At 47.3% G+C, this 55,950-nt stretch carries 61 protein-coding genes, 1 pseudogene and 1 CRISPR repeat array (1 of these 63 only partly in view); of the genes and pseudogenes, 44 read left to right on the forward strand and 18 right to left on the reverse strand.

The window, feature by feature from the left end; all coding sequences use genetic code 11:
* Positions 1–61: 61 nt before the first annotated feature.
* The 3 genes from QUA42_RS20165 to QUA42_RS20175 all read right to left on the reverse strand — a co-directional run bounded on the left by QUA42_RS20165 (position 62) and on the right by QUA42_RS20175 (position 3,460).
* Positions 62–490, reverse strand: a complete 429-nt coding sequence (locus tag QUA42_RS20165; protein ID WP_333139510.1) for a hypothetical protein — start codon at positions 488–490, stop codon at positions 62–64.
* A gap of 299 nt (positions 491–789) precedes the next feature.
* Positions 790–1,683, reverse strand: a complete 894-nt coding sequence (locus QUA42_RS20170; protein WP_333139511.1) for a DUF2382 domain-containing protein — start codon at positions 1,681–1,683, stop codon at positions 790–792.
* A 538-nt stretch (positions 1,684–2,221) separates the two neighbouring features.
* A complete protein-coding gene (locus QUA42_RS20175; RefSeq protein WP_333139513.1) occupies positions 2,222–3,460 on the reverse strand; it encodes a HetZ-related protein in 1,239 nt (412 codons plus the stop codon).
* 43 nt (positions 3,461–3,503) lie between these two features.
* Between QUA42_RS20175 and QUA42_RS20180 the strand changes: the two genes are divergently transcribed.
* A complete protein-coding gene (locus QUA42_RS20180) occupies positions 3,504–3,734 on the forward strand; it encodes a hypothetical protein (protein ID WP_333139515.1) in 231 nt (76 codons plus the stop codon).
* Positions 3,735–3,980: 246 nt separating this feature from the next.
* Here the strand turns inward: QUA42_RS20180 and dtd are convergent, their stop codons facing one another.
* From dtd to QUA42_RS20195, 3 genes are all read right to left on the reverse strand, one after another.
* On the reverse strand, positions 3,981–4,436 hold the full coding sequence (dtd, locus tag QUA42_RS20185; protein ID WP_333139517.1) for a D-aminoacyl-tRNA deacylase: 456 nt from the start codon (positions 4,434–4,436) through the stop codon (positions 3,981–3,983).
* Positions 4,437–4,613: 177 nt separating this feature from the next.
* Positions 4,614–5,732: a GTP-binding protein gene (locus QUA42_RS20190; RefSeq protein WP_333139519.1), complete on the reverse strand. Its 1,119-nt coding sequence runs from the start codon at positions 5,730–5,732 to the stop codon at positions 4,614–4,616.
* A gap of 1,005 nt (positions 5,733–6,737) precedes the next feature.
* Complete coding sequence (locus QUA42_RS20195) at positions 6,738–6,941, reverse strand: hypothetical protein (RefSeq protein WP_333139521.1); 204 nt, start codon at positions 6,939–6,941, stop codon at positions 6,738–6,740.
* Between the two features lie 728 nt (positions 6,942–7,669).
* Here QUA42_RS20195 and QUA42_RS20200 point away from each other — a divergent pair.
* From QUA42_RS20200 to QUA42_RS20215, 4 genes are all read left to right on the forward strand, one after another.
* A complete protein-coding gene (locus tag QUA42_RS20200) occupies positions 7,670–10,477 on the forward strand; it encodes an ATP-binding protein (RefSeq protein WP_333139523.1) in 2,808 nt (935 codons plus the stop codon).
* Positions 10,470–11,801, forward strand: coding sequence for a response regulator (locus QUA42_RS20205; RefSeq protein ID WP_333139525.1), 1,332 nt, complete (start codon positions 10,470–10,472; stop codon positions 11,799–11,801). The genes QUA42_RS20200 and QUA42_RS20205 overlap by 8 nt, the downstream gene beginning before the upstream one ends.
* Positions 11,802–11,899: 98 nt before the next feature.
* Positions 11,900–13,429 (forward strand): thymidylate synthase, encoded by a 1,530-nt coding sequence (locus tag QUA42_RS20210; RefSeq protein ID WP_333139527.1) that lies wholly within the window; start codon positions 11,900–11,902, stop codon positions 13,427–13,429.
* Complete coding sequence (locus tag QUA42_RS20215) at positions 13,426–13,965, forward strand: dCMP deaminase family protein (protein ID WP_333139529.1); 540 nt, start codon at positions 13,426–13,428, stop codon at positions 13,963–13,965. The genes QUA42_RS20210 and QUA42_RS20215 overlap by 4 nt, the downstream gene beginning before the upstream one ends.
* 239 nt (positions 13,966–14,204) lie before the next feature.
* Here the strand turns inward: QUA42_RS20215 and QUA42_RS20220 are convergent, their stop codons facing one another.
* The 3 genes from QUA42_RS20220 to QUA42_RS20230 form a co-directional block, all read right to left on the reverse strand.
* Complete coding sequence (locus QUA42_RS20220) at positions 14,205–14,711, reverse strand: salt stress protein, Slr1339 family (RefSeq protein ID WP_333139531.1); 507 nt, start codon at positions 14,709–14,711, stop codon at positions 14,205–14,207.
* Between the two features lie 72 nt (positions 14,712–14,783).
* Positions 14,784–15,389 carry a VWA domain-containing protein gene (locus QUA42_RS20225; RefSeq protein WP_333139533.1) on the reverse strand — a complete coding sequence of 202 codons (606 nt, stop codon included), beginning with the start codon at positions 15,387–15,389 and terminating at the stop codon, positions 14,784–14,786.
* A 118-nt stretch (positions 15,390–15,507) separates the two neighbouring features.
* Positions 15,508–15,984 carry an NAD(P)H-quinone oxidoreductase subunit N gene (locus tag QUA42_RS20230; RefSeq protein WP_333059805.1) on the reverse strand — a complete coding sequence of 159 codons (477 nt, stop codon included), beginning with the start codon at positions 15,982–15,984 and terminating at the stop codon, positions 15,508–15,510.
* A 431-nt stretch (positions 15,985–16,415) separates the two neighbouring features.
* Between QUA42_RS20230 and rplC the strand changes: the two genes are divergently transcribed.
* The 31 genes from rplC (at position 16,416) to prfA (ending at position 35,871) form a co-directional block, all read left to right on the forward strand.
* On the forward strand, positions 16,416–17,051 hold the full coding sequence (rplC, locus tag QUA42_RS20235) for a 50S ribosomal protein L3 (protein ID WP_333039608.1): 636 nt from the start codon (positions 16,416–16,418) through the stop codon (positions 17,049–17,051).
* A gap of 190 nt (positions 17,052–17,241) precedes the next feature.
* Positions 17,242–17,874, forward strand: coding sequence for a 50S ribosomal protein L4 (gene rplD, locus QUA42_RS20240; RefSeq protein ID WP_190657994.1), 633 nt, complete (start codon positions 17,242–17,244; stop codon positions 17,872–17,874).
* Positions 17,867–18,175: a 50S ribosomal protein L23 gene (locus tag QUA42_RS20245; protein ID WP_006634999.1), complete on the forward strand. Its 309-nt coding sequence runs from the start codon at positions 17,867–17,869 to the stop codon at positions 18,173–18,175. The genes rplD and QUA42_RS20245 overlap by 8 nt, the downstream gene beginning before the upstream one ends.
* A 158-nt stretch (positions 18,176–18,333) precedes the next feature.
* On the forward strand, positions 18,334–19,197 hold the full coding sequence (rplB, locus tag QUA42_RS20250) for a 50S ribosomal protein L2 (protein ID WP_333139535.1): 864 nt from the start codon (positions 18,334–18,336) through the stop codon (positions 19,195–19,197).
* A gap of 131 nt (positions 19,198–19,328) precedes the next feature.
* Entirely contained in the window at positions 19,329–19,610 is a 282-nt protein-coding gene (gene rpsS, locus QUA42_RS20255) for a 30S ribosomal protein S19 (RefSeq protein WP_006634997.1), read from the forward strand.
* A gap of 97 nt (positions 19,611–19,707) precedes the next feature.
* The gene (rplV, locus tag QUA42_RS20260) at positions 19,708–20,067 is read left to right on the forward strand and encodes a 50S ribosomal protein L22 (RefSeq protein ID WP_006634996.1); all 360 of its coding nucleotides are present in this window, start codon (positions 19,708–19,710) and stop codon (positions 20,065–20,067) included.
* A 114-nt stretch (positions 20,068–20,181) separates the two neighbouring features.
* Positions 20,182–20,910 (forward strand): 30S ribosomal protein S3, encoded by a 729-nt coding sequence (gene rpsC, locus QUA42_RS20265; RefSeq protein WP_015178708.1) that lies wholly within the window; start codon positions 20,182–20,184, stop codon positions 20,908–20,910.
* Between the two features lie 114 nt (positions 20,911–21,024).
* Positions 21,025–21,444 carry a 50S ribosomal protein L16 gene (gene rplP, locus QUA42_RS20270; protein WP_333139538.1) on the forward strand — a complete coding sequence of 140 codons (420 nt, stop codon included), beginning with the start codon at positions 21,025–21,027 and terminating at the stop codon, positions 21,442–21,444.
* A gap of 159 nt (positions 21,445–21,603) precedes the next feature.
* Positions 21,604–21,885 (forward strand): 50S ribosomal protein L29, encoded by a 282-nt coding sequence (gene rpmC, locus QUA42_RS20275; protein ID WP_333039617.1) that lies wholly within the window; start codon positions 21,604–21,606, stop codon positions 21,883–21,885.
* Positions 21,886–21,951: 66 nt separating this feature from the next.
* On the forward strand, positions 21,952–22,200 hold the full coding sequence (gene rpsQ / locus QUA42_RS20280) for a 30S ribosomal protein S17 (RefSeq protein ID WP_015178711.1): 249 nt from the start codon (positions 21,952–21,954) through the stop codon (positions 22,198–22,200).
* A 127-nt stretch (positions 22,201–22,327) separates the two neighbouring features.
* Entirely contained in the window at positions 22,328–22,696 is a 369-nt protein-coding gene (rplN, locus tag QUA42_RS20285; RefSeq protein ID WP_006634991.1) for a 50S ribosomal protein L14, read from the forward strand.
* 1 nt (position 22,697) lies between these two features.
* Positions 22,698–23,060: a 50S ribosomal protein L24 gene (gene rplX, locus QUA42_RS20290; protein WP_242719707.1), complete on the forward strand. Its 363-nt coding sequence runs from the start codon at positions 22,698–22,700 to the stop codon at positions 23,058–23,060.
* Positions 23,061–23,202: 142 nt separating this feature from the next.
* Positions 23,203–23,748: a 50S ribosomal protein L5 gene (gene rplE, locus QUA42_RS20295; protein WP_333139539.1), complete on the forward strand. Its 546-nt coding sequence runs from the start codon at positions 23,203–23,205 to the stop codon at positions 23,746–23,748.
* A gap of 22 nt (positions 23,749–23,770) precedes the next feature.
* Positions 23,771–24,175 carry a 30S ribosomal protein S8 gene (rpsH, locus tag QUA42_RS20300; protein ID WP_190657976.1) on the forward strand — a complete coding sequence of 135 codons (405 nt, stop codon included), beginning with the start codon at positions 23,771–23,773 and terminating at the stop codon, positions 24,173–24,175.
* Between the two features lie 122 nt (positions 24,176–24,297).
* Positions 24,298–24,846 (forward strand): 50S ribosomal protein L6, encoded by a 549-nt coding sequence (rplF, locus tag QUA42_RS20305; RefSeq protein ID WP_333039622.1) that lies wholly within the window; start codon positions 24,298–24,300, stop codon positions 24,844–24,846.
* A 2-nt stretch (positions 24,847–24,848) separates the two neighbouring features.
* Positions 24,849–25,211, forward strand: a complete 363-nt coding sequence (gene rplR, locus QUA42_RS20310) for a 50S ribosomal protein L18 (RefSeq protein WP_333039624.1) — start codon at positions 24,849–24,851, stop codon at positions 25,209–25,211.
* Positions 25,212–25,373: 162 nt separating this feature from the next.
* Positions 25,374–25,922, forward strand: coding sequence for a 30S ribosomal protein S5 (gene rpsE, locus QUA42_RS20315; RefSeq protein WP_190745441.1), 549 nt, complete (start codon positions 25,374–25,376; stop codon positions 25,920–25,922).
* A 146-nt stretch (positions 25,923–26,068) separates the two neighbouring features.
* Positions 26,069–26,515, forward strand: coding sequence for a 50S ribosomal protein L15 (gene rplO / locus QUA42_RS20320; RefSeq protein ID WP_006634984.1), 447 nt, complete (start codon positions 26,069–26,071; stop codon positions 26,513–26,515).
* Positions 26,516–26,617: 102 nt separating this feature from the next.
* Positions 26,618–27,922 carry a preprotein translocase subunit SecY gene (secY, locus tag QUA42_RS20325; RefSeq protein WP_333039629.1) on the forward strand — a complete coding sequence of 435 codons (1,305 nt, stop codon included), beginning with the start codon at positions 26,618–26,620 and terminating at the stop codon, positions 27,920–27,922.
* 5 nt (positions 27,923–27,927) lie between these two features.
* On the forward strand, positions 27,928–28,512 hold the full coding sequence (locus tag QUA42_RS20330; protein WP_333139541.1) for an adenylate kinase: 585 nt from the start codon (positions 27,928–27,930) through the stop codon (positions 28,510–28,512).
* 293 nt (positions 28,513–28,805) lie between these two features.
* Positions 28,806–29,030 carry a translation initiation factor IF-1 gene (infA, locus tag QUA42_RS20335; RefSeq protein ID WP_006276978.1) on the forward strand — a complete coding sequence of 75 codons (225 nt, stop codon included), beginning with the start codon at positions 28,806–28,808 and terminating at the stop codon, positions 29,028–29,030.
* Between the two features lie 368 nt (positions 29,031–29,398).
* Positions 29,399–29,512, forward strand: a complete 114-nt coding sequence (gene rpmJ, locus QUA42_RS20340; RefSeq protein ID WP_015178722.1) for a 50S ribosomal protein L36 — start codon at positions 29,399–29,401, stop codon at positions 29,510–29,512.
* Between the two features lie 83 nt (positions 29,513–29,595).
* Positions 29,596–29,979 (forward strand): 30S ribosomal protein S13, encoded by a 384-nt coding sequence (rpsM, locus tag QUA42_RS20345; RefSeq protein WP_006634981.1) that lies wholly within the window; start codon positions 29,596–29,598, stop codon positions 29,977–29,979.
* Between the two features lie 84 nt (positions 29,980–30,063).
* Complete coding sequence (gene rpsK, locus QUA42_RS20350) at positions 30,064–30,462, forward strand: 30S ribosomal protein S11 (RefSeq protein WP_332978136.1); 399 nt, start codon at positions 30,064–30,066, stop codon at positions 30,460–30,462.
* A 174-nt stretch (positions 30,463–30,636) separates the two neighbouring features.
* On the forward strand, positions 30,637–31,581 hold the full coding sequence (locus QUA42_RS20355; RefSeq protein WP_332958426.1) for a DNA-directed RNA polymerase subunit alpha: 945 nt from the start codon (positions 30,637–30,639) through the stop codon (positions 31,579–31,581).
* 125 nt (positions 31,582–31,706) lie between these two features.
* Positions 31,707–32,057 carry a 50S ribosomal protein L17 gene (gene rplQ, locus QUA42_RS20360; protein WP_190657966.1) on the forward strand — a complete coding sequence of 117 codons (351 nt, stop codon included), beginning with the start codon at positions 31,707–31,709 and terminating at the stop codon, positions 32,055–32,057.
* Positions 32,058–32,086: 29 nt separating this feature from the next.
* The gene (gene truA, locus QUA42_RS20365; protein WP_333139543.1) at positions 32,087–32,929 is read left to right on the forward strand and encodes a tRNA pseudouridine(38-40) synthase TruA; all 843 of its coding nucleotides are present in this window, start codon (positions 32,087–32,089) and stop codon (positions 32,927–32,929) included.
* 139 nt (positions 32,930–33,068) lie between these two features.
* On the forward strand, positions 33,069–33,524 hold the full coding sequence (gene rplM, locus QUA42_RS20370) for a 50S ribosomal protein L13 (protein ID WP_015178725.1): 456 nt from the start codon (positions 33,069–33,071) through the stop codon (positions 33,522–33,524).
* Positions 33,524–33,937 carry a 30S ribosomal protein S9 gene (gene rpsI / locus QUA42_RS20375; protein ID WP_194067224.1) on the forward strand — a complete coding sequence of 138 codons (414 nt, stop codon included), beginning with the start codon at positions 33,524–33,526 and terminating at the stop codon, positions 33,935–33,937. The genes rplM and rpsI overlap by 1 nt, the downstream gene beginning before the upstream one ends.
* Before the next feature lie 191 nt (positions 33,938–34,128).
* On the forward strand, positions 34,129–34,437 hold the full coding sequence (gene rpmE, locus QUA42_RS20380; protein WP_242719730.1) for a 50S ribosomal protein L31: 309 nt from the start codon (positions 34,129–34,131) through the stop codon (positions 34,435–34,437).
* 339 nt (positions 34,438–34,776) lie between these two features.
* Positions 34,777–35,871, forward strand: a complete 1,095-nt coding sequence (gene prfA / locus QUA42_RS20385; RefSeq protein WP_333059813.1) for a peptide chain release factor 1 — start codon at positions 34,777–34,779, stop codon at positions 35,869–35,871.
* A 15-nt stretch (positions 35,872–35,886) separates the two neighbouring features.
* On the opposite strand, the gene QUA42_RS20390 is transcribed toward prfA, so the two are convergent.
* Complete coding sequence (locus tag QUA42_RS20390; protein ID WP_333139545.1) at positions 35,887–36,198, reverse strand: hypothetical protein; 312 nt, start codon at positions 36,196–36,198, stop codon at positions 35,887–35,889.
* Between the two features lie 273 nt (positions 36,199–36,471).
* Here QUA42_RS20390 and QUA42_RS20395 point away from each other — a divergent pair, with 273 nt between their 5' ends.
* From QUA42_RS20395 to QUA42_RS20405, 3 genes are all read left to right on the forward strand, one after another.
* Positions 36,472–36,840 carry a helix-turn-helix transcriptional regulator gene (locus QUA42_RS20395; protein WP_333139547.1) on the forward strand — a complete coding sequence of 123 codons (369 nt, stop codon included), beginning with the start codon at positions 36,472–36,474 and terminating at the stop codon, positions 36,838–36,840.
* Between the two features lie 474 nt (positions 36,841–37,314).
* Entirely contained in the window at positions 37,315–37,701 is a 387-nt protein-coding gene (locus QUA42_RS20400; RefSeq protein WP_333139549.1) for a transposase, read from the forward strand.
* A 360-nt stretch (positions 37,702–38,061) separates the two neighbouring features.
* Positions 38,062–38,277 carry a hypothetical protein gene (locus QUA42_RS20405; protein ID WP_333139551.1) on the forward strand — a complete coding sequence of 72 codons (216 nt, stop codon included), beginning with the start codon at positions 38,062–38,064 and terminating at the stop codon, positions 38,275–38,277.
* A 627-nt stretch (positions 38,278–38,904) separates the two neighbouring features.
* On the opposite strand, the gene QUA42_RS20410 is transcribed toward QUA42_RS20405, so the two are convergent.
* The 6 genes from QUA42_RS20410 to rpmI form a co-directional block, all read right to left on the reverse strand.
* Positions 38,905–41,100 carry a diguanylate cyclase domain-containing protein gene (locus tag QUA42_RS20410; protein WP_333139553.1) on the reverse strand — a complete coding sequence of 732 codons (2,196 nt, stop codon included), beginning with the start codon at positions 41,098–41,100 and terminating at the stop codon, positions 38,905–38,907.
* Positions 41,097–41,702: a chemotaxis protein CheC gene (locus tag QUA42_RS20415; RefSeq protein ID WP_333139555.1), complete on the reverse strand. Its 606-nt coding sequence runs from the start codon at positions 41,700–41,702 to the stop codon at positions 41,097–41,099. The genes QUA42_RS20410 and QUA42_RS20415 overlap by 4 nt, the downstream gene beginning before the upstream one ends.
* Positions 41,699–42,076: a response regulator gene (locus tag QUA42_RS20420; protein ID WP_333039645.1), complete on the reverse strand. Its 378-nt coding sequence runs from the start codon at positions 42,074–42,076 to the stop codon at positions 41,699–41,701. Before QUA42_RS20420 ends, QUA42_RS20415 begins: the two co-directional genes overlap by 4 nt.
* A gap of 236 nt (positions 42,077–42,312) precedes the next feature.
* Positions 42,313–42,843, reverse strand: coding sequence for a tetratricopeptide repeat protein (locus QUA42_RS20425; RefSeq protein WP_333139557.1), 531 nt, complete (start codon positions 42,841–42,843; stop codon positions 42,313–42,315).
* A 272-nt stretch (positions 42,844–43,115) separates the two neighbouring features.
* Positions 43,116–43,472: a 50S ribosomal protein L20 gene (gene rplT / locus QUA42_RS20430; protein ID WP_006634165.1), complete on the reverse strand. Its 357-nt coding sequence runs from the start codon at positions 43,470–43,472 to the stop codon at positions 43,116–43,118.
* Between the two features lie 19 nt (positions 43,473–43,491).
* Positions 43,492–43,689, reverse strand: a complete 198-nt coding sequence (rpmI, locus tag QUA42_RS20435) for a 50S ribosomal protein L35 (RefSeq protein WP_006634164.1) — start codon at positions 43,687–43,689, stop codon at positions 43,492–43,494.
* Between the two features lie 287 nt (positions 43,690–43,976).
* Here rpmI and QUA42_RS27850 point away from each other — a divergent pair.
* Positions 43,977–44,417, forward strand: a pseudogene (locus tag QUA42_RS27850) (MrcB family domain-containing protein).
* Here the strand turns inward: QUA42_RS27850 and QUA42_RS20440 are convergent.
* Both QUA42_RS20440 and pdhA read right to left on the reverse strand, forming a co-directional pair.
* The gene (locus QUA42_RS20440) at positions 44,414–44,617 is read right to left on the reverse strand and encodes a hypothetical protein (protein WP_333139559.1); all 204 of its coding nucleotides are present in this window, start codon (positions 44,615–44,617) and stop codon (positions 44,414–44,416) included. The pseudogene QUA42_RS27850 and the gene QUA42_RS20440 sit on opposite strands and share 4 nt — an antisense overlap.
* Before the next feature lie 275 nt (positions 44,618–44,892).
* Positions 44,893–45,930: a pyruvate dehydrogenase (acetyl-transferring) E1 component subunit alpha gene (gene pdhA / locus QUA42_RS20445; protein ID WP_333139560.1), complete on the reverse strand. Its 1,038-nt coding sequence runs from the start codon at positions 45,928–45,930 to the stop codon at positions 44,893–44,895.
* A 447-nt stretch (positions 45,931–46,377) separates the two neighbouring features.
* Between pdhA and QUA42_RS20450 the strand changes: the two genes are divergently transcribed.
* The 4 genes from QUA42_RS20450 to QUA42_RS20465 all read left to right on the forward strand — a co-directional run.
* The gene (locus QUA42_RS20450) at positions 46,378–48,699 is read left to right on the forward strand and encodes an IMS domain-containing protein (RefSeq protein WP_333139562.1); all 2,322 of its coding nucleotides are present in this window, start codon (positions 46,378–46,380) and stop codon (positions 48,697–48,699) included.
* Positions 48,700–48,955: 256 nt separating this feature from the next.
* Positions 48,956–50,158: a glycosyltransferase family 4 protein gene (locus tag QUA42_RS20455; RefSeq protein ID WP_333139564.1), complete on the forward strand. Its 1,203-nt coding sequence runs from the start codon at positions 48,956–48,958 to the stop codon at positions 50,156–50,158.
* Positions 50,159–50,236: 78 nt separating this feature from the next.
* Positions 50,237–53,246: a CRISPR direct-repeat array (repeat unit 37 nt; unit sequence GTTTCAATCCCTGATAGGGTTTTAGGTTTTTTCCGGC).
* A 1,010-nt stretch (positions 53,247–54,256) separates the two neighbouring features.
* Positions 54,257–55,003, forward strand: a complete 747-nt coding sequence (locus QUA42_RS20460) for a dienelactone hydrolase family protein (protein ID WP_333139565.1) — start codon at positions 54,257–54,259, stop codon at positions 55,001–55,003.
* A 99-nt stretch (positions 55,004–55,102) separates the two neighbouring features.
* Positions 55,103–55,950, forward strand: the 5' portion of a protein-coding gene (locus QUA42_RS20465) for a S1 RNA-binding domain-containing protein (RefSeq protein ID WP_333063140.1). The gene runs 52 nt beyond the window's last position; the window shows 848 of its 900 coding nt (coding positions 1–848); its start codon is at positions 55,103–55,105; its stop codon lies beyond the right edge, outside the window.

Consider the following 55,950-nt stretch of genomic DNA (forward strand, 5'->3'; position numbering starts at 1 on the left):
AAATCTGTTCGTTGTCATCTTACAATTTTATTCTTGAAGCCCTATTCTATGCAGCTTCATATTAAATTGGTATAACACTCGCAGCTAATGCCCGCATCCCTCGATTCGTACCAGTCATAACTCGCAACAACTGCAAACTTCGCACAGCCCGTGCTGTTTTGAATGCTCGCACAACTCGTACAATCCTCAAGGTACGCAAAGCAGGCAACAGCAGAGACAAAGCCGTTATCCAATGGCTTTTGATATAGGAAATTTTGCGGGGAGCCAAGGCAAATTTAACTAGAAAATCTGCAATAAAGATAATCCAAATAGTAGTGCTAACGACTTCTAGCACTGGGCTTAATCCCCAAATTAATTCAATAGTAAAGAGGGCTAGCCACACAAAGGCCAGCACCAGCATGGGAGCTTCCAGCCAATCTTCTAGCTGTTGGAAAATCTCGCTTTGCTCTTGTTCTATGGCTTGTTTTTCTGCCAGGTTGGGGGTCTTCATCTACCTACCAAATCATTAGAAGTTGTCTTTTACGCTGCATTTTAGCATAAGCTTTCGCCAACGGCACAGCAGTAAAGCCGTGGGCGATTATTGACGCGCAAATAATTAGGCTACTAATGACCCAAGCTGACTCTAATCCGGTTTTACGTAGCGCCAGCATGGCATAGAAAATCGCTGCCCCACCGATAGGACCAAACCCTCCTAAAAACAAAGTATCTTGCCAGCTTTTTAGCTGACCCAGCTCATGTGGGCGAAGACAGCGCAATTAACTACAAACCCTTGTTTAATTCATTCGCACTCTAACGCCCTTCCCTCTTCACGTCCAACTCTTCACGGCGCAGTGTTTCCGTTGCTTCAACAATCTCCGTTTCAACTTCTTTCCTGATGTTAACTTCTTCGCGCACGAAAGCTTCTTTTTTGAGATCAGCAGTTTCTTCGTAAACTTCCATACGCATCACCTTTTCCTGCTTGAAAGGAGTATCCCGATTTACGGGCGCACCTGCGTTTGTGGGAGTCATACTCTCAATTACAACTCGCTCTTTTTCTGTGGGAATTGAAACTCGTGCCGTGTCGGTTTCTACTCGCTTGCCAATTGCTACCTCGCCAGTTTTGTGACGGCTTTTATCTGCAACCAGTCGTTCTTCGTAGAGTCGGAATTTGTGATGCTCGCGCTCGTTCATCTGATACAATTGAGGCTCTTGTTCGTAAGTGTAGGTGTTGCGGTCATAACCAGCACCCCTAGCTTGGTTAGAGACTGAACGTGGCATAGAAACTGGTGCAGATGCCTCTAAAGGCAAGGATGCTTCTACAGGTGCAGACCCTTCTACAGTTAGAGTACGATAAACACCCCGCACTTGTTCTTCATAATCGTAATCAACTACCATCCCATCCTCATACCTGGGTAGTGTTTCTGCTTGGTCTTTACTCCTCAAACCCGTCGCGTAGATGCGTTCTGCACCAATATCCACTCGACAAAGAGCAACTGGAACTAATACCTTTTTGCCAAATATCCAGAAACCCGTGTCAACCACAAAATATCGGAAACGCCCTGTCTCATCAACTAGCGCGGTATCGATGGAGCCAATCTTCTCATCTGTATTTCCAGCATAGATATCCAGACCTTTGATATCTTCGCCATTAAAAGCAGCTTCGCGGTAGTTGGGATTAAAATCTTCAATTTTGTAAAGTAACATAGGAGTCCTTCCGTTTCTATCTACATCAACTTATGCCCCCATTTTAGATAAAACTCAACTTTGAGGCTTCCTTCTTATGAAGGATTAAATGAAACAGAATAATACGATGAGTATATGAATTTTAATTTTTTTATCTCTTGGGATAGATGAATTTTCATCTTTTCTCCAACTTCGGCATCCTCAAGTTTCACAATTTGAACTTTGAACAACTTTGCTTTGATTATGTTACTCCCTATGTTTAAATATCATTATAAATATATGATGCAATCCTGCCTCTTTAGCAAGAAATTTTCCATAACTGATGACTAATGACTAATGACTAATAAAAACAAATTCCCCGGCCTAACCGGGGAAGGAAAAATATTAAAAAAAGTAATGTTGTTTTAATAAATTGAATTTGCCAAAAAGCGGCGATAAATTAGTAGCAGCGCTTGTTGATTTGAGAGCGGACGCCGGGGCGGGCATTCCTGTGCAGATGCCGCACCCGATCGCATTTTCCAGTCTCAAGAAAACAGTTGCATTCATATTTGAGCACCAATTAAGCTTGGCTGCTGTTGCGAGTCTGGCTAGCCAGCTCCAACAGTTGCGCCCAGCGTTTTTGGACTTGTTTGGGAGTGCATTTGAGCGCGGTGGCGATCGCCTTGTCGCTTTCTTGATTCCGCTTCATTTCTAACAGTTGCTGCATTTCGGGCGCAAGTTGAGCGCGAAATGCTTCCCATTTGTCCGAAGTCATTCCCAGCTTTTGATCGACATCAGCGCCCAGCCATTCGTGAACGAGTTTCCAATTTTGAGTGCGGGCAAATTTTTCGACGTGGTACTTAAACCGCTGTTGCAAGTAGTCGCGCTGCCGGGAAGACAAACCGAGCACGCGGTCAATTTCCGAAGCCGAAAGGTCTTGCAATTTTAAAGTTAAGTAATTTACGCATTCTGGCTGATTTTGGGCTTCCAGATAGGCGATCAATTCCGAGACTACTCGATCACGCAGCACAGCATCAGCCGGATCGACAGTTTCCGATACCATTTGCTCACGCACTTGTTGCAGCGCCGGAGAGCGGCTGTACATTTCCGCTTCTTCTCCCTTGCCGGATTCTACAGCCATTTCAATGTCGATCGCAGTTTCAGGAGGTTGACCCTTGGCAAATCCTTGAGCGCGCAACACGATCAGGCGTTGGCGGTTGCGGCCGGGCAAACCAATTTGGCGCTTGGCGTAGTGTTCGGTGAAAGCCATGTACTCAGCTAATTCTAACTGCGTGCGGGGCTGGTAGGTGGCATCGAGTTGGTGTTCGCGGCGGAAAGCTCGCAGAGATTCGATGTAAAAGCCTTGCAAAAAGTCTTCAATCATGTTGTAGCGAGCTTGGAAGTTCAAGTTCGATCGGAAAGAAGCAACATGGCGATAAATCATAGCCGCGAGGTGGGAGTGCAGTTCGACGCGGCCTTGTTTGGAACCGAGGTGGTAGTATTGCAGGATTTTTTGCAACCTGTGCTCGGCCAAGGTGATTTGCCAAGCTTCAACTTCGCCGGAAATTTGGATGCGATCGCTTTTTTGGCAAATCCGTTCGACTTCCTTAGCAATCCGCATCGCCACTGCTTGAGCGCTGCGGCTGGAAGTTTTCATTTCCGCTTGCAATTCTTTGAGGGCGAAGTTAGCCAAAGCGAGGATATCGATGCTTGGAAGAGAATTGATTTCGGCGGTTTGTTCGCTGGATGCAGCCGGAATGCTGTTGATGTCAGAAGCGGTGTTGCAGTTGACGGTGTTGGTGGCAGTTTTGAGAGTCATGGCGTTTATAGGCTGGTAGGGCACAGCGGGTGTGCGAGGACATTTGTCAGAGAGTGAGGTGGCAGTTGCTGGCAGTTTCGCTTGCTGTGCTGATTCAACTCTCTATACATTGAATGTTACGGAAGTAGAGATAACCGCAGTGATGCCAGTGTTCCACTCTCTCATCCAACAGTTTTTGGCTGCTGAATCTGATTCTAAGCGCTGGCTGTGGAAGATTGGTTTTATTGCCGTTAAAGCCTTACTGTACAAGCATTCTGAGCTGTTAGTCGGGTAGGGCGATCGCGAGGAAAATTGAGGGTGCTGCCAGGCCGCTGAGTGGACAATCTAATAACTGGCTATTTGAGGCGGTTTTGGCCGTTAGAGATTGTGGAATCGAGACTCGGCAGAGTGTAGCTAACTGCAATGTATTCTGAAGCTACGGCACAGTAATTCGGAAACCCGGTTAATCTGGAAATTTGATCTTATCCAAGAAGGAAGAAGGAATAAGAAAGAAGCACAGAGAGCTTTGTTGGCAAACAATTCACCCAGATTCTTTCTCTAATACCAAAGTCACCGGTCCGTCATTCTCGATCGAGACTTGCATCTTCGCTCCAAACAAGCCTGTTTCGACTTTTAAGCCGCTCTGGCGCAACTTTTCGACAAATTTATCATAAAAAATTTCCGCTCTTTCAGGAGCCGCTGCTTTGTCAAAGGAAGGTCGCCGACCTTTGCGGCAGTCCCCGTAGAGCGTAAACTGACTCACAACCAGCAACTCGCCGCCGATGTCTTGTACGGACTTGTCCCAGCGCCCGGTATCCGTTGCCGAGTCGGGAAACAAACGCAATTCCATACATTTGCGAGCCATCCAATCGAGTTCTGCTTCGGTGTCGGTGTCTGCAATACCTACAAGCAAGTTAAGTCCGCAGCCAATTTGGCCGACAATTTGACCGTCTATTTCGACTTGAGATGATTTGACTCGCTGGATGATGACTCGCATTGGAAATTAGAAATTCTTAAATTTAAAACTAAAAATCAAAAGGTAAACTTCCCTTTTTAAGAGGAATTATGAAAAAAAACCCGGTTTCTCGGATAAATCTTGGTTTTAACCGCGAAGTCTCGACGAAAAAACCGGGTTTCTAGCCAGCGCACGTCTGTTCTGTTTAATTTTCAATCTTTAGTTTTTCCCAAAACCTTTGCCGCGATTGGTTGAAGGCATACAAAGACAGTTTTCGAGTTGCGATCGTAAAGTCTCGGTATCCAAACCCTGACCAATGAGAACAAGCTGGTTTTTGCGATCGCCTTTCCACTCGTCGTCATCCATTGAAAATCGCTTACCGCTCAAGTGAAAAATATGCCGTTTGGGACTTTCTTCAAACCACATAATCCCTTTCGCGCGAAACACATTTGTTGGCAGTTGTTTGTCTAAGAAATATTGAAATTTTCTCAGAGAAAACGGCTTGTCGCTTTGGAAAGAAATTGAGGTAAATCCGTCATTTTCTAAATGGTCGGAGTGGTCGTGATGGCTGTGGTCGTGATGGTCGTGATGGCTGTGGTCGTGATGGCTGTGGTCGTGATGGTCGTGATGGTCGTGATGGTTGTGATGGTCGTGACTGCTAGCAGTTTTTTCCGATTGGAAATATTTGTCCGATTCAAACAATCCGACGCTGAGGACTAGCGGCAGGGGAACTTGCGATTTTACTGTTCGCAGAATTCGAGCACCTTCTTTGACATCGCGAATCTTAACTTCTAACAAATCTAAATCTGCTTCTTCAACCAAATCTGTTTTGTTGAGGATAATTATATCGCCGTAAGCTATTTGACTGTAAGCTGCTTGAGAGTTGAACAAATCTAAGCTGTAGTTAGCTGCGTCTACTACGGTCACTATCGAATCGAGACGAGTTAGGTCGCGCAGTTCTGTGCCTAAAAAAGTCATCGCTACTGGCAGCGGGTCGGCGAGTCCGGTTGTTTCGACTACCAGATAATCGAGATTTTCTTGACGTTCCAGAACTTTGTAAACTGCATTAACTAAATCTTCATTAATTGTGCAGCAGATGCAGCCGTTGTTCAGCTCAACCATGTTGTCGTCGGTGGTGACAATCAGTTCGTTGTCGATGCCGATTTCGCCAAATTCATTTACCAAAACTGCTGTTTTCAAACCCTGCTGATTGGTCAGGATGTGGTTGAGCAGGGTTGTTTTGCCGCTGCCGAGAAATCCTGTAATGATTGTAACGGGCAATCCGTGTTTGGGAGCGTCCATCGCCAGTTCTGTCTCGGACTGAGTTGTAGATTGCATAGCTTGAATGTCAAATAATGTCGATCGCAATTTCTTTGTGGTTCTTATTGTATCTTAATTAGGACAAGGCCTCGTAAACCCAGTGTCTCGGAGAAATGTTGGGTTTGATGGCATGGTATCTACGCATCAAACGGCAACCAGCCCGAGAGTGCAAAATAAGTGCGCCGCTAATTATCGGCAATTGCTAACGCGGTCGATCGCACTTTTTTATTTTTTGGATAATTTTTTTGTTCAGAGTACCTGTGGCAGTTTGCCTGCAACCAGTTTTCCCGGTAAACTCAGCAGCGACAAATTTGGGACAGACTCAAGCTGAGTGCGATCGGCAAATCCCGCTAATCTATAGAACCCATTTGAGATCTTTTTACGCGGTGGCTCGTCTTCTAAGCATCAGTCTGATAAAGCAAAGCTTGAGTTTGGCATTTGAACGAGCGAGTGTGCGATCAAAGTTTTTGACGCCAGCTTTTGCATCTTTCCACCCAAGCGTTGGAACCTTCTCTTCCCCCATCTAGCCGCCGAGGGCACAAATTCAGATTGCCGTTTAGCGTACTTTTCGGCTTTTGATGGCGGGGCTGCGAGTTCAAATTTAATCTTAGCCATAATCTGAGGAGAAATCTCCTCCAAGGCAAGAGTTGCGTTTCTCAGGGTGGTACCCGTTGTCTAACAAGATGGTAGTTTTGGGAAGTTCGGCAGGTTGAGATGTGAAGTAATCGATGTTTTGAGAAAGAATTTCAATCAGCTTGCAGATCATCAGATAAGCTAGCTTTGGTACAGTGGGTAAATAAGGGAAAGCCAAGTATATCGACAGCTAGATGTCTTTTGATGTTAAAGGGTGCATTTGTAGAAACAAAACCCTTTAGACTCCTCACTAGCGTAGAAGCGTGTTTTTCTCGCATGAGTGAGTCAATCATTATTAGGGTGGTCCACTGCGGTTTTTTTGGACTTGTTAGCGCAGCTTACTATGTAACTCGGTCATAATCCGATCAAGTACACAGTCCTCACACCAATTTAGGTAATGCCAGAAGATAGTAGAATATTGTGGTAGAGCTCTGGGAAAGTCTGACGAATTACAACCGTTCTTGAGTTGATAAAATATCCCCGAAAAGGATTGGCCGCGCAAGTCCACACCGGAGGTTGGGTTTTCTTCTTTTGGAACAGTAAGGGCTCAATAATTTCCCACTCTTTGTCGCTGACATCGCTGGAATAACCCATTTTAAACCCCAATCTGATTAAATTTACCTCTTTTTGTCCATTTTACTCGATAGCCCCGGGAGCATCCCACTGTTGCAGCCAAGCTAGAAATTGGAGTTTGGAGGCCACAGACTGTCAGGCGCGAGGCTGCGAGGAAAGAGGAAGAAAGAAGGAGCCATTGGAGGCAGGAGGCAGGAGACAGGAGGAAAGAGGAAGAAGGAGGAAGAAAGAAGGAGCCAGAAGAAGTGTTTTTACAAATATGAGATGCTCCCCTCGCCCAAAAGATGTCAAGTTGATTCTATAAGCGGTAGTCTTCGATTGTAATGGGGTTGAGATATTTTTGGTGGAGTGTGTGCGATCGCCTTTAAATTTGAGCCAGAACGATCGCCCGATCTACTAAATACAACAGTCTGTTAACAGATCCGAGGTGATAACAGCCTCCCTGCCACTCCACCAACCAACGCCACATCTAACTCAGCCATTGTTGCTCTCCGTGAAAAAGAGAAAGTGACTCGCAACTTGCTAATGCGACTGGTCGTTGGAGGTAGGACATTAATTGTTAGCGTTGGTGTCGATTTCCGCTACCAAGTGGTGCGGGATTTGACGCTATAAAACTTGAACCGCAATGCTTTTTTAGAAGTCCAACCGAAGCCGATATTTTTCCTGTTTATTGCAGATAAAATCTGGTGCCTCTAAACCAAGTTTGGGAACTCTCAGGCCTGTACCCTATCTTTACTGTTTTGAACGCTATGCTGTCGAAGTCCACAATTGCTGCGCCTAAAGGCTTTAGTAAGGTTCCCCTGCGAACTGGTCTGGTTGTTCCATTCATCCTGCAAATCTTCGCGGCCGTAGGATTAACAGGGTATCTGTCGCTGCGAAATGGACAAAAAGCAGTGAATGAACTAGCGACTAACTTACAAACGGAGGTGAGTAACCGTGTGGATCAGCACCTCGACAGCTATGCCGCTGCAACCCGCTATTTGACGCAAATCAACGGCGAGCAAATTGACCTGGGATTGCTGAACTTACAGGATGCCGATCGCCTGGCTCAATTCTTTGCAAAGCAGGTAAAAACCTACAAAGTTGGCTATATCCTTTACGGGTCTAAAACGGGGGACTTTATCGCTTCGGGATATTACCGCGAGTCAACCATTCCGAACCACGGCAATCCTGACATTAGCCTGGTGCTACCGAAGCGGTACGGCAATCCTGATTTGTACAACTACATTACGAATGACCAAAGCCAGCCAACTAAAATGTTTGAAATCACCAAAGCGTATCAGTTCCAGAAAGAAGGCTGGTACGCCAAAGGTGTCGAGACGGGCAAGCCCGGGTGGAGCGAGATATATCAATGGGAGACTAATAACTACCCGTTGTCGATCGCCACGAGTCGCCCCATCTATGACAAGAATGGTCAGTTGATGGGCAGCGTGGGGGTCGAGCAGCGCCTTTCGCAAATTAGTGACTTTTTACGTGAAATTAAGGTTAGTCAATCCAGCAAGGTATTCATTCTAGAGCGCAACGGATTAATCGTTGCCAGCTCTAGCGATGCGCCGGTGTTTTCAGTGACCAACGGCAAACCTCAGCGACTGCGGGGCTTTGAGAGTAAGGACGCCCTAATTCAAGCCACGTCCAAGTATCTCGGCGATCGCTTCGGCGATCTGAAAACCATTCAAACCATCCAGCGCCTAGACTTTGAGATCCAGGGTGAACGGGAGTTTGTTCAAGTAACTCCCTGGCAGGACGAATGGGGATTGGACTGGCTCGTAGTCGTCGCCATGCCGGAATCAGATTTCATGGGACGAATTAATGCCAATACAGTCAACACGATTTGGCTGTGTTTAGGCGCATTAGGACTGGCAACCGTTTTGGGTATCTACACCTCGCGCTGGATTGCTCGACCCATTTTGCTGCTGAGTCACGCATCGGAAGCGATCGCCGAAGGAAAACTCGACCAAAACGTCGAAACCTCTGGCGTTAAAGAACTGGGTGTACTGGCTCAATCTTTTAACCGAATGGCGCAGCAGTTGCGCGATTCCTTCACCGCCCTAGAGCAAACTAACCAGCAGCTTGAACAGCGAGTTGAAAAACGCACCGCCGAACTCAAGTATGCAAAGGAAGCTGCAGACAATGCCAACAAAGCAAAAAGCGAATTTCTCGCCAACATGAGCCACGAACTTCGCACTCCTCTCAACGGTATTTTGGGCTATGCTCAAATCCTCAACCGCAGCAGCGCATTGCCAGCGAAAGAACGTCATGGGGTAGAAATCATTCACCAGTGTGGTTCTCATTTGCTGACGCTGATTAACGATGTGTTGGACTTGTCCAAAATTGAAGCCGGCAAATTAGAACTCACACCTAAAGGGATTCACTTTCCCTCATTCCTCCAAGGTGTCGCTGAAATCTGCGGCATTCGTGCCGACCAAAAAGGCATTAACTTCTTTTACCAGCCCGATCCGCAGTTGCCTGAAGGGATTTTTGCCGATGAAAAACGGCTGCGTCAGGTGTTACTCAACTTGGTGGGAAATGCGATTAAATTCACCGACAAAGGTTGTGTCACGCTCAAGGTTGCCGTAGTTGAGAATCATCCCAATCCGTCCACTCACTCTTTCAAATTTCAAGTTGAGGATACGGGCGTAGGAATTGCGCCCGATCATTTGGATAAAATTTTTCAGGCTTTTGAACAAGTGGGCGATCGCCAGCGCCAAGTAGAGGGTACGGGTTTAGGATTGGCGATCAGCCAAAGGATTGTCCAACTTATGAACGGAAAAATCCAAGTTAAGAGCCAACCCGGAGTCGGCAGTGAGTTCTTTTTTGAGGTGGAAATGGCGATCGCCACCGATTGGGCCGAGCAAAACTCTCTCACAACAGGAAAACAAATTATTGGTTACGAAGGACAACGACGCAGCATTCTTGTTGTAGACGATCGTTGGGAAAACCGAGCCGTTCTCGTCAACTTGTTATATCCACTAGGATTCCAACTTACTGAGGCCGAAAATGGACAAGAAGGATTGGAAAAAATACGACAGTCTCAACCTGACTTAGTGATTACAGACTTGGCCATGCCAGTCATGGATGGCTTTGAACTGCTCAAACAGGTTCGCAGTGCAAATGAGTTGCAACACCAGAAGATCCTTGTCTCTTCTGCATCAGTATCACAAGCCTATCAACAGATGAGTTTAGATGCAGGGGGAAATGATTTCCTGGCCAAGCCAGTGGAAGTCAGTGAATTATTTAACCTCTTAGCCACTCATTTGGAATTAAAGTGGAAATATGAAATGACAGCCTCAAACGACTCTGGGGCATCCACTCTAACGACTGCATTAGATAAGCCTGAAGGGATTATTCCTTCGACTTTAGAGTTAAGGGCGTTACTACAACTGGCAGAGCAAGGCAACTTAAAACGGCTACGAGAACACACAGAGCATCTTGCTCACTCTAACCCTCGCTACGCTGATTTTGCATCACAAATTCTTCAGCTTGCCAAGCAATTTAAAGACGAAGAAATTGAAGAGTTGCTACAACAACACCTCACAGAGAAAAAAGCCGATGTCTAGTCCTGAATTAATTCTGGTGGTGGATGATACCCCTGCAAACTTAGAAGTGGTTTGTGAAACCTTAAGTGATGCGGGGTACGAAGTAGCAACCGCAATCAACGGCGATCGCGCTCTAAAGCGAGTCCAAGTTTATCCTCCCGATCTGATCTTGCTCGATGTTCAAATGCCAGGAATTGACGGCTTTGAAACCTGCCAACGTCTGAAGGCAGATCCCAGGACAGCCAGCATTCCGATCATTTTTATGACCGCTGTCTCCGATGCCGATAGTAAGGAGAAAGGATTTGACTTGGGTGCTGTGGACTACATCACAAAACCCTTTCAAGAAAAGGAGATGCTAGCACGGATAAAAACTCATTTGCAGCTACGGCAGTTAACGAAAAATCTCGAACAGCGTGTAGCTGAGCAAACGGCTGATTTAGAAGCCGCCTTCACACAACTGCAACAGTCTCAGTGTCACTTAGTCCACACCGAAAAGATGTCTGCTTTGGGCAATTTAGTGGCGGGTGTCGCGCACGAGATTAATAACCCGCTTGGCTTTATTGCGGGCAATCTGAATCCTGCTCAGGACTATATTAAAGACCTCTTTAAACTGATCGCTCTCTACCAAAAAGAACTCCCTTATCCAAGTAGCACGCTTCAGGCATTCGTGGAGGAAATAGACTTGGAATACTTACAAGAGGATCTACCCAAATTAATCGATTCGATGCAAGAAGGAGTCGATCGCATTCGCACAATTAGCACCAGTTTAAGAACCTTCTCGCGTTCGGATTGCGAACTCCCAATTACTTGCAATATCCACGACGGCATTGACAGCACGCTGTTGATTCTCAAGCATCGCCTCAAAGCCAACGAATGTCGCCCGGAAATTCAAGTCATCACAGACTATGGCGATCTGCCAGAGGTAGAATGCTTTGCCGGACAATTGAATCAGGTATTTATGAATGTGCTGGCAAATGCGATCGATGCCCTTGAGGAATCAAATCAAGGACGCAGTTTTGCTCAGATCAAAGCCAAACCCAACCAGATTACTGTCAAAACCCAATTGTCGGAATCTCAGGTAGTGATCCGAATTCAGGATAATGGGATTGGGATGACGGATGCGGTGAAGCCAAAAATATTTGAGCATCTGTTTACCACTAAAGGCGTGGGGCAAGGAACAGGCCTAGGATTGGCGATCGCTCATCAAATCGTAGTCCAGAAACACTCTGGAACTTTAGAAGTCAACTCAACTTTAGGTGAAGGTACAGAGTTTGTGATTTCAATTCCGCTGAAGGCGATCGCGGTAAAAGACATTCAGGCAAAGATTTGCGTTGACGCAGTATAACAAATCTTTGCAGCGGTGGCATAAAGATGATTGATATAGCCCCTTCAAACCATCCAAACTATTGATATAGTAGTACGCGGTGCAAAAAACGGTAAACCATGACAGCCACAAATCTCGTCAATAAATTTGAGTACAAACCCCTATACAAGCCAAATCAATTAATTTGCGGAACGGGGCAAACAGCCATTGTCAGCGGCTGGACAGTAAAAAGTGCGATCGGCAAAAAATTACAACCCAATGAATTTGCTGTCATCGGACAACTATACTCTCCTACTCGCGGTATCAACTTCTTAATTAGAAACTTGCTGTGCAATCCCCACGTCCGCTTTTTAGTAATTCTCAACGCTACCAAAGAAGACCGCAACTCCGGTGCCGCAGCGTGCTTGATCGACTTTTTTCGCAACGGCTTTGAAGCCGGCAAAAGCGATACTGGTAGAGATTGCTGGTTAATTAAATCTTCAATATTTGGCTACATTGATATTGAAATAGCAGCAGAAGCCTTAGAACTATTGCGTCATTCCATCGAATGGAAAGAAGCCATAAATATAGCAGAAACAGTGAATTTTGTCAAGTCTTTTTCCGAAAAAGCAGTGGTTGAACCTTGGGGAGAAACCGTAACTTTTCCATTAGTTGAAATCGTCCCGACTGTACTTCCCGGCCAGAAATACGGACACAGAATCGAAGGCAAAACTATCGCCGAAACTTGGGTAAAAATCATCCACCGAATTAAGACCACCGGCACCTTACGGCCGACTGGTTACGACGGACAGTGGCAAGAATTAATCGACTTAATGGCAGTGATTACAGATGAACCTGCGGAGTTCTATTTTCCCGAACCGAATTACTTACCAATAGACCGTGATTTCCTCGAACAGTACAAACCGCAAATGCTGGAAGATGCCCCATATAGCGAAGGCATTAAATATACCTACGCACAGCGGATGCGGTCATGGTTTGGACGAGATCAAATTGAAGAAGTTATTGCCAAACTAATTAAGGAAATTGACGCAGCAAGTGCTGTAATTAGTCTGTGGGATGCGGGCGGAAATGTTAACAGAAGACCTGACGGTTCATCCGACCACCAGCACAGTGGCAGTCCTTGTTTAAATCACATTTGGGTGCGAGTTGTTGACGGTGAAATATCGCTAACCGCAACTCTCCGCAGTAACGATATGTTTGCGGCTTGGCCGGCAAATGCAATGGGTTTGCGGGCTTTGCAGCAGCACATTCGAGATGAAATTGCGAGGCGTTCCGATTATAATTTGACGATGGGCCCCTTGGTAACGCTGAGTCAATCTGCTCACTTGTATGACGATACCTTTGAAAATGCCGATCGACTCATTCAAACCCAATATGCTAAAATCTGCGAAGATCGAGACTTTTTCGATGCAGCAGGCAATTTTTTAGTTGAAGTAGCCGACAATCAAATAGTTGTCACGCAAACCACCCCGGGCAGCGGCGAAGTTGTCACCTGTTATTCTGGAAAAAACCCTCTCAAGTTAGTGCGAGAAATTTGTGCGGCTTCCCCTGCTATCCAACCCGAGCATATTGGTTATTTGGGAATAGAATTGCAAAAGGCGGCCGAGTGTCTGAAAACCAGCAACCAATACATTCAGGATAGAAAATGAATCTAGAAGAAGAAAGACCGAATTGGGACGAATACTTCTTAATGTTAGCAAAATTGGCCGCTACTCGCTCGACTTGTCTGGCTTTTCCTGTAGGCGCGGTGATAACTAAAAACAGGCAAGTTTTAGCAACGGGTTACAACGGTTCGCCGTCAGGTTCGGCACACTGTACTACTCAAGGCTTTTGCTATCCTGGTTTGAGTAGTTGCGACGCCAGCAAAACTTTGCCCTCAAGGGCGGTTCACGCGGAAGCAAATGCGATCGCCAAAGCTGCTAAACATGGTATATCTACTGCTGGGGCTAGTATTTACGTCACTTTAGAACCCTGCATCTATTGTTTGAAATTAGTTATTGCGGCTGGAATTAGAGAAGTGTTTTACGAAACGACTTTTAACAGCGGAGAAAAAGCTGCTTTGAGAGATACTTTTATCAGTGAAGGTATTGTTGAGTTAAAACAAATTCAGCTATCTGAAGATACAGCAAAAAAGGCAGCTTTGTTTTTGTTGCATCCTACATCTGTGACCAAAAATTTAGTATAGGATCAATCCTCTCCGTGGTTGTCGCAGCCACAGGAAATAACAGTGCTGTGTCGCTATAAATGATATTTATTTGCTGGCCACTTGTAGGATACGGCACTGCCGTATCCTAAATCCCGCGTGATACAAAGGATATTTATTGTACGTCTTGCAAAGACACAGCACTGCCATCTCCTTACAACAAATAGAGAGGGCAATTAACCAAAAACGGCCTGACCAATTGTGAATACCGTGTAGTTCAATCAATCAAACTCATTCACCGCTTGCAAATAGTCGATAGCCGCATCTATCCTCGAAGAATACTTAAAAGCAAACTGATCGAACCAATATCCCTCATCGGAATTTTTATCCAACTTTTTCAGCCAAACCTGAGCTTGCCTAACTTTCTGTCTGTGCGTTTGTACCTCCAACTGCGCCCCCGCGACTTTTTCTGCTGGCTGCGGTTGCTGTGAAGCTAATTCCTGAGCTTGATTTTGCGCTTCGTACTCAGCCTTAAGCGGTTGCTGTGAAGCCACTTCCTGAGCTTTATTTTGCGATTCGTACTCAGCCTTAATTTGAGCTAAATCCTTCTCCGAAGGACTAGCATACAAATTTATATCGGATGTTTTAAATGTTTGATTTGACGGTACTGCAGCTTGTGGCATAGGCGCTTGTGCTTGCACCGGTGTCTGACTTTTCAACTCAGCAATTTTTTGAGATGCTTGATACTCTGCCTTAAGTTCACCTAACAGGCGCTCGATCGATTCCATAACTTAAACCCCCTAAAAAATGCTGCTGGCCCAACTGGCCCCAATATAATCACGGAAACTTCGCCCGCCTCCTCAATCAGTTATTGCATTCAGCAATACCTCTGTCAGGGTCATTCCTTCAATATCATCCATCGTGACAGTATCAACGATATCGAATTTAGCCCCGGCGCTTTGTAGTTCGTCATCCAATATCTTAAGAAACTTAGTAGCTTCCGGCGCATTCCCTACTTGAATGAAAGAAATCGCCAACTCTTCATCTCGATCGAGCTTCCGGGAAGCCTCTATAATCATTTTCATCACTTCTTTGCGATCGTCCGGTTCCCCGTCCGTCACCACTAATATTGTTTCCCCATTTTGCTTGGTCTTACCGGATGCTTTGCGCTCAAAAAAACTGTTCAGAGCGTCTTGCAGCACTGCACCTAAATTCGTAGTTCCCGAAGGTTCGTTTTCTTGGAAAATTTGTACGACTTTAGCGGATGTTACGTTGTCGTAGCGCTTGAAGCGACCGGAAAACACATAAACTGTTATGCCATCAGGATCGAGTTCTTCGCATTTATTCGCCAATGCGATCGTCGATTCTTGCATGAGCGCCCACCGACTTTTACCGCCCATCTGGTCTTTTGTGTACATACTGCCGCTTTTGTCAATAATGATGGTATAATCGCGGTTCTGAAGCATAAGATTTTTCCTGTTAATTAAGTTTTTCCCCAAAATATCAAAACCAGCGAGCAGAAGCTGTTGAGCTTTAGTTGCTCGCTGGTTTTTTTAGTAGATTTGCGATCGAAAATAGCAGAATCTAAGCTGCAACTAAAGCATCTTTAAGTGGCTTCCAGCTAAAAGCTCGATCGCCCCCCATCTCCACTGCTATTTTAACTCGTGGTTCTAACGTCGGCAAAACAGTCAAATACTCAATCTCCTGACTCGACAAAATTTGCCCTTCAATAATCCACAGCACCAATCCTTTTGCTTTCGGTGGCAAATTGTCTAATTGAGTTTTCAACATCGGTGGCACGTAGTATGTATAACCAACCGCCCCTTCGTTGCCAGTAGTTTTCTTGCCCAAATGCGGCGGTCGTACCCCGTGAACCCCCGTTAAATACATCGCCAAATCGCCCAAACCCCGCGCCGAAATCGTGTACCCACCGTAGCCCGCGGCCCTCAGCCGGCGGAGGTAGCGCCCCTCAAATCCTCCCTCTAAAGGAACGTACAGGGCCAGCGACCCCGACTTTTCCAAATCCCGAATCAGATCAGATCCCGTCGTAATCAGTCCCATAAATTTGTGTTTCCTGCTGTATCAAAATTTGGTCGATCGCTGCTTGCGAGCTGGAAATATTATAAATCCTAAAGTTGAGGCGAAAAATTCTCATCGCGCCCTTGACAAACGGCAAACACTTCATGTACTATTGTGAATTGTCGCCGTAAAGGATACTGAGTAGTTTGCTGCTCAAGTCCTGGCACAAACAAGCAAGACCGAGACAAAACTCGGAGATAGAGTCGGTAAAAAGCCGCGAATCTCAACCCTTGCAAGACTTCCACAAGCTCGCTCCCAAATTTAAAACTCAAATTTTAAACACCGAGGAAGGCTGTTGGTTGATAACAGTTAATTGCAGGAACACTGAAATAAATGTTTCTGCACAAGAGCAAGCGGATTGACGTAAATTTCGCAATCCGAAACCTCTTGCGTAAATAAAAGGAAGAAAATCCGTGTCTGTAGGCATTCTTGGCACTAAACTAGGCATGACTCAAGTGTTTGACGCCGAAGGGAGAGCCATCCCCGTCACCGTCATACAAGCAGGGCCTTGTACAGTAACTCAAATCAAAACAAAACAAACTGACGGCTACGGTGCCGTTCAAGTTGGATACAACGAAGTCAAACCAAAGGCTCTCAACAAGCCAGAACTAGGACACCTTGCCAAGTCGGGGGCGAATCCACTGCGCCACTTGCAGGAATACCGATTGGAAGACACCAGTTCATTTGAATTAGGTCAACAACTAAAAGCAGATACTTTTACACCGGGACAAATAGTAGATGTCATCGGTACCAGCATAGGTAAAGGTTTTGCAGGTTTTCAAAAGCGCCACAACTTTAAACGAGGCCCCATGTCTCACGGTTCCAAGAACCACCGCGAGCCTGGATCGATCGGGCCTGGAACTACTCCGGGTCGCGTTTATCCTGGGAAAAGAATGGCAGGACGTATGGGCAACGTTCAAGTCACCGTCCGCAAACTAACAATTGTCCGGGTGGATACAGAGCAGAATTTACTGCTAATTAAGGGAGCAGTTCCCGGCAAAGCTGGCGCCTTAGTCAATGTTGTGCCTGAGAAAAAAGTAGGACGTTAGTCAGTAGTAAGTAGTCAGTAGTCAGCAGTCAGTAGATAGTGGTTGGCCGTTAGTAGCAAGCAATAACTAAGAACTAAAAGCTGAAAACTAAGAGCTGAAAACTAAGACCTGAGAACAGACAACAGACGACAGACAACAGACAACAGACAACTAACAACAGACAACTAACAACAGACAAAGGACAAAAGATATGGTTAATTGTGTAGTCCGAAATTGGCAAGGCGAAGAAGTTGGGGAAACAACTTTAGAACTGCGCGTGGCCAAAGAAGAAAATGCGTCTCACATCGTTCACAGAGCATTGACGCGGCAACTGAATAACGCTCGTCAAGGAAATGCTTGCACCAAAACTCGATCGGAAGTCAGAGGCGGCGGTCGCAAACCTTGGCGTCAAAAAGGCACCGGCCGAGCCAGAGCAGGTTCAATCCGTTCTCCGCTGTGGCGGGGCGGCGGTGTCATCTTCGGACCAAAACCGAGAGACTTTGAAGTCAAAATGAACAAAAAGGAACGCCGTCTCGCTTTGCGGACAGCATTCCAAAGTCGCACCGAAGACATCATTGTGGTTGAAGAATTTGCAGAGCAATTTCCGAGACCGAAAAGCAAAGAATTGCTGAGTGCGATCGCCCGCTGGGGCATCGAACCCGATACAAAAGTTCTGTTAATCTTGCCAGAACCGCAACCAAACGTCTACTTATCAGGACGCAACATCGAATTAGTAAACGTCATCTTGGCAACCTCCCTGAATGTTTACGACGTTCTCGCGGCTGACAAAATTATCGTCACATCTACAGCCATAGCTAAAATTCAGGAGATTTACGGTGAGTAAAATCGACCCCCGCGACTACGCAGATTTGATCCAGCGTCCGATTCTCACCGAGAAAGCTACCCGAATGATGGAATTAAATCAATTCACATTCGACGTAGCCCCCAAAGCGACAAAGCCTCAAATCAAAGCTGCAATCGAAGAACTATTTAAGGTCAAAGTCATCGGCGTCAACACCCAAAACCCGCCGCGTAAAAAGCGTAGAGTTGGCAAATTCGTCGGCTTTAAACCTTGTTACAAGCGAGCCACCGTAACTCTGACCGACGGAGACTCGATCCGCAAACTCCTATTCCCAGAAGTTTAGCCAATTTTGGATTTTAGATTTTAGATTTTAGATTGCGGTTAACTGGTGAAAATACCAAACCCAGAAAGTTACCAAGTTAACTGATAATCCCAAATCTAAAATCCAAAACCGCCAAGTCCTTGCATCCCAAATCTAAAATCTAAAATCTAAAATCGATTATGGGCATCCGTTCTTACCGACCTTATACCTCCAGCACCCGAGAACAAACCGTCTCGGATTTTGCTGAAATTACCAAAGCAGAGCCAGAAAAGTCTCTAACCAGTAATAAGCACACCAAACAAGGCCGCAACAACCGAGGCGTCATCACCTGTCGCCACCGGGGAGGCGGTCACAAACGGCTTTATAGAGACATCGACTTCCGCCGCGACAAACACAGCATTCCCGCTACCGTCAAGGCGATCGAATATGACCCCAATCGCAACGCCCGCATCGCCCTCCTGTTCTACAAAGACGGCGAAAAACGGTACATCCTGCACCCGCTCAACTTAAACGTCGGTACAGTAATTGTCTCAGGTCCAGACGCGCCGATCGAGATCGGCAACGCCCTCCCCCTGAAGAATATTCCCCTCGGTACCAGCATCCACAACGTCGAGCTAGTACCCGGAAAAGGCGGACAAATCGTTCGCTCCGCCGGCTCCAGCGCTCAGCTAATGGCAAAAGAAGGTAGCTACGTTACCCTCAAACTGCCATCCGGCGAACAGCGTAAAGTCCGCGCCGACTGCTATGCCACTATTGGTCAAGTCGGCAACACAGACGCCAGAAACATCAGCCTCGGCAAAGCAGGTCGCACCCGCTGGAAAGGTCGCAGACCCACCGTTCGCGGTAGTGTAATGAACCCGGTAGACCACCCCCACGGCGGTGGCGAAGGCAGAGCTCCCATCGGACGTCCGGGGCCTGTCACTCCTTGGGGTAAACCAGCATTGGGTGCAAAAACTCGACGCAAAAACAAGCGCAGCGACGCTTTAATCGTCCGCCGCCGCCGCAAATCTTCCAAGCGTGGCAAGGGCGGTAGACAAAGTTAAGGAAGAAGGAAGAAGGAAGAAGGAAGAAGGAAGAAGGAAGAAGGAACAACAAAAAAGTTTTCCGCGCTCTTTTATTCCTTCGACTTTCTTCCCAATTCAATTCCAACTGCTAATTATTAATTACCAAAATCATGTCTCGATCGCTAAAAAAAGGGCCTTTTGTCGCAGATGCTCTGATGACAAAAATCGAAAAACTCAACGCCGCAGGCCAAAAACAAGTAATTAAAACTTGGTCGCGCTCTTCCACAATCCTGCCCCAAATGGTAGGTCACACGATCGCCGTTCACAACGGCAGACAGCACGTACCCGTCTACCTCACCGACCAAATGGTAGGTCACAAACTCGGAGAATTTTCCCCCACTCGCACCTTTAGAGGTCACGCGAAAAGTGGTGATAAAAAGGCAAAAAGATAGCCGAATTAGGTGACAGGTAATAGGTAATCGGACAAACTTTTTCCCAATTACCAATTACCTTTTTCCCAATTACCAATTACCAATTACCAAAATCGAAATGGTTATAGATACCACATCCGAAATTAAGGCGATCGCCCGTTACATCCGGACATCCCCCTTCAAAGTGCGCCGAGTCCTCGACCAAATTCGCGGCAAAAGCTACCAAGAAGCGCTGATTTTACTCGAATTCATGCCCTACCGCGCCTGCGAACCAATCGTCAAGGTTTTGCGTTCGGCAGTAGCCAACGCCGAACACAACGCAGGATTGGATAAATCCAAGCTGGTAGTTTCTCAAGCTTACGCAGACCAAGGCCCAGTCCTCAAACGCTTTAGACCCCGCGCTCAAGGTCGCGCCTACCAAATCCGCAAGCCAACCTGTCACATTACCGTAGTAGTAGCTCCGCTCGTAGAAAACTAAACCAGGGAAAAACGTAATAGGTAATAAACAGCTTAAAGTTGAAAAAAATGGGTAATCACCAATTACCAATTACCAATTACCAATTACCAATTACCAATTAACTCATCAACTATTATGGGCCAAAAAATACATCCAATTGGTTTTCGTCTCGGCATTACCCAAGAGCACCGCTCTCGCTGGTTTGCCGATCCCAAAAACTATCCAGAACTCTTGCAAGAAGACTATAAAATTCGCAAGTACGTTCGTAAAACGCTCAACAATGCGGGTATTTCCTCGGTCAAAATTGAGCGTAAAGCCGATCAAATTGACCTAGAAGTGTTCACCGCCAGACCAGGCGTTGTCGTAGGTCGCGGCGGAGCAGGCATCGAAACCTTGCGCGTCGGTTTGCAGCAGCAACTCGGTAGCAACCGCCAAATTCGCATCAACGTCGTCGAAGTTCAGCGAGTAGACGCCGATGCCACACTGATCGCAGAATACATCGCTCAGCAACTAGAACGGCGCGTATCCTTCCGCCGAGTCGTCCGCCAAGCAATCACCCGCGCTCAAAAAGTCGGCATCCAAGGCATCAAAATTCAAGTCAGCGGACGCCTCAACGGCGCAGAAATCGCTCGTACCGAATGGACACGCGAAGGAAGAGTCCCGTTGCACACGCTCCGGGCCGACATCGACTACTCCTACTGCACTGCTCAAACCATCTACGGTATTCTCGGCATTAAAGTTTGGGTTTTCAAAGGCGAAATTATTCCCGGACAAGAACAAGAAGCTGCACCAAATGCAGCAGTGCCCCGGACTAAACAAAAGCGCCGTCGCCAGAACTTTGAAGATCGATCGAACGAAGGCTAGCTAATTGTTAACTGTTAGTTGTCATTTGTTAAGTGTGAGTTGTTCCAAACCAATTAGCAATTAGCAATCACCAATTACCAATTACCAATTACCAATTACCCAACTCCCAAAGCCATGTTAAGCCCTAAAAGAACGAAATTCCGCAAACAACAGCGCGGACGAATGAGCGGTATTGCCACCCGCGGCAATACAGTTAGCTTTGGCGACTTCGCGCTCCAAGCTATCGAACCCGCCTGGATTACTTCCCGCCAAATAGAAGCCGGACGGCGCGCCATGACCCGCTATATCCGCCGGGGCGGCAAAATCTGGATTCGCATTTTTCCCGACAAACCAGTCACCGAGCGCGCAGCAGAAACCCGGATGGGTTCTGGTAAAGGCTCACCAGAGTTTTGGGTTGCCGTGGTCAAACCGGGCCGGGTAATGTTTGAAATTGGCGGCGTAAGTGAAGAAACTGCCCGCGAAGCAATGCGTTTGGCATCTTTCAAATTACCAATTAAAACCAAGTTCATCACTCGCGAAGAAGACCAGTCATAGCGAAGAGCGAAGGTAGAATTAGGTCTGTATTAATCAGCATTTTAAACGGCTACAGCATTTTAAAATCTGGCTTTCATAACTTTTCTTTCCTTCGACCTTCAGCCTAAGAGACAATTCTGTCTTCTGTCATACCGCTCGCTAACGAGAAAGCACACAATTATGTCTTTGACCAAGATTAAAGAAGCTAGAGAATTAAGCGATGCTGCAGTAGCAGAGCAAATTTTAGCCGTCAAGCGCCAACTAATGGAATTGCGGCTCCAGCAAGCTACCGGCCGCATGGAAAAGCCTCACCTGTTCAAGCACGCCAAACACCGGCTAGCTCAATTGATGACAGTTGAACGCGAGCGCCAAATCGTTGCTGAGAAAGAAGCTGCAGAAAAATCAGCCGCAGCTCAAGAAGCCGCAGGTTCGGCTCCAAGCCCAGAAGTCAGCCAAGAGTAAGCAGCAACCTAGCCTCGGCTCGGACAGTAGCTAAAAAAGTCAATTGCACAACAAAAATAGGTAGCTATGGCAATTAAAGAACGAGTTGGCGTAGTAGTCAGCGACAAGATGGATAAAACCGTCGTGGTAGCAATCGAAAACCGCTCCTCCCACACCAAATACGGCAAAATCGTAGTCCGCACCAAGCGGTACAAAGCTCACGACGAAGAAAATCAGTGCAAATCGGGCGATCGCGTCCGCATCACTGAAACTCGCCCACTGAGCAAAACCAAACGTTGGACGGTTGCTGAGATTTTCGGTGCAAAAAATGGCTAACAGTTAATTCTTAATTGCTTTGAAGTGTGCGATCTTCTAATCAATCGATCGACTCTGTGATTACCCATCAATTAGCAATTAGCAGTTAGCAGTTAGCAAGCATCAAATTACTTTTTCCCCAATCACCATGATTCAACCCCAGACATACCTCAATGTCGCCGACAATAGCGGAGCCCGCAAACTGATGTGCATCCGCGTATTGGGAGGCGGCAACCGTCGCTACGGCGGAGTCGGCGATGTCATCATTGCCGTCGTCAAAGACGCCATCCCCAATATGGCTGTCAAAAAATCAGATGTCGTTCGGGCTGTCATTGTCAGAACCCGCAAAGGTCTGCGCCGCGACAGTGGCATGAGCATTCGTTTTGACGATAACGCCGCCGTTATTATCAACGTAGACGGCAACCCCAAAGGCACCCGCGTCTTCGGCCCCGTTGCCCGCGAATTGCGCGACAAAAACTTTACTAAAATCGTTTCCTTAGCCCCGGAGGTACTTTAAAATGTACGGAAAAAAGGGTAAACCAACTAGCGAGCCGCAGCGCTACAGAATGCACGTCAAAGCGGGCGACACCGTGCAAATAATTACTGGCAAAGAGAAAGGAAAAGTCGGAGAAATCTTAAAGACATATCCTAAAGTCAGCAAAGTAATTGTTAAAGGTGTAAACATCAGAACAAAGCACGTCAAGCCCCAGCAAGAGGGAGAGTCCGGGAAAATACTCACATTTGAGGCTCCCATTCACAGCTCAAATGTCATGCACTATTCTGAAAAAGAAAAAATAGCTAGCCGCGTTTGCTATACATTTAGCGAAGACGGTCGGAAACTGCGACAGCTCAAAAAAACTGGAGAAATCATCGATCAATAGTGATTTGTTATCAGTCATTGGTCATTAGTCCGCCTTCTGACAAGTGACTTTTCAACTCATAACTAACAGCTAACATCGGTGGGACGGACAATCGACAAATTCCCTGACCAAGCCCAGGGACAGTTAACGAAACACAAAAACTATGCCGGACAAACTCAAAGTTCTTTATCAAGGAAAAATCGTTCCCACACTGATGGATCAGTTTAAATATACTAATATCCATCAGGTTCCCAAACTCGTCAAAGTCACAGTGAACCGCGGTTTGGGAGAAGCATCTCAAAACGCTAAGGCACTTGATTCGTCGATCAACGAAATTGGCATCATCACCGGTCAAAAACCAGTGGTGACGCGGGCGAAAAAAGCGATTGCAGGCTTCAAAATCCGCAAAGGAGTACCCGTCGGCGTTATGGTGACGCTGCGCGGCGATCGGATGTACGATTTTCTCGATCGGCTGATCAACCTCGCACTCCCCCGAATCCGCGACTTCCGTGGCATCAGCCCCAAAAGCTTCGACGGGCGCGGCAACTACAGCTTGGGTCTGAGAGAACAGCTAATTTTTCCAGAAATAGAATATGACAGCATCGATCAAATTCGAGGCATGGACATTTCAATTATCACCACAGCAAACACCGACGAAGAAGGACGCGCCTTGCTTAAAGAAATGGGAATGCCGTTCCGGGACAACTAAGCACTAGAGTAAGAAGCAAAAGATGGCAGCTAACGATACCATAGCAGATATGTTGACGCGCATTCGCAATTCTTGCATGGCGCGCCACCAAACAACGCAAATTCCAGCTACAAAAATGACCCGCAGCATCGCCCAAGTCCTCAAAAGTGAAGGCTTCATCGGCGAATTTGAAGAAGCAGAAGCAGAAGGGGTCAAGCGACATTTAGTGCTTTCTCTAAAGTACAAAGGTAAAACTCGCAAGCCCATTATCACGGCACTTAAGCGAGTCAGCAAACCAGGACTGCGCGTTTACTCGAACCGTAAAGAATTGCCCAGAGTGTTAGGCGGAATTGGCATTGCCATTATTTCCACCTCCAGCGGCATTATGACGGATAGAGAAGCTCGACGCCAAGGTTTGGGCGGTGAAGTGCTTTGTTATGTTTGGTAGTCATTAGTCATTAGTCATTAGTCACTGGTCGTTGGCAACCGACTCAAAAATCAATCACTAAGGACTAATAACTAAGCACTAATAATCAAGGACTAATAACTAAAAACAAAGGACAAAAAACTATGTCGCGAATTGGCAAGCGTCCGATTAGCATCCCCACGAAAGTCACCGTCACCCTAGACGGTCAAAAAGTAGCCGTCAAAGGCCCTAAAGGTGAACTTTCCCGAGTTATCCCAGCCGAAATCCTCATGGGAATTGAAGGCGAGACTTTACTCGTTACTCGCCGAGACGAATCTCGCGTCGCCAGACAACTGCACGGCTTGTGTCGCACTCTAGTCGCCAACATGGTCGAAGGTGTATCTCAAGGTTTTCAGCGGCGTCTCGAAATTATCGGCACAGGTTATCGGGCACAGGTTCAAGGACGGAACCTGATTTTAAACGTCGGTTACAGCAAACCCGTTGAAATGCCCCCTCCAGAAGGCATCACAATGGCAGTTGAAGGCAATACCAACGTCATTGTCTCCGGCATTGACAAAGAACTCGTAGGCAATACAGCAGCCCGCATCCGCGCAGTGCGTCCGCCCGAAGTCTACAAAGGCAAAGGCATTCGCTACAGCGGCGAAGTCGTCCGGCGCAAAGCTGGTAAAACAGGCAAAACAGGTAAGAAGTAACAATGAAGCTTACTCGCAAAGAATCAGTCCAGCGCAGACACCGCCGTGTTCGGCGCAAGGTGTTCGGCACCGCCGAACGTCCCAGACTAGCGGTATTTCGTTCAGAGCAGCACATCTACGCTCAAGTAATCGACGACACCGCCCAGCACACTTTGGCCGCCGCGTCAACCCTCGATCCCGAATTGAAGTCAACTCTCAGTTCTGGCGGCAACTGCTCCGCAAGTGTCCAAGTCGGTCAGTTGATTGCCAAACGCTGTTCCAGCGCTGGCATAGTCAAAGTCGTATTCGATCGGGGGGGCAACCTCTATCACGGTCGTGTCAAAGCCCTCGCAGAAGCAGCTCGCGAAGCGGGGTTAGACTTCTAGAGGGGGTAATGGGTAGCGGGTAATGAGTAATTAAAAAGTAAAAAGTCAAAAGTTGAAAGTTAAAAGGCAAAATCCAGATTTCTTCTATTTTTACTTTTTACTCAAACAATTACCACTTGCCGATCGCCTTTCACCAATTACTAATTCCCACAGGACAAAACTATGGCAGAACAAAAAGAACAGCGCAACAAGAAAAAAAGCAGCAGCAACAACAAAGGGCGCGAAAAAGAATCTGAATGGCAAGAACGGGTTGTTCAGATTCGGCGCGTTACCAAAGTAGTCAAAGGTGGTAAAAAACTCAGCTTCCGCGCCATAGTCATTATCGGCAACGAACGCGGTCAAGTTGGAGTAGGAGTCGGCAAAGCTAGCGACGTAATCGGTGCCGTTAAAAAAGGCGTCGCTGACGGCAAAAAGCACCTAATTGAAGTCCCCCTCACCAAATCTAACTCCATCCCTCACCCCATCAACGGTGACGGTGGCGGAGCTAAAGTGATGATGCGGCCAGCCGCTCCGGGAACCGGGGTAATTGCAGGGGGAGCAGTGCGAACTGTTCTCGAACTAGCAGGAGTCCGCAACATCTTAGCCAAACAGCTAGGTTCTGGAAATCCCTTAAACAACGCCCGAGCCGCAGTCAATGCCCTCTCCACCCTCCGCACCTTGTCCGAAGTTGCTCAAGAGCGCGGAATTCCAGTAGAAAATCTCTACGGTTAGGGCACGCGAGAATGGGAAACTGTAAGTTTTGAGTGTTAAGTGCTTGCGGTGAAAATAAAAAAATCCGCAACTTAAAACTCACGCACTCAAAACTACTGCGTACCCCCTCTCTACATACCAATTACCAATTACCAATTACTAAAACTATGAGATTGCAAGACGCCCGACCCAAAGCAGGCTCCCAAAAGCGCCCCCGACGCTTGGGCAGAGGTATTTCTGCCGGTCAAGGCGCGAGCTCCGGCAAAGGGATGCGCGGTCAAAAATCTAGAGCCGGTAGCGGCACTAGACCCGGTTTTGAAGGAGGTCAAAATCCTCTCTACCGCCGTCTCCCCAAGTTGAAAAGCTTCCCTCTAGTGAACCGGAAAGAGTACACTACCATTAATGTAAGTAAATTAGCATCGCTGCCAGCAAACACCGAAGTTACTCTCACCTCTTTGATCCAAGCAAAAATTGTCACCACAGACGACGGGCCGCTGAAAATCTTAGGAGATGGTGAACTGAATGTACCTTTGCAAGTGCGCGCCTCGGCTTTTACCGCAGGTGCTCGCACCAAAATTGAAGCTGCAGGCGGAAGTTGTGAATTAGTTGCGTGAAGATTTGAGGTTTGAGAGTCTGTCCAAATCTCAAATCCTCAAGCTTGCTATCAGAAAATGATTTAGTCGAAAATCCCAAATCTAAAATCCAAAATCGTAACTATGGACGTTAGTAGAGAGAAAGCGCCAACTGCACAAGAGACGTTCATGCAGATGGCTCAAGCTGCTGGTTTACGAGGCCGCATCCTCGTAACCGTTGGCTTACTGATTTTAGTACGCCTGGGTGTCCACTTGCCAGTCCCCGGCATTGATCGAGTCGCCTTTGCCCAAAACGTCCAAAATAGCCCTTTAATTGGCTTTCTGGACTTGTTCTCAGGAGGCGGCTTGTCAGCGTTGGGGATTTTCGCGTTGGGGATTTTGCCCTACATTAATGCTTCAATTATTGTGCAACTTCTAACTGCTGCTCTGCCAAGCTTAGAAGACTTGCAGAAAAATGAAGGAGAAGCGGGGCGACGCAAAATTTCTCAAATTACTCGCTACGTCTCTTTGGGCTGGGCAATTCTGCAAAGTATTGGCATTGCGATTTGGGTCAGCCCTTTTGCTCAGTCTCCATCGCCTTTATTCATAGCACAAACTGCTTTGGCTCTGACAGCCGGCTCCATGTTTGTGATGTGGATATCGGAAGTGGTGACGGAACGAGGTATCGGGAACGGAGCGTCGCTGCTGATTTTTATCAATATTGTGTCGGTATTGCCACGCTCTTTGGGACAAACTTTTGAATTGGCTCAAAGCGGGGACACGCAAGTTGTCGGCCGCGTAGTCGTTCTGCTACTGGTATTTTTGGTAACGATTGTCGGGATTGTTTTTGTTCAGGAAGGTACTCGCCGCATTCCGATTATTTCTGCCCGTCGCCAAGTCGGCCGCAAAGTTTATCGGGAGAGCCGGAGTTATCTGCCCCTGCGCTTGAATCAAGGCGGAGTGATGCCGATTATTTTTGCATCTTCGGTGTTGATTGTGCCTTCTTTCCTCGCTCAGTCTCTCAATAACCCGTTTTTGGTTCAAGTTGCTAATGTTTTGAGTCCGAACGGCCCTGCCCCTTGGGCTTATGCGCTGTTTTATCTAACTTTGATTCTGTTCTTCAGCTATTTCTACGCTTCGTTGATTGTAAACCCCGTAGATATGTCTCAGAATTTGAAGAAAATGGGCGCTAGCATTCCTGGAATTCGTCCGGGTCAGAAAACGAGTGATTATGTGGAGAAGGTTTTGAACCGTTTGACTTTCTTGGGAGCGATTTTTCTCGGTCTGGTGGCTATTGTACCAACTGCTGTAGAAAGCGCGATCGGTGTGCAAACTTTTAGAGGTTTTGGCGCCACTTCCCTACTGATTCTAGTAGGTGTGGCGATCGAAACTGCTAAGCAAATTCAAACTTACGTCATCTCCCAGCGATATGAAGGAATGGTGAAGTAATCGTAATGCAATTTATTTTCATGGGGCCTCCAGGGGCGGGAAAGGGAACTCAGGCTCAGATATTAGGCGCTCTCTGGAAAATACCCCACATTTCTACGGGCGAAATCCTACGCGCCTGCGTGGTGGCGAAAACTGCCTTGGGCTTAAAGGCGCAAGCTTACATGGACAGGGGTGAGTTGGTTCCCGACCAATTGCTGATGGATATCGTGCAGGAACGCTTGAATGAACCGGACGCGAATGCGGGCTGGATTCTCGACGGCTTTCCCCGCACTGTTGCCCAGGCAACTTTTTTAGACAAACTGCTGCAGGAGCTTAGCGGTGCCGAGGGGGGTACATCGAACCCCAAATGTGGTCTCAAAGCTGTTAATCTCGACGTGCCTGACGACATTTTGGTGTCTCGCCTGCTGTCGCGGGGCCGGCAGGATGACAATGAAGAGACGATCCGCCGTCGGTTGCAAGTTTATCGCGAGCAAACTGAGCCTTTGATTGATTTTTACAGCGGCCGTCAACAGTTAGTTGCGGTTGATGGCGATCGAGCAATGGAATTAGTCACCGCAGAACTGCAACAATCTCTCTCGATCGACTCTTGAACCCTCTCAATACAGCTTGTTACTCACAAGCTTTTGCTAAGATATGTTAACTAGGAGCTTTTTGTGCTATCAGGTTTTGTGAGGGTTGCTAGAGAGCGGATTGAACTCGATACTAATTGCCACAACTTTACTCAAGTAAAGCTAAAACAAGCGGTTGGTTGAGTATTAAAGTCTATCGAGTCGCCCTAATTATTGCCCCCCGTTCCCGTTTGACTCCTACCAGTAAATAGGTTTTGAGGCCAACGCCGGGACACTCCTAGTTAATCAAATGTAGAGTTGAGGTAAATACCAAATTGTCTAAGCAAGATTTAATTGAAATGGAAGGGACAGTGACGGAATCCCTGCCCAATGCGATGTTTCGCGTTGACCTAGATAATGGGTTTAACGTGCTGGCTCACATTTCTGGCAAGATCCGCCGCAACTACATCAAAATTCTGCCGGGCGATCGCGTCAAAGTCGAATTGACTCCCTATGACTTGACCAAAGGCAGGATTACTTATCGCCTTCGGAAAAAATAGGCTTAGATAAAACTTTCTAAAAACTAATTCTAAGTTTAATTTAGAGAGAATTTGGTAAAAAGCTTCAAATTTATGCTATAATGCTACGTTTGTAGTGTTGCCGAGAAGGGCGTCAACAACCTACCGGTGTACCGGGTTAAGTCATTGTTACACCGTAAAAGTATCGCTCGCCAACACTCTGGCGCAGGCGAACTTTACCCAGCAATGGGAGTGGGTGCAAGCGGGCTCCTTCATGAAACAACCCGCACTTTATACAATTTAATCGAGGAGAGGTCTACACCTTGCCCAGCCTCTCCTCCCACCGCTCTACGGGCAGTCCCAGCGTGCCTGTTCTCCGCTAGAGCGGGGTTCTCCAGGCAGGAAGAAAGATGAAAGTTCGAGCATCTGTCAAAAAAATTTGTGAGAAATGTCGCGTCATCCGCCGTCGCGGTCGAGTGATGGTGATATGCACTAACCCGAAACACAAACAGCGCCAAGGTTAGAAAAAACGAAGATTGGGCAATGCACGCAGGTGCATCCTAATTGAACATTGTAGCCAAACAGGAAAACTAGGGAGACAAAAAGTGTGGCACGGATTGCCGGGGTAGACCTTCCACGCGATAAGCGCGTCGAAATAGGTCTGACATACATTTACGGAATAGGCTTGTCGCGGGCCCAAAAAATTATCGCTGCAACAGGCGTCAATCCTGACACTCGCGTCAAGGATTTAACAGAGGCCGACGTGACAGCTCTGCGGGCTCATGTAGAAACCACATACCAAATCGAAGGAGACCTCCGGCGCTGGGAGTCAATGAACATCAAGCGCCTGATGGACATCGGAACTTATCGCGGTCGGCGTCACCGTTTGGGTCTGCCGGTGCGGGGACAACGAACCCGTACCAACGCCAGAACCCGTCGTGGCGTCCGCCGAACAGTTGCGGGCAAGAAAAAGGCACCTTCCAAGAAGTAACATCTTTTTTGGAAAAATACGCTGGGGGCTGCTGGCTCCTAGCGCTTCTGGACATTAGTTGAGAGAAACGTTAAAGAGACTAATATGGCGCGACCACAAACAGGCAAGAAATCTGGTGCAAAAAAGCAGAAACGGAATGTACCCAATGGGGTAGGCTACATCCAGTCTACCTTTAACAACACGATTGTAACTATTACCGACCTCAACGGTGAAGTGATATCCTGGGCATCGGCTGGTTCCAGCGGTTTTAAAGGAGCTAAAAAGGGAACTCCCTTTGCCGCTCAAACAGCAGCAGAAAGTGCTGCCCGCAGAGCCAACGACCAAGGAATGCGCCAAATAGAAGTAATGGTGAGCGGGCCCGGAGCAGGTAGAGAAACTGCAATCCGGGCGCTGCAAGGGGCGGGACTGGAAATCACCCTGATTAGAGATGTTACCCCAATTCCTCACAACGGCTGTCGCCCTCCCAAGCGGCGTAGAGTCTAAAACGATTTGAGATTTTAGATTTTAGATTTTGGATAATGGCTAACTGCTTAAAGTCAAAAACTAATGGTTCTAACTGTTGCCCCGTCCATCCAAAATCCGAAATCCGTTCAGGGGTATGCTCTGCAATCTAAAATCCAAAATCAAAAATCCAAAGTGGAAAAGGGAGGTCACTCCGTGGCGCAGTTTCAAATTGAATGTATAGAGTCTAACACTGACAAAGACCGCAGTCAGTACGGAAAATTTGTCCTGGAACCGCTCGATCGCGGTCAAGGAACAACTGTTGGGAATGCGCTTCGGCGAGTTCTGCTGTCAAATTTGGAAGGAACGGCAGTAACTTCAGTCCGAATCGCGGGCGTCAATCACGAGTTTGCCACGATCGAAGGGGTACGTGAGGATGTTCTAGAAATTCTCCTGAACATGAAAGAGGTGGTCCTCAAAACTCATTCTCAGCAGCCCCAAATCGGCAGGTTGCGGATTGAGGGGCCTGTCACAGTTACGGCCGATAGATTCGATTTGCCCTCAGAGGTGGAATTGATCGATCGCTCCCAGTACATTGCAACTCTCTCGCCCGGCTCAGTTCTGGAAATGGAATTCAGAATTGAAAAAGGCATCGGATACCGAGCAGTAGATCGCAGTCGCGATGATGGGTCGGCTTTGGATTTTCTCCAAATTGACGCTATCTTTATGCCGATTCGCAGAGTCAACTACAGCGTTGAAGATGCTAGGGTAGGCGGCACGGTCGAGAAAGACCGGCTGATTATGGAAATCTGGACTGATGGCAGCGTGACGCCTCAAGAAGCTTTGAGTCAATCTGCCCACATCCTGGTAGATCTATTTGCACCTCTCAAAGACATCACCCAAGATTCTCTCAAACCAGAGTATCCAGGTGAAGCAGATCCTACCAGCCAAATTCCGATCGAAGAATTGCAGTTGTCCGTCCGGGCTTACAACTGTCTCAAGCGGGCTCAGATCAACTCAGTCGCAGACTTATTGGATTATACCCAAGAAGACTTGCTCGAGATCAAGAACTTCGGGCAGAAGTCTGCCGAAGAAGTGATTGAAGCTTTACAAAAACGCTTGGGCATTACCTTGCCACAGGAAAAATCAGCTAAAAGTTAATCAACGGGTAACGGGTAAAAAAGTTCTGAATTTTAAGTAGGTGAGTTTTTAAGTTAAAGAAATCACCGCTCAAAACTCGCGGACTATCCCGGCACCCAATTACCAATTACCAATTACCAACTGCTATGCGTCACCGCTGTCGCGTTCCCCAACTCAACAAACCGGCTGACCAGCGCCGCGCCCTGCTGCGCTCGCTGACCACCGAATTAATCCGCCACGGTAAAATTACTACCACTCTTGCCCGCGCCAAAGCGCTGCGCCCAGAGGCTGACCGAATGATTACCCTGGCAAAAGATGGCTCATTGGCCGCTCGCCGCCAAGCTATGGGCTTTATCTACGACAAACAGTTAGTACACGCCTTGTTTGAAGCAGCCCAAGAACGTTACGGCTCGCGCAACGGCGGCTACACCCGCGTCGTGCGAACTGTCCCCCGTCAAGGAGACAATTCCGAAATGGCGATCGTTGAACTGGTTTAATTCCATTTTGGGTTGGAGATTTGTGATTTATGACTAACAATCCAAAATCCCCAATCGAAAATCCCCAATCGATACAGCGCGTTGCTTTGGTGATCCAATACCTCGGCACTAACTTTCACGGTTGGCAGCGACAGCCGAACCAGCGTACAGTACAAGAAGAAATTGAAACAGCAATATCGACTGTTCTGGAACGCCCGGTAACGCTGCACGCTGCTGGGAGAACCGATGCGGGAGTTCACGCCGCTGCTCAAGTAGCGCATTTTGATGCCCACGGCCCAATTCCGGCTCACCGCTGGGCAAGCGTTCTCAACTCTCGACTGGCAAAAGATATTTTAATTCGAGCTTCGGCAAAGGTGGAACCTACCTGGCACGCTCGGTTCTCAGCCAGTTGGCGGCGCTATCGCTACACCCTTTATACAGACCCGACCCCTAATTTGTTTGTGCGTCCTTTTGCTTGGCACTGCTATCACGCCCCTGTGGATGAATCTTTGATTCAGACAGCTTTGACACCGCTAATCGGGCGGCATCACCTGGCTGCTTTCCACCGTGCGGGTTCTGCCCGCCCCCATTCCTGGGTGGACGTACAAGCGGCAGAGTGTCACCGTTCTGGGCCTCTTATCTATATTGAGGTTCAGGCGAGCGGGTTTCTGTACGGAATGATGCGGCTGCTGGTGGGGTTGCTGGTGCAGGTGGGTCGCGGGGAAAGGCCGATCGACAATTTCACAGATATCTGGGTCAACGAACGCCGAGAAATGGTCAAATATGCCGCTCCCGCTCAAGGTTTGTGCCTGCTACGGGTTGGCTATTCAGAATTTCCCTTTCCCCCAGATGTCTGGTACGACACTCAGCCAAAATTAGTCATTAGTCATTAGTCATTAGTCATTAGTCATTAGTCATTAGGTAACTACTAATAAACAACTAAGGACAACTAACAATTAAAAACTGACAACTGACAACTGACAACTGACAACTAAGAACAGTTAACAGTTAATAGACAACTAACAACAAACAATGAACAAAACTTACGTCCCTACTCAAGACTCCCTAGAGCACAAGTGGTACGTGGTCGATGCCGCCGACCAGCGGCTGGGCCGTCTGGCAACTGAAGTTGCCATGTACCTCCGGGGGAAACACAAACCGACTTACACTCCTTCTATGGATACCGGCGACTTCGTAATAGTCATCAATGCTGACAAAATCGCTGTTACTGGCAAAAAACGCACCCAGAAAATCTACCGCCGCCATTCTGGAAGACCGGGCGGCATGAAAACAGAAACTTTTGCCAAATTGCAAGCACGTTTGCCAGAAAGAATTGTCGAAGAAGCTATACGGGGAATGCTGCCTCACACTTCTCTGGGCAGACAACTGTTTACTAAACTCAAGGTGTACGCTGGCCCTAACCACCCGCACCAAGCTCAAAAACCAGAAGAATTAATTGTTCACACGATTCCGGGAGGAAATGAGTAATGCAAGCAACAGATACATCCGGTCGCGCTGTGTACTGGGGAACCGGCCGCCGCAAGTGTTCCGTAGCGCGGGTGCGCTTGGTTCCCGGCACGGGCATACTGACAGTCAATGGTAAAGAGGGGGATTTGTACCTGCAATTCAACCCTACTTATTTGGCTCTCGCTAAGGCCCCTCTGGAAACTTTGGGTCTGGAAAATGAGTACGACATTTTGGTAAAAGTCGAAGGCGGTGGCTTGACAGGTCAGGCTGACTCGATTCGCTTGGGTGTGGCTAGAGCACTTTGTCAATTAGACCCGGACAACCGCAAGCCTCTGAAGACTGAGGGCTATTTGACTCGCGACCCCCGGGCCAAAGAACGGAAAAAGTACGGTTTGCGGAAAGCTCGCAAAGCTCCTCAATACTCGAAGCGGTAATCGAGGGAAGAAGGAAGAAGAAAAAGGCAAAAATTATCTATCCAGATTTTATCTGCCTTTTTTTGAAGTTTATTTCCGATTCCTGATTCCTGGTTCCAGCAGATATAAAGCAAAATTGGTGCTGTTGTTGGTGTACAAGTCCTGCGGCAGCTAAAATGGTTGTAAAGTCAAAAATTAGAGAGTAAAAAACAATGGCAAAAGATGGCATTCACCCTGAGTGGTATCCCGAATCTCAGGTTTATTGCAACGGCGAACTGGTAATGACTGTTGGTTCCACTAGACCAAAGCTTCAAGTTGATGTCTGGTCGGGAAATCATCCTTTTTATACTGGCACTCAGAAGATTATTGATACAGAAGGTCGTGTGGAACGCTTTATGCGGAAATACGGCATGACGGAGGTAGAAATGCCGAAGGCAGATGCTTCCTCTGGGCCGCTGAAAATGGAAGACCCGAAAGCAGATGCTTCTAAGGCTGCTGGTAAAGGCAAAAAGAAGAAGTAGCCGGATTGTCATTTGTCCGCAGTTTGTTGAGAGTAGTTCTTTCTACTGGCAACTTACCGCCCTGGGATTTTAGATTTTAGATTGAAGACTTCCTACGGCTGGCAGTTGAGTTCAATCGAGTAGAGTTCGATGGACATTCTATCCTAACTGCTCTTGAGTTCTAAAATCTAAAATCTAAAATCTAAAATCGATCCGCCCTCGGATTGGAGAGTTTAGATTGAAGACTTGCTACGGCTGGCAGTTGAGTTCGATCGAGATTCTATCCCAACTGTTCTTCAAATCTAAAATCTAAAATCTAAAATCTAAAATCTAAAATCGATTGACAAAGGACAACTGACAATGGCTGAATCTTATTTGCTGGATAAATTGAAGTCGGTAGAGCAAACTTTTAATGAGTTGACTCGCCGCATGGCTGACCCGGATGTGGCTAGGGACAATCAAGAGTTTCAACGGGTAGCGAAAGCTCGATCGTCGTTGGAGGAAGTGGTCGATACTTTTGCTCTGTGGAAAACCACTCAGGAAGATTTGGTGGGCGCGCGACAGGTTCTTAAGGAAGCCGCGGGCGATCGAGATATGCAAGAAATGGCTGCGCTGGAAGTTCAGGAACTTGAGGCGAAGCTGGAGAATTTGGAAAGTCGTTTGAAGGTTTTGCTGCTCCCCCGCGACCCGAACGATGACAAGAATATTATGCTGGAAATTCGGGCGGGTACTGGCGGAGATGAAGCCAGTATTTGGGCTGGAGATTTGCTGCGGCTGTATTCCCGTTACGCTCAAACTCAAGGCTGGCAGGTGAAGTTGGTGAGCGAGTCGCTGGCGGAAATGGGCGGCTTTAAAGAGGTGATTCTGGAAATTACAGGCGACAGCGTTTACAGCAAGCTGAAGTTTGAGGCGGGAGTACACCGGGTGCAGCGAGTGCCTGTGACTGAGGCTGGCGGCCGGGTGCATACTTCGACGGCGACGGTGGCTGTGATGCCCGAGGTGGATGATGTGGAGATTCACATCGATCCGAAGGATATTGAGATGAGCACGGCTCGATCGGGCGGCGCTGGCGGTCAAAACGTGAACAAGGTGGAAACTGCTGCGGATTTGTTTCACAAGCCGACGGGAATTCGGATTTTCTGTACTGAGGAGCGCAGTCAGTTGCAGAATAAGGAGCGGGCGATGCAGATTTTGCGGGCTAAGCTCTATGAGATGAAGTTGCGGGAGCAGCAGGATGAAGTGAAGTCGCGGCGTTTGGCTCAGGTTGGTACTGGTTCGCGATCGGAGAAGATTCGCACTTACAACTATAAGGACAATCGGGCTACGGACCACCGTTTGGGGGAGAATTTCTCGCTCAATAGTGTTTTGGAAGGGGATATTGAGGGGATTATTCAAACTTGCATTTCTCAGGATCAGCAGGAACGTTTGGCTGAGTTGGCTGCTTCTACTAATTGATGGAGTGATGGGGGACTAGGCGCATTGTTTGATCAGCCTCAGTTCCCTTGTTACGCGGGAGATATGCTTGAGTAGGGCCTCCCAAATTGCGTCGGCGATCGCCACTGGATATTTGAAATGTTCGAGGTCGTATTGTACAATGACTTCTAGCGGTGCTAGGATTTGCTGGTTTCGACAATTGGCAATTGCTGCGATCGCCTTTTGTTCCCATCTGGCAAATAGTCTGTAGCGGAAAAAGGAACTGCATTTTTGTCCTTTCTTGTTCAGGTAAACGACTATTACTTTATGTTGTTTGGGGTAGACTTTTACTAGGCGGTTGACGGGCATTCTCAGGGCTTAGGCAGCTTCTATTTGGGAGATTTGCCAGCATTTGGGTTTGAGCCAACCGGAGGCTGTAAGGCTCTGGCGTGTATGGCTGGGCTTGTGAGTTTTTTGAGTCCGTCTCTTGGTCATTACTATTTCTCCCAAATAAATTAAAATTAAAATTAAAATTTTCAATATATTCAATATAAGTAAAATACTATCGGCTAAATCTTCTCCTGTCAAGCAAGACAGGTAAATTTGTTGGTACACAAGTAAGCTAGGAATTGTGGTTATCTCGTGGCTGATATTGTTAATGCAGAAGCTAAGAAAAAACTGAGTGAGTTTGTTAAATTAGCGCGCGGCTCGATTAATCTGACTGCTTTTGGCAAGCTGTTGGGAGTTTCTCCTGCTTCTGTCTTGTATTGGGAAAAGGGGCAGGTACTTCCAGATACGAAAAATTTGACTCAGATTGCGATAAGAGCAGGCTTTACGATGGAAGAGCTCATGGCTCATCTTGAAGACAAGCCGGTGCAGGAAGCCGTAGATATTAATGATCTGCTTAAAAAAATTCAATGTATACCAATTAGTGAGTTGGCAGTGATTGGTAGAGTTGTGATGGATAGACTCGCGGCGGCGGCTGGGTCGTCTGGGAAATATAATAGTTGATATATCAGTGGGCAAGTAGACTGCTATAAGTGGGCAAGTAGACTGCCATATACGCTCGCAGAGCTTTTAAGTCGTGAACATCAAAAATAGAAAAAAATTTAGTGAAATCATCAAAACTGCTCGCGCAACAATGAGTCAGAGAGCGTTTGGCAAGCTTTTGGGCGTTTCCGTTCAGGGGGCAACAATGAGGCTAAGGAATGAAAAATTAATAACTTGATTAATTCGTGAGTGGAGGTACCGCTCGATAATTCCATGTGGATAAATATTAATCAAAAACAATTTTCAGATTTTTTTTTAAACTGGAGTTTAGACTAAAAAGTACGCTCGCCCTCAAGCAAAAGCGCGCTCGCCATACCACACTCTTCGGGGTTAAAGAACCAACAACAGAGAAAAAAATACCGGGCCAGCTCTGTTGGAGTTGACCCGGATGCCGGAAGATAGGGAAGTATCACCAACCCCGATCGACCGCTATGAATGTTATCACGATGGTTGCAAGAGTTTCGTCAAGCCATCTACAAAAATCTATGTAAAGCGCAAGATGCTACTTTTGAATTAATGGATGCGCTCTTATTAACGAGAAAAGCTGAAAGTTTAGCCGATTTATCATTATCTCGCGTCTTTCGTCGCCAATGGTCGAGTGTTTACGAGGCGCTACAAGATACAAGACCCGATCGAGAAGAATTAATGAAGCTCTACATCCAACAAATCCCGCAATCAAAACGAATTGTTCTCGCAGGCGACCATACGAGTTGGTCAAGACCCTTTGCCAAAACCCTCAAAGAACGTACTTATGAACATTCTCCATCGCAACTGGGAGGTCGTCCGGTGACTGTGGGATACGGCTACAGTACCTTGGCATAGATACCTGAAGCAGAAGGGAGTTGGGCCTTGCCACTTTTACATGAACGAATTACCAGTTGGGAAAGTCCCATTTCTCAAGCAGTCCAGCAATTATCGAGTGTGAGTTCTCACTTGCCATCAAGAGCGCTATCGTTGTGGGACCGTGAATACGGTTGTGCGCCGTTTGTCAATCAAACCGCAGGACTTCCTGTAGATAAACTGATGCGCCTGCGCTCAAATTTATGTTTGTGAGGTGCACCTGGTGCCTACGGGGGGCGGGGTCGGCCCAAAGTTCACGGCGCTCGATTTAAACTTAATGACTCAACGACTTGGAGTTCCCCAGCACAACAAGTCGAGGCAGAAGACCCCGAATTAGGAAAAATGCGAGTTCGGGTTTGGCACAATTTGCATTTTCGTTTGTCCCCCGACAACTCGATGTCCGTTCTATTGGTAGAACGACTGACGAAAGATGGTGCGATCGCAGTTTCTAAGCCGATGTGGTTGGCATTTGTGGGATTATCTATGCCGACTGTCACAGAAGTTTGGCGACTCTATTTACGAAGGTTTGCCATCGACCACTGGTATCGCGCCAGCTAAAAATCGTCTTCATTGGACAGTTCCTGCGTTAAGTACACCCCTTCAATGCGATCGATGGAGCGATTTAATGCCCATCGTTACTTGGCAATTATGGTTTGCCCGCCAACTTGTCGCACAGCGCCCTCTACTGCAGGCAAAAATCTCAAGCCAAACTAACCCCTGGACGGGTAGCTCAATCATTTGGGAGAATTTTAGCTCTGTTAGGTACACCTGCTCCTCCTCCCAAACTTCGAGGTAAATCTCCTGGTTGGATTAGAGGGCGCAAGCGACGACCTAGAATTAGATATCCCACGGTCAAAAAAGGGTTTTCTCGCCCGAGAAAAACCGCCAAAAAGTCCCCTTAATCAGAAAGTTTCGATCGCTCATTTTTGAGTGCATTCAATCTACAGTAATGCACTTCTTTATTCTGTTTTAGTCTAAACTCCAGTAATTTATTGCTTGGGTGCAACGATTTAATTGATTCAATAAATCAATTCCAACCCTTTTATGTTTGAGCTAGCTTATTTTTTACTTCTTTAATTCGCAGAGTGACAGAACAGGGATATCAGGGTTTGGATCACGCGCTGACAGGGGCATTTTTTTTGCGGAATGGTATAACTACTCGGAATCCACAAATATGGCAATTTCTCAAGCGCTGGTGGGAGAGGGTAAATTAGTGTTAGGTAGAGAAAAATCTATAGGAAGTATCGAAGTGCCTGTGCCATTTGGCTTGCCAGCAGCAGGATCAGGCTGGTATAGTTGGATACGATCGCGCCCAAGTCGTTTAGCTTGATACAGCGCTTGGTCGGCTGTGGCAATCAGAATTTCGGCTCCCGATTCAGATGCAGGAACAATACTCGCTACGCCAAGACTGAGAGTGACGTATGGGCTGACTTGAGAACCAGCGTGAGGAAGCTGCAAAGCTGCGATTTTGAGCTGTATGTGTTTGGCTACCATCACGGCGCCTTGAATCGCGGTATTTGGCAAAATAACGGCAAATTCTTCGCCTCCGTAGCGAGCTACTAAATCGGCGGGGCGATTGACTGCATTGCCGATCGCCCCGGCGACTTGTCGCAAACATTCGTCTCCGCCTTGATGCCCGTAAGTATCGTTGTAACTTTTAAAAGAATCAATATCGCACAGAATTAGGGACATGGGCGTTTGTTCTCGGGCTTGTCTGCGCCACTCCATTTCTAAATACTGATCGAACCGGCGGCGGTTTGCTAGCTGTGTGAGTTCGTCTAAAGTTGCCAAGCGCTCTAACTTGAGGTTGGCTGCTTGCAACTGCTGGTAGAGTTCTGCTTGCTTGATAGCGATCGCCAACTGGGTGGCCAGAGAAGACAGCAACTCTACTTCCAACTGCATCCACTGCCGGGGACTGCACTGGTGGGCCATCAGCAGCCCCCACAACTCCTCTCCTTGCACTAAAGGCACAACCAAATAAGCTCTCACCGCGAATTGTGCGAGCAAGTCAATTTGATATTGCGGCAAATCCGCGGCCAAGACATCGGCGATCGGTCGGATCGCTCGATGTTGGTACGCTTCGAGATAGAACTGGTCAAAACAGAAATTTTCCAGGGTTTCCCCCAACATCGGCTGGCAGTTGGGAGCTACAGATTCGACTGTCACCGCCCCCGTCGCCGGACCGGCGCAGAGACTGCCGGTACAGGGGTTAAAGCGCACGATCATCACTCGATCGGCCTGAAGGAACTGACGCACTTCTGTCACTGTCGTGCTGAGCACTTCCCCCAAATCCAGAGACTGGCGGATGTGCTGAGTAATCGTCGCCATCAGCAGTTCTCGTTCGTTCTGCTGCCGCAGTGCCTCTTCTGCCCGCTTGTACTCGGTGATATCTTGAGCGGTGCCGAAAATTTGTTTGGGACAGCCGTCGGCTGTGCGAGCGAAAACTTGGTCGCGACAGCGAAACCAGCGCCATTCACCCGATCGATGTTTGAGGCGATATTCCAACTCCAAAATATGCCCGTCTTGGGTCGAGGGAAATTTTTGCTGGTGGGCTTTGAGCCTGGGCAAATCTTCTGGGTACACCAAACTGGAGTACAAAGCAGTTTGCATCTGTAAAATTTCTCGGGGAGTGTAGCCCAGCAATTTAGAAGCTTGACCGTTGACGTAGACGTTCCGCTGTTCGGTCAAATCGTAAATGTAGAGCAAATAAGGCGCCGCGTCAGCAATCTGCTGGATGAAATGCTGGCTCGATCGCAATTCTTCCTCCACCCGCTGACGCACTTGCACTTCTTCCAAAGCTTGATCCCGCATTGTGCGGTAAGCTTGGATGCGATGGGTGAGGTCGGTCACGTCTTGAATCACCAGCAGCGCATAGAACGATGGGGAATTTACCCCCGGCCATATTGATGACGAAACTGAGGGTGCAGATTCCCTAGACAAAAAAGCACTTCTTGGTGATCCGACTCCGACTGTACCGTCTGATGCCAACTCAAGAGTATGGAGAACCCAGTCTCTAATCTCCTGTTCTTCTATGCCAGCCTCTAGGGCCGGCACAGCAGTCACAGTAGTTTGCTGAATTCGCTGCTGGCCGTCTTGCCAAGTTGCCGGAATCAGGTGTTTGTGAATTTGAGAAGAAAAAATTGTTGGCGGGCCTCCTGCAAAGATTTGCTTGAAGCGAGTGGCGTACTTTAACTGAATCAGGTGAGGAAAATGGGTTGTGATCTTTGTTCCCAATATTTGGCTGCGGGGAATTTTAGTCCACTCTTCTAGACAAGTGTTCCAAAACAGCACCACAAAATCATCTTGCAGCAAGCAGGCGCCGACTGGTACGCTGTCGAGAACCCCAAACTTTTCCTTAATACTTTTGCTCTCCTCAATCATAGACCCCCGGCAAGTTGATTGATAGCAGTCAACAAGGTGTCAAAGGAATTAACATTGAAAATAAGAATGATATCTCCTTCAATGTGAAGCCTTTCAATCATGAAACTGGTCTGAGCTAATAAAACAACTGTATCAGTAGCTAAACCACCAGATACCAGCAAACTAGCAATCGTCCCTTCGCTATAAGTGGGAATTGAGTAGTTCAGGCGCTGCTGAAGTACGTTGCTGATTGCACCCATGACCCCATTAATTACAATATTTCCCACTTCACTCAGCGTACCAATTTTGACTGAATCGAGATCGTGAGTTCCTTCTTCCCCCGTGAGCATCGTCACCAGCAAAGCAGCGCTGTTGGTGGGAAAGACTAGCTGGGCAATGCCTCCAAAGGAGCCTGTGAATTTGAGCTGGACAGCGGCGATTTGCTCGCCGTTGAGGTGCTGCTCTAACTCTTCTTCCACGTCAATGGGAGTCAGTATTTGAAGATAGGGGATTTGCAAGCGAATCGGGGAGTCGATCATGTCGTTCAAAACCCCTGCGGCTTGACCGATACCGATGTTGACGAGTTCCTGCAAGGCATCGAGCTGTCGAGTGCTTAATTTCATTGGGTGCTCTCCTCGCTGACACTGAGAGCTTTTTTGATCCACCCGATCAGTTCATCTGAGTTGGGCATTTTGTGAATGACTGCCAGGGCTCCGAGTTCCATGCACTCGGAGCGGGTGCTTGCTTGGATGTCTGCGGTAATTACGATCACTGGAATTTTATATCCTCGATCGCGCATAGCTTGCAGGACTTCCCGACCTTCCATTTCTGGCATCAGCAGATCTAAGAGCATACAGTTTGGGGTTTTAGTGCCGAGCTGTTCTAGAGCTTCTGGGCCGCTGGATGCTTCCCAAGTCTCGTATCCTTCTGCTCGCAAGATTTTGCAGATTACCCTGCGAGTCAACCACGAATCTTCGACAACGAGAATTGATGTCACTACGTTCTCCTCCTTCTATTGTTTAGGACTGACCGGCGTTGCAGGTACTGCTTTTATCTTGACAGTAATTTAAAGTGCTGGGACGGTGTGTGATCGAGCTTCACTCGGAATTCCAGTTCTTAAAAACTAACGCATTAATGTGTGGGATAGTTTAGTATCTTGGACTATGTTAAGAAAAAACCCGGTTTCTGAATGAAACCAGGTTTGCGGGATCTCTATTGCTCTAACAAGGGCGCTCAATTATAGATTACCAAACGCTTCCGGAGGGACTCTACTCGCTGTTTTGCCGTGGTATTGTCTGGATGGCAGGCGAGAGCTTGTTCGTACATTTCCAAGGCTTGAGCTGTTAATTTCTTGCGCTCGTAGGCGTGACCCAGATTATTGAGAGATGTAACGTATTCGGGCTGCAACTTCAGGGCTTCTTTGTAGTGGCGGATTGCGATGTCGTACTGTTCTTGGCCAAAGTGTGCAAAACCGAGGGCGTTGTAAATAACAGCTTGATTGTCTTCGCCTTCTAAGTCTTTGGCTTTCAGGGCTTTTTGAAACAGTACGATCGCCTGGGAGTAAAGCTTCTTATCTAGATAGATACTTCCTAATTCGTAGTATTCCTGTGCTGTTCCTTTTTCTACTGTCAGCTTATTTTCTAAGCGTTCCAGAGACATTTCCAGCTTCCGAGTTTTGAGAATTTGGCGCACCACAAACCATGAAGTGCTGCCGAGTATAGCGAGCAGGACTGACAAGTAAACAATGAGTAAATTACTATCCATGTTTTTCTTAAATTTAGGTAGGTCTGTGGAAGGTTTTATTTATTTTAATGCGCTAGCAATCTCTGAGATTTGCCTCTGCAACTGTATAAAAAACAAGGAAATAGCGATCGACCGGCCCGATCGCGATTTCTGAAAAAGCAACAGCCCAGAAGTAAGAACAAAGAAGGAAAGTTGCTCTCAACCTCCTAAATTCATCAGGAGTTTTCCTTCTCTGGCAGACAGTTAAATCTTTCTTACTTCTGCTTTGTGCATTCTGAAAAGTAACCTAACTTTCAGGCTCCGGCTCGATTAGCCATTTCCACGACTTTACCGAATGTTGCAGGGTCAATAATCGCCATTTGTGCCAGCATTTTGCGGTTGATTTCGATGTTGGCTTTTTTCATGTTGCCGATCAGTCTGCTGTAGCTCGTGCCGTGCTGGCGCGATGCGGCATTGATCCGAGCAATCCACAGGCGACGGAAATCGCGTTTGCGTTTTTTGCGATCGCGATAACCGTTACGCAGGGCCTGCATCACCCGTTGGTTAGCTGTGCGGAACTGTTTCGACTGTGCGCCTCGGAAACCCTTGGCTAATTTGAGAATTTTTTTGCGGCGCGCTCTGGCGACATTACCGCGTTTTACCCGTGTCATCTTTAATTTCCGTTAAACTTTACAAGTATGGAAGCATTAACCGCACGTTAGCATCGTTGGTCTCGTCGATGACGACCAGCTTAGAGAGACGGCTTTTGCGAGCTGAACTTTTGTGCTGTAGCAAGTGGCTTTTGTAAGCTTTGCGGCGCACAATCTTACCGCTGCCGGTCGCTCTAAAGCGCTTTGCGGCTGCTTTGCGAGTTTTGAGTTTTGGCATGGACTGGTGTTATTTGGACACAAGCTTCTACCGTATCACGTTTGTGGTACTTTCTGCAAGGGAGATTTGCGGGTTGGGGTGGCGCTGCATTTGCTGCGATATACAGGATGGGCGATCGGGTAATCTTGCGGTAGTTTGCGGTAGTTTACACCTGGTATAAAATGTTATAGCGCAGTTGCAGTATAATTAAGGGTTAGATCTCGGGGTTATCCGCAGGGTTAATATTTGAAAGCTGCTGGTGAGGCACTATATAAATTAAATTGAAAATGCAACATTAATTATTGGTTATGGCGCTTAGAGACTCCCTTGAAAAAATTATTTTGGAATATCCATTGATCAGTAATCACAACTTCAAGGGATATTCCTTTGCTAGTTATGTCAGAAATGTAGTGCCGAAATCAATAATTGCTTCATTGGAATTAGCAGAAACCTATAGCGTAAAAGCTTCAGCAGAGAATGGTTCTTGGGTTCAAGTTCCTTAGATAGCAATATTTAACAAGCTTGTAAATGAGAGTGTCCAGTCGGGCTTTTACTGTGTTTATTTATTGCGCGCCGACTTCTCTGGCGTTTATCTTTCTGTCAATCAAGGAATAGCAGATAAAAGAAATAAGTTCGGACTTGGGAGGTCGAGGGACATGGTAAGGGATCAAGCACAACTATTTAAATATAAGCTTGGTTCTGACAAGCTCAGGGAATTTTCAGAACCTCTCGATATTCAGCTTGATTAGATATATTTTGCTATTTCTTGACTCCGAATTCTTAAGCCGAGGTGTTCGCCGACTTCTACAAGAATGGCTGTGCGTACTGCACCAATATCTATGAGTGCTTCTGCTTCGTAGACGTGCAACACAGGATTGAGCACTCCTCCACTCACGGAGGCTTGATCAATGGCATTCCTTAGCTTGACTTCGGCTCGAACTGTACCCATATTTTTGCTGGGTTAAATTAGATCGCGAGCGAGATTTATCATATCGCCTCTTTTCGTCTAGAAAGTCTACCTTTGATTCTAGCCCTAATTTATGCTTGTAAGGTTCGCAGTGCAAACCCTACATTTAGAGTTTGTACGTAAGTCTTACAGCGTATTTCTGGTTTAGTGAAGTGCAGTAGGGACAAAGGCTTTCGCCGTGTCCCTACGGGGTTCTATCACTCTTGTGGGGTGGGCATCCTGGCTGCCCTAAACATACAAGTTAAATGCACAACAGCTTACTCATCTTCTGCATAGATAAACCGATACAATTCGCTAGGATCTGGCTCAGCGCTTTTCTCAGCAAAATCGACTGCATCATCAATTACTGCTTGAACTTTATTATCGATCTCTTTCAATTCTTCAGCATTTGCCAAAGTTCGATCGATCAACTCAGCAGCCAACTTCTTAATCGGATCGCGGGGGAACCAATATTCCTTCTCTTCCTTAGAACGCAACTCATCAGGATCTGCCAAAGAATGCCCGCGAAAGCGATAAGTTAAAGCTTCAATCAAAGTCGGCCCCTCGCCGGCCCGCGCCCGCGCCACAGCTTCCTTGGCCACTTCCCGCACCGCCAAAACATCCATCCCGTCAACCTCAAAACCAGCCATGCCAAAAGCATGAGCTTTCTTGTAAATCAGCGGATCAGAAGTAGCTCGCTCGTGGGCCATCCCGATCGCCCATTTGTTGTTTTCCACAACATAAATAATCGGCAACTTCCACAAAGCCGCCATATTCAAACATTCAAAAAACTGCCCGTTATTTGCAGCGCCATCGCCAAAAAAACAAGCAGTTACGCCATCGGAACTCTCATCCCCCAAAGCTTCGCGGCGGTACTTCGATTGAAAAGCCGCCCCCGTAGCTACAGGAATCCCCTCAGCCACAAAAGCATAACCTCCCAACAGTCGGTGTTCGGCAGAAAACATATGCATCGAACCGCCGCGGCCCTTCGAGCAACCAGTTTCCTTCCCGAACAACTCCGCCATTACCTCCCGCGCCGGGACGCCCGCGCTCAAAGCGTGAACGTGATCGCGGTAGGTGCTGCTGACGTAATCAGTGTCATCCCGGCGCATCGATCGAATCACGCCAGTAGAGACAGCTTCCTGACCGTTGTACAAGTGGACAAAACCAAACATTTTGCCCCGGTAGTACATCTCAGCACACTTGTCCTCAAAATAGCGCCCCAAGACCATATCCTCGTAGAGCATCAAGCCCTCATCCCGAGAAATGGTTACGCTTTGCGCGTCAAAAACTGGTAAAGTCCGTTCCTGAACCATAAATAATTAATACCCGACGATCGGCTTCCTAGACATCTAAATTTAAACCGAGATGGGACACAACCGCAGCAGAAAAAGATCGAACGTTGTCTGTGTAACAGTTCACCAATTGTTAAAATGAGTTTGGCAGGCGGGGCGGATTGCCAGGAGTCCGAGATCCAAGTCCCATCTAAACCCGATGCAAACGAATGATATAATTCCATTACTCTCAAACCCGAAAATGCTCAAGAGTCAAACAACTCATTTAGCTGACGGGCAGTGGGGCTTTCCATTTTCCTCACTGTAAAAGGCTGTAGAAGGAAAAAAATCAGAGTATCTCTACGGCAAGTCCAACATACCGTGAATGGGGCGGTTGGAAGCCAATACCAGAATTTTTGATTTGGTTTGCGGGAGTATGTCACTTAAGATAGGCTAATTCAGTTGCTAGCGCTTTGGGGAAGTGGACGAGTGTTAATTCCACTAGATTACTACCGGATTTTGGGTCTACCGATTCAAGCTACTGCCGAACAGTTGCAGCAGGCTCACCGCGATCGAACTTTACAGCTTCCGCGCAGGGAGTATTCCGAAGTTGCGATCGTCGCCCGCAAACAACTGCTCGATGAAGCCTGCGCCGTTCTGTCAGACTCAGAGGGGCGCAAAGCTTACGATGCCAGTTTTTTAGTCAAAACTTACGATCGAGAGTCGGAAGCCGCACAGGAAGCCAAGCACCAGAGGTCAAAAACCTCAGCAGGCACGGCAACAGTCCTGCAAGACGCAGGAGAAACCGCTCCAGCAGAGTCCAAGGCTTTAGAGGCTGCTCCCGACCCCCACACTCCAAGTATTGAAATCGATGACAACCAATTCGTAGGAGCCCTGCTCATACTGCAAGAACTGGGGGAATACGAACTCGTACAGAAGCTGGGTCGCCCGTATCTTAACAATGGCAGCATCGCGATCGCAGAAGGTCGTTTCGGCGACCCCCAGCTCGTGAGGCCAGATATAGTTTTAACCGTCAGCCTTGCCTGTCTAGAACTCGGCCGCGAACAGTGGCAGCAAGGTCAGTACGAAAATGCCGCAAAATCATTAGAAGCAGGTCAAGAATTGCTGCTGCGCGAAAGCCTATTTGCAAGCGTGAGGGGTGAAATGCAAGCCGACATATACAAACTCCGTCCGTACAACATTTTAGAGCTATTATCACTCCCCGAAGAAAAAGTCGCCGAGCGTCGTCGGGGACTGCAAATCCTGCGAGAAATGCTTCAAGAACGAGGCGGTATCGACGGTTCGGGAGACGATCGATCGGGTTTAGGAATAGAAGACTTCCTCCGGTTCGTGCAGCAAATGCGTAAACACCTAACCAGCAGCGAGCAGCAGGCGCTATTTGAAGCCGAAGCCGGCCGCCCCTCCGCAGTCGCCACTTACCTCTCGGTCTACACCCTGTTAGCCCAAGGATTTGCCGCCAGACAGCCATCGATGATCCGTCGGGCCAAGCTGATGCTGATGCAGCTCGGTCGCCGCCAAGACGTTCACCTGGAAAAAGCCGTCTGTTCCCTGCTGCTGGGCCAGACAGAAGAAGCCAGCCGATCCCTCGAACTCAGTTCGGAAAAAGAACCCCTGGCCTTCATTCGCGAACATTCCCAAGATTCACCCGATTTGTTGCCCGGACTGTGCTTGTACGCCGAACACTGGCTACAAGAAGAAGTGTTTCCCCACTTCCGCGACTTGGCCAACGAGTCAGTGTCCTTGAAAGACTACTTTGCTGACCCGAAAGTACAAGCTTACCTAGAAGCTTTGCCACAAGACGCCGAAACCGCCAACGAATGGGTAGTGGTGCAGCCCCGCTCGGGCAAGCCCCCGGCGCGACTGCAACCAGCAGCAGGCCGATCACCCGCTGCCATACCCCCACAGCCACCCACAGCCAAGCAGGGAGCCAGTACCGTCACCTTGACCCCCGTAACGGGCGACGCTTCCAGCGCAGCCTCGGGCGCGAAATCTCCGACAACGGTGGGCGCGCCGAGCGCTGTTGCCCCCGTCTCTATCCCGATAGCTACAGTGCCACACCCAACAGAATCGACTTCCAAACATCGCAGACGCCAACATTCAGGGCACAGCGGAGCAAGTGGCAATGGGCTAAAGGGCGATTTGGTCGATCGAGCGCGCACCAAGGCCGCAGAACTTACCGCCCAAGTCAAGTCCATGCCTCCAAACAGGCTGGCTTTGTTTCTAGTCGCAGGTATCCTGAGCCTGTTACTCCTGTGGTTAATACTCAGTCTCTTGGCTAGCGCCATGCAAGCCCTATCGGGCCCATCTCTCCGAGGAGAGCAAGCCCTCGTCCGCCTGGAAGAACCGCCCCTAGAAATCCCCGCCTTGGCCGCGACCCCAGAGCCGAGCGCGGCAGGCGCAGTATCGGGAGAAATCACTGAGGAATCAGCGGAACAAATAGTTCAAGGCTGGCTGTCGGCGAAAGCAGCCGCTTTGGGCCCCAACCACACTGTCGAAGAATTAAAGCAAGTTCTGACAGAACCGGCTTTGTCTCGCTGGCAATTGATGGCAGAAGCTCAACAGCGAAACAACGCGCACCAGCGTTATGTACACAAGCTGGAAGTTACTGGAGTTAAGACGAATCCGACTAATCCCGATCGCGCCCAAGTAGAAGCCCAAGTTGGGGAAAAAGCCGAAGTGTTCGATCGTTCTCAGCTCGTTTCTTCCCGTAACGAAAACCTGCGGGTGCGCTACGACTTGATCCGTCAAGAGGGACAGTGGCGGATTATGGATTGGCAAGTGATTAAGTAAGGAATTGTTCAGTTGACAGTTGACAGTTGACAGTTGACAGTTGACAGTTGACCTGGGATACCGACATCTACCTAGAAGGAAGAGGATTGGAGTAATGAACAGTCTTCTTTTAATTTCTCCCGATCGGGGTTCTGGCTTTAAACCAATTCTTTCGGGTAATTGGTAATTGGTAATTAGTTATTTCTGCAGGGTAGTTACTAATTACCAATTGCTGATTATTAGGTTAATTTTTAATTCCAAAAGCGGGAGTTTTGAATTGCAGATTATTGTTGAAGGCTGGCGTTTTATTTATCATTCCTATTGCGTAGCCAATCAATTTCAACTGCTGGAAATGCTCGATCGCCCGCGAAGCCAAATTGAGCTTTTCCACCGCGATATGCCCTACATTGACGCAGCTTGGGAGACGAAAATTAGTTTGTTCGATCGCCCAAATGAAACCTTACTTCGCAGCATTAAGAGCCCTGCGGTAAATCAGTCAGCCGATGTTACCCTGCGAATGTACTGCCCGTGGGACTTCTCGGCTTCCAGCAGTGATCAAACTTGGGTATTTGCAGCCACAGAATGGGGGATTGTTACCAGTTCAGTATTACAGGCGATGGGTGTTAAGTCGATCGCCGAAACTCCGGTTAACTCGGAAACGAAAATTATTACACCTTCAGCTTGGTCAAAAGCTGGCTTAATTCGCAGCGGAGTTGAAGCCGATCGCATTGCCGTTGTACATTTGGGAGTCGATCCTCAGATTTATTATCCTGCTGCGGGCGATCGGCGTCAATCACTGCGCCAAAGTCTCGGCTGGTCAAACTATTTTATATTTTTAAACATCGGAGGACAAACCGATCGCAAAGGTATTCGCCCTTTATTAAAAGCCTTCGCTGCGGTAGTTGACAAATATCCAGATGCGAGATTAGTTTTAAAAGGTTCTGAACTGCTTTATCCGTCGAGAGACGAGATTGCTGAAGCCTGCCGAGTTGTGCTCAACGATGCGGAAAGAGCGAGGGTTTTACCGAGATTAATTTATACTGGTAGCCAGCTATCTTTTGCTCAAATAGCAGAGTTTTACCAAGCTGCAGATGCTTATGTTTCTCCCTATTTGGCAGAAGGTTTTAATCTGCCGGTGTTGGAAGCTGCGGCTTGCGGTTTGCCTGTTATTTGCACTGCGGGCGGCCCTACGGATGATTTTACGCGATCGAACTTTGCACAGCGGATTGAGAGTAAATTTACGGCTGTGGTGAGTGACGGCGAAAACTTATTTATCTTAGCTCCGGAGTGGGAACATTTGACTGATTTGATGCAAGGGGCGATCGAACAGCCTGGAATCGCTGCTAAAGCGAGGGTTGCAGGCCCGGCTTTTGTGGCCCAAAATTTTACTTGGAGGTGTGTAGTCGATCAATTGCTTGAGGTTATGGGAGGAGATAAAAAGAGAGAGGAGAAGTCTATTTTTGAGCCAATAATTTTGTAGTTTGGACGTTTCAAGCCCTAGATGGGGAAATAGGTTTTTTCCGGCAGTCTGGTAGCCGTTGGCTGTCAAAATGGCGTTGTTTCAATCCCTGATAGGGTTTTAGGTTTTTTCCGGCTTGGGACTTCTGTCGCAGAAAAAGCAATGCCTCGAAGGTTTCAATCCCTGATAGGGTTTTAGTTTTTTTCCGGCAGTTAATTCTGTCTTTACAGCCTTCCCTAAAGTTTGTTTCAATCCCTGATAGGGTTTTAGGTTTTTTCCGGCAGTGGTATGGCTCTGTTAATTTACCACCCGGCGAGTTTCAATCCCTGATAGGGTTTTAGGTTTTTTCCGGCTTTAAAGCCTAGCACCAAAAAACCCGCGAGTGTCGTTTCAATCCCTGATAGGGTTTTAGGTTTTTTCCGGCTCTAAATAATGAGCGCTATTAGATTTAGAATTGTGGTTTCAATCCCTGATAGGGTTTTAGGTTTTTTCCGGCTTCATCAAGTTTGGGGCAAGCGCCGATTGATCGGAAGTTTCAATCCCTGATAGGGTTTTAGGTTTTTTCCGGCATAGGGTTTTAGGTTGTTTCCGCCCAGTGGGAGTACCGCGTGTTTCAATCCCTGATAGGGTTTTAGGTTTTTTCCGGCTTGGCGCTTCCCTCGGCGGTATATTTCTAGGGGTCGTTTCAATCCCTGATAGGGTTTTAGGTTTTTTCCGGCTAACCCTTGAGAGGTAAACACAATGATATTATGTTTCAATCCCTGATAGGGTTTTAGGTTTTTTCCGGCCTGGCGCAAGATTGAAAATTCAGACGTGACTGTGGTTGTTTCAATCCCTGATAGGGTTTTAGGTTTTTTCCGGCGATTTAGTAAAGGTGCTTTTAGTGCCAATTGATTTGTGTTTCAATCCCTGATAGGGTTTTAGGTTTTTTCCGGCTTACGATCGGCTGATCATTAGTGTTCGGTGTGCCCCGTTTCAATCCCTGATAGGGTTTTAGGTTTTTTCCGGCGCTAACGCGCCATTAGTACAAGCAGGAATTGTGCTGTTTCAATCCCTGATAGGGTTTTAGGTTTTTTCCGGCCGGTCAAGGTGAGTCAGAAGAAACAGTCGGAGAAGATGTTTCAATCCCTGATAGGGTTTTAGGTTTTTTCCGGCCCACCTACCAGCAAGTAGGCGGTTTTTCTCATTAGTTTCAATCCCTGATAGGGTTTTAGGTTTTTTCCGGCTTTCTCAATTTGCTGATTTTTCTAAAAATTACTCTGTTTCAATCCCTGATAGGGTTTTAGGTTTTTTCCGGCTTCTGAGATTTACCCGCCGTTGGTGCAGGGTTCGTTTCAATCCCTGATAGGGTTTTAGGTTTTTTCCGGCATCGAATACACCAAGGGCTGCACATTGGTACAAGTTTCAATCCCTGATAGGGTTTTAGGTTTTTTCCGGCTTGAATCGGTACACCCCATCAACGGCAGCGGCCGATTTTGGGTTTCAATCCCTGATAGGGTTTTAGGTTTTTTCCGGCTGTATCTCTCAGCGTGAAAATGCAACCACTCAAAAGTTTCAATCCCTGATAGGGTTTTAGGTTTTTTCCGGCCAGCAGAATTATCTGCCACAATTTGTCTGAGCACAGTTTCAATCCCTGATAGGGTTTTAGGTTTTTTCCGGCACCCACATTGAACGCATAGCAGAAAAATGCGCGCGTTTCAATCCCTGATAGGGTTTTAGGTTTTTTCCGGCGTAATTTCAACATTCCACTTTTTATCTTTGCTCTTGTTTCAATCCCTGATAGGGTTTTAGGTTTTTTCCGGCATTGCGTCTATCTGTCTCTGAGGGCTTGGTTTTGTTTCAATCCCTGATAGGGTTTTAGGTTTTTTCCGGCATGGTGGTTTTGTTGGGGAATTGCAAATATTATCTTGTTTCAATCCCTGATAGGGTTTTAGGTTTTTTCCGGCGCCTGCATTAAAAGCTTCTGCAGGAAGTGTCCACGTTTCAATCCCTGATAGGGTTTTAGGTTTTTTCCGGCTTGGAATCTCACCGGGAACTGGGGAGAGTTTGGCAGTGTTTCAATCCCTGATAGGGTTTTAGGTTTTTTCCGGCTTCAGATTTAAAGTCTCGGTTGGGGTAGAAGTCAATGTTTCAATCCCTGATAGGGTTTTAGGTTTTTTCCGGCACTGATTGCTCGACCGTCTTTAGCGCGTGTTGAAGTTTCAATCCCTGATAGGGTTTTAGGTTTTTTCCGGCTGGGCGAGATATACTCGCGTCTAACGTCTAGCGCCTGTTTCAATCCCTGATAGGGTTTTAGGTTTTTTCCGGCAGGATATGAATCTTTCTGTGATGTATTGTTTTGTTTCAATCCCTGATAGGGTTTTAGGTTTTTTCCGGCGCGGTGGTGCAGTTAGTAAATTCCCAGGCATTGCTATTGGCGTTTCAATCCCTGATAGGGTTTTAGGTTTTTTCCGGCTACCGATCGCATCCTCCACCCCTCTTGGTTGTATTCGTTTCAATCCCTGATAGGGTTTTAGGTTTTTTCCGGCGTCAATATAGGTTTTTGTAAGTGTTGCGTACATAAGTTTCAATCCCTGATAGGGTTTTAGGTTTTTTCCGGCTTATTGCTGAGATTTTTTCCTTGGGTATAATATCGACGTTTCAATCCCTGATAGGGTTTTAGGTTTTTTCCGGCGAGGCGATCGCAACCTAGAAAGCAAGTAAAAAGTTTCAATCCCTGATAGGGTTTTAGGTTTTTTCCGGCAGTTGATGGAACGTGAACCCGTGCGCGATCGTATGTTGTTTCAATCCCTGATAGGGTTTTAGGTTTTTTCCGGCTCAGCCTCTGGAACATCAACACCCGCCGCGATGCCTGTTTCAATCCCTGATAGGGTTTTAGGTTTTTTCCGGCGTTAAGGGCGCGATCGCCCTTGATTGCTTACTATTTGTTTCAATCCCTGATAGGGTTTTAGGTTTTTTCCGGCTGCATCCGGATGATCCCCAACGGGTTCGGCGTTTATTGTTTCAATCCCTGATAGGGTTTTAGGTTTTTTCCGGCGCGATCGCTGAAAAAAGCTAGGCGCTCGCAGAAAAGTTTCAATCCCTGATAGGGTTTTAGGTTTTTTCCGGCCGCCCGTTCCAGAAGCCAGGGTGTATTTGGTTTTCAAGGTGCAGTTGCGTCGATCTAAAAGAAAAGTACCATTCCAGCCTTCGGCTTGTCAATACCCGAGTTTCCATACTCACTCCAAAACCTTATCCTGTAAAGCTTTCAGACTTTCCGTCAATCTTTTTTTCACACTAGGGGCATCAAACTCTTGCTGCACATGAGTTTGAGCCGAAAAATTTGATATTCGGATTTTAACACCTACCCCTTGACGCAAACTCAGCAAAAAATATTGTGCGCTCAACGGGCTCTACGCCACCAATACCTTCGATCTTAGTCTGACAGCAAGCGCACAGCGGAAAAAACCAAATACACTCTTCCTTGGGTTAGATGACTTTGTTCGGCGTGGCGATCGTAACTTAGATTGGAGTCCTAGCCTGCATCCATCTCCTCAACTGGTTTGATGACTTTCTGCGGCGTGGCGATCGTAACTTACCATACTCAGTCTCACTCTATTGAGCACAGTCAAACACACTGTACTACATCCACTGCCCATAAAGGGAAGCTCAAGGAAAAACCAACAACCTACCGCAATATAGCCCTAAAAGACTACTTAAAATTAGTAAAAAAAACACAACTATTCCGCCCACCAAAAAGCAAAGGGATTTAAAATCTACTCCGATATAGTAAAAAAAATCGCTCATATTTCACAGCTAATCGAGTTAGACACTTATCTAAAAAATATCACGAACAAGCCAGATAAAATGTTCTCAACCTTAGGCTTATCCAAATCTATGTTTGAGCCCATCACCGACCAAAATTTATATTTGACCGATATTTTATCCCAATGAATTGCTAGGAGCGATCGACCCAGACTTATTTAGCAAAACCTAGATTTTCAATAAATAGCAAATTTTTACCTGCCATATTTACGGTATTTGCACTTCGCGGTTCCGAAAAATATTAGGGGCGAATTGCCTAAAAATTCCCCAAATTAACTTAAAATCAGTAGAGTGGCATTTACCTTAAAACTACCTATGACAAAAGCCGAAATTAGCGCCAAAAACATCACAGTTCCTAACGGGGATTTACAAATAGCTGCATACCTAGCCCAGCCAACCTCCCCAGGGCAATTTCCCGCAGTTATCGTAATTCAAGAAATCTTTGGCGTCAACTCGCACATCCGCGAAGTTACTGAAAGAATAGCAAAAGAAGGATATGTGGCGATCGCCCCAGCCATTTACCAGCGTCAAGCCCCCGGCTTTGAAACCGGCTACACACCCGAAGCCATCCAACTCGGCAGAGAATACAAAGAAAAAACCACAGCTTCCGAACTTCTCGGCGATATCCAAGCCACCATCGATTACCTCAAAACTCTACCCTCTGTCAAACCAGAAGGTTTTGGCTGCATCGGTTTCTGCTTTGGAGGACACGTCGCCTACCTCGCCGCTACTTTGCCCGAAATCAAGGCTACAGCGTCGTTCTACGGCGCCGGTATCGCCACTCTCACCCCCGGGGGCGGAACCCCGACGATCGCCCGCACAGCAGACATTAAAGGCACTCTCTACGCCTTTTTTGGCACTCAAGACCCCAGCATTCCCTTAGAACAAGTTGACCAAATCGCCGCCGAATTGCAAAAACACAGTATTTCTCACCAAATTTTCCGCTACAATGCCGATCACGGCTTCTTCTGCGACCACCGCGGCAGTTACGACGCTACGGCAGCAGCCGACTCGTGGGTGCAGGTGAAGCAGCTATTTCATCAGCAACTTCAACCAGCTTAGAGAGTGGGAGATGGGAAGATAGGGAGATGGGGAGAGTGGGAAAATTTTTTCTACTGACGACTGCCAACTAAATTACTGACAACTGACAACTAAACTGACATGAATTCCAAATCTACAGGTTCTCAAAGCGCAAAAGCATCCTTTTCAATGGATGATTTTGCTAAAGCCCTCGAACAGCACAATTACGAGTTCCAGAAGGGACAAGTAGTGCGCGGCAAAGTGTTCGAGTACGACTCAAATGGCGCGTATGTTGATATCGGCGGCAAGTCTTCGGCTTTTTTGCCGATCGAAGAGGCTGCTTTGAGAACAGTAACGGATTTGTCGGAAGTGGTTCCGCTGGACGAGGAACGGGACTTTTTGATTATCCGCGAACAAGACGCAGATGGCCAAGTTACTTTGTCTCTGCGGCAGTTACAAATTCAGCAAGCTTGGGAAGATTTAATTGAATTGCAGGAAACCGGTAAAGTTCTTCAGGTGCGGGTTTCTGGGGCGAATAAGGGCGGCGTGACAGTAGATGTTCAGGGAATGCGCGGTTTTATTCCCCGATCGCACTTAGTGGAACGCGATAACCTAGAATCGCTGATCGGTCAATCTTTGAGCGTGAATTTTTTGGAGGTCGATCGCGAACGAGAAAAACTCGTACTTTCCCAGCGGATGGCCACTCAATCGAATGCCTTCAAGGATTTGCAAATTGGTCAGTTGGTCGAAGGAAAAGTCAGCAGCATCAAGCCTTTTGGCGTGTTTGTGGACTTGGAAGGAGTTAGCGGTTTGCTCCACATCAAGCAAGTTAGCCAAAAATATATTGATAACCTTGGAAAGGTGTTTGCTCCCGGTCAACCCCTGAAAGCGATCGTGGTTGACCTCGATGAAAGTCGCGGCCGGATTTCGCTTTCTACTCGGGTACTGGAAAATTATCCAGGGGAAATGGTGGATAAAATGGCGGATGT

This window comes from Microcoleus sp. Pol11C2, assembly GCF_036701505.1.
In the GTDB taxonomy this organism is placed as follows: domain Bacteria; phylum Cyanobacteriota; class Cyanobacteriia; order Cyanobacteriales; family Microcoleaceae; genus Microcoleus.

Bases quoted from the DNA above. Each gene is read 5' to 3' on its own strand.
- QUA42_RS20165 (WP_333139510.1), bottom strand. From the start codon at position 490: ATGAAGACCCCCAACCTGGCAGAAAAACAAGCCATAGAACAAGAGCAA.
- QUA42_RS20170 (WP_333139511.1), bottom strand. From the start codon at position 1,683: ATGTTACTTTACAAAATTGAAGATTTTAATCCCAACTACCGCGAAGCT.
- QUA42_RS20175 (WP_333139513.1), bottom strand. From the start codon at position 3,460: ATGACTCTCAAAACTGCCACCAACACCGTCAACTGCAACACCGCTTCT.
- dtd (WP_333139517.1), bottom strand. From the start codon at position 4,436: ATGCGAGTCATCATCCAGCGAGTCAAATCATCTCAAGTCGAAATAGAC.
- QUA42_RS20190 (WP_333139519.1), bottom strand. From the start codon at position 5,732: ATGCAATCTACAACTCAGTCCGAGACAGAACTGGCGATGGACGCTCCC.
- QUA42_RS20195 (WP_333139521.1), bottom strand. From the start codon at position 6,941: ATGGGTTATTCCAGCGATGTCAGCGACAAAGAGTGGGAAATTATTGAG.
- QUA42_RS20200 (WP_333139523.1), top strand. From the start codon at position 7,670: ATGCTGTCGAAGTCCACAATTGCTGCGCCTAAAGGCTTTAGTAAGGTT.
- QUA42_RS20205 (WP_333139525.1), top strand. From the start codon at position 10,470: ATGTCTAGTCCTGAATTAATTCTGGTGGTGGATGATACCCCTGCAAAC.
- QUA42_RS20210 (WP_333139527.1), top strand. From the start codon at position 11,900: ATGACAGCCACAAATCTCGTCAATAAATTTGAGTACAAACCCCTATAC.
- QUA42_RS20215 (WP_333139529.1), top strand. From the start codon at position 13,426: ATGAATCTAGAAGAAGAAAGACCGAATTGGGACGAATACTTCTTAATG.
- QUA42_RS20220 (WP_333139531.1), bottom strand. From the start codon at position 14,711: ATGGAATCGATCGAGCGCCTGTTAGGTGAACTTAAGGCAGAGTATCAA.
- QUA42_RS20225 (WP_333139533.1), bottom strand. From the start codon at position 15,389: ATGCTTCAGAACCGCGATTATACCATCATTATTGACAAAAGCGGCAGT.
- QUA42_RS20230 (WP_333059805.1), bottom strand. From the start codon at position 15,984: ATGGGACTGATTACGACGGGATCTGATCTGATTCGGGATTTGGAAAAG.
- rplD (WP_190657994.1), top strand. From the start codon at position 17,242: ATGGTTAATTGTGTAGTCCGAAATTGGCAAGGCGAAGAAGTTGGGGAA.
- rplB (WP_333139535.1), top strand. From the start codon at position 18,334: ATGGGCATCCGTTCTTACCGACCTTATACCTCCAGCACCCGAGAACAA.
- rpsS (WP_006634997.1), top strand. From the start codon at position 19,329: ATGTCTCGATCGCTAAAAAAAGGGCCTTTTGTCGCAGATGCTCTGATG.
- rplV (WP_006634996.1), top strand. From the start codon at position 19,708: ATGGTTATAGATACCACATCCGAAATTAAGGCGATCGCCCGTTACATC.
- rpsC (WP_015178708.1), top strand. From the start codon at position 20,182: ATGGGCCAAAAAATACATCCAATTGGTTTTCGTCTCGGCATTACCCAA.
- rplP (WP_333139538.1), top strand. From the start codon at position 21,025: ATGTTAAGCCCTAAAAGAACGAAATTCCGCAAACAACAGCGCGGACGA.
- rpmC (WP_333039617.1), top strand. From the start codon at position 21,604: ATGTCTTTGACCAAGATTAAAGAAGCTAGAGAATTAAGCGATGCTGCA.
- rpsQ (WP_015178711.1), top strand. From the start codon at position 21,952: ATGGCAATTAAAGAACGAGTTGGCGTAGTAGTCAGCGACAAGATGGAT.
- rplN (WP_006634991.1), top strand. From the start codon at position 22,328: ATGATTCAACCCCAGACATACCTCAATGTCGCCGACAATAGCGGAGCC.
- rplX (WP_242719707.1), top strand. From the start codon at position 22,698: ATGTACGGAAAAAAGGGTAAACCAACTAGCGAGCCGCAGCGCTACAGA.
- rplE (WP_333139539.1), top strand. From the start codon at position 23,203: ATGCCGGACAAACTCAAAGTTCTTTATCAAGGAAAAATCGTTCCCACA.
- rpsH (WP_190657976.1), top strand. From the start codon at position 23,771: ATGGCAGCTAACGATACCATAGCAGATATGTTGACGCGCATTCGCAAT.
- rplF (WP_333039622.1), top strand. From the start codon at position 24,298: ATGTCGCGAATTGGCAAGCGTCCGATTAGCATCCCCACGAAAGTCACC.
- rplR (WP_333039624.1), top strand. From the start codon at position 24,849: ATGAAGCTTACTCGCAAAGAATCAGTCCAGCGCAGACACCGCCGTGTT.
- rpsE (WP_190745441.1), top strand. From the start codon at position 25,374: ATGGCAGAACAAAAAGAACAGCGCAACAAGAAAAAAAGCAGCAGCAAC.
- rplO (WP_006634984.1), top strand. From the start codon at position 26,069: ATGAGATTGCAAGACGCCCGACCCAAAGCAGGCTCCCAAAAGCGCCCC.
- secY (WP_333039629.1), top strand. From the start codon at position 26,618: ATGGACGTTAGTAGAGAGAAAGCGCCAACTGCACAAGAGACGTTCATG.
- QUA42_RS20330 (WP_333139541.1), top strand. From the start codon at position 27,928: ATGCAATTTATTTTCATGGGGCCTCCAGGGGCGGGAAAGGGAACTCAG.
- rpmJ (WP_015178722.1), top strand. From the start codon at position 29,399: ATGAAAGTTCGAGCATCTGTCAAAAAAATTTGTGAGAAATGTCGCGTC.
- rpsK (WP_332978136.1), top strand. From the start codon at position 30,064: ATGGCGCGACCACAAACAGGCAAGAAATCTGGTGCAAAAAAGCAGAAA.
- rplQ (WP_190657966.1), top strand. From the start codon at position 31,707: ATGCGTCACCGCTGTCGCGTTCCCCAACTCAACAAACCGGCTGACCAG.
- truA (WP_333139543.1), top strand. From the start codon at position 32,087: ATGACTAACAATCCAAAATCCCCAATCGAAAATCCCCAATCGATACAG.
- rplM (WP_015178725.1), top strand. From the start codon at position 33,069: ATGAACAAAACTTACGTCCCTACTCAAGACTCCCTAGAGCACAAGTGG.
- rpsI (WP_194067224.1), top strand. From the start codon at position 33,524: ATGCAAGCAACAGATACATCCGGTCGCGCTGTGTACTGGGGAACCGGC.
- rpmE (WP_242719730.1), top strand. From the start codon at position 34,129: ATGGCAAAAGATGGCATTCACCCTGAGTGGTATCCCGAATCTCAGGTT.
- prfA (WP_333059813.1), top strand. From the start codon at position 34,777: ATGGCTGAATCTTATTTGCTGGATAAATTGAAGTCGGTAGAGCAAACT.
- QUA42_RS20390 (WP_333139545.1), bottom strand. From the start codon at position 36,198: ATGCCCGTCAACCGCCTAGTAAAAGTCTACCCCAAACAACATAAAGTA.
- QUA42_RS20400 (WP_333139549.1), top strand. From the start codon at position 37,315: ATGTTATCACGATGGTTGCAAGAGTTTCGTCAAGCCATCTACAAAAAT.
- QUA42_RS20405 (WP_333139551.1), top strand. From the start codon at position 38,062: ATGCGAGTTCGGGTTTGGCACAATTTGCATTTTCGTTTGTCCCCCGAC.
- QUA42_RS20410 (WP_333139553.1), bottom strand. From the start codon at position 41,100: ATGATTGAGGAGAGCAAAAGTATTAAGGAAAAGTTTGGGGTTCTCGAC.
- QUA42_RS20415 (WP_333139555.1), bottom strand. From the start codon at position 41,702: ATGAAATTAAGCACTCGACAGCTCGATGCCTTGCAGGAACTCGTCAAC.
- QUA42_RS20425 (WP_333139557.1), bottom strand. From the start codon at position 42,843: ATGGATAGTAATTTACTCATTGTTTACTTGTCAGTCCTGCTCGCTATA.
- rplT (WP_006634165.1), bottom strand. From the start codon at position 43,472: ATGACACGGGTAAAACGCGGTAATGTCGCCAGAGCGCGCCGCAAAAAA.
- rpmI (WP_006634164.1), bottom strand. From the start codon at position 43,689: ATGCCAAAACTCAAAACTCGCAAAGCAGCCGCAAAGCGCTTTAGAGCG.
- QUA42_RS20440 (WP_333139559.1), bottom strand. From the start codon at position 44,617: ATGGGTACAGTTCGAGCCGAAGTCAAGCTAAGGAATGCCATTGATCAA.
- pdhA (WP_333139560.1), bottom strand. From the start codon at position 45,930: ATGGTTCAGGAACGGACTTTACCAGTTTTTGACGCGCAAAGCGTAACC.
- QUA42_RS20460 (WP_333139565.1), top strand. From the start codon at position 54,257: ATGACAAAAGCCGAAATTAGCGCCAAAAACATCACAGTTCCTAACGGG.